Annotated in this window: 63 protein-coding genes and 8 pseudogenes (1 of these 71 cut by a window edge); 33 read left to right on the plus strand and 38 right to left on the minus strand. The window is 34.9% G+C overall.

Annotated features, from left to right (window positions below; translation table 11 throughout):
- The 8 genes from AC3OCB_RS05125 to AC3OCB_RS05160 form a co-directional block, all read left to right on the plus strand.
- The coding region (locus tag AC3OCB_RS05125) for a zinc ribbon domain-containing protein (protein ID WP_498341180.1) at positions 1–569 on the plus strand (569 nt) is incomplete at its 5' end.
- Positions 529–1086 carry a protein kinase domain-containing protein gene (locus AC3OCB_RS05130; RefSeq protein WP_498341181.1) on the plus strand — a complete coding sequence of 186 codons (558 nt, stop codon included), beginning with the start codon at positions 529–531 and terminating at the stop codon, positions 1084–1086. The genes AC3OCB_RS05125 and AC3OCB_RS05130, both read left to right, overlap by 41 nt.
- 186 nt (positions 1087–1272) lie before the next feature.
- Entirely contained in the window at positions 1273–1557 is a 285-nt protein-coding gene (locus AC3OCB_RS05135; RefSeq protein WP_498341276.1) for a recombinase family protein, read from the plus strand.
- A gap of 117 nt (positions 1558–1674) precedes the next feature.
- A complete protein-coding gene (locus AC3OCB_RS05140) occupies positions 1675–2955 on the plus strand; it encodes an IS200/IS605 family accessory protein TnpB-related protein (protein WP_498341182.1) in 1281 nt (426 codons plus the stop codon).
- Between the two features lie 172 nt (positions 2956–3127).
- Entirely contained in the window at positions 3128–3601 is a 474-nt protein-coding gene (locus AC3OCB_RS05145) for a PaREP1 family protein (RefSeq protein ID WP_498341183.1), read from the plus strand.
- Positions 3598–4260 (plus strand): DUF72 domain-containing protein, encoded by a 663-nt coding sequence (locus AC3OCB_RS05150; protein WP_498341184.1) that lies wholly within the window; start codon positions 3598–3600, stop codon positions 4258–4260. Before AC3OCB_RS05145 ends, AC3OCB_RS05150 begins: the two co-directional genes overlap by 4 nt.
- A 34-nt stretch (positions 4261–4294) precedes the next feature.
- Positions 4295–4831 (plus strand): class I SAM-dependent methyltransferase, encoded by a 537-nt coding sequence (locus AC3OCB_RS05155; RefSeq protein WP_498341185.1) that lies wholly within the window; start codon positions 4295–4297, stop codon positions 4829–4831.
- On the plus strand, positions 4824–5231 hold the full coding sequence (locus AC3OCB_RS05160; RefSeq protein ID WP_498341186.1) for an SRPBCC family protein: 408 nt from the start codon (positions 4824–4826) through the stop codon (positions 5229–5231). Before AC3OCB_RS05155 ends, AC3OCB_RS05160 begins: the two co-directional genes overlap by 8 nt.
- On the opposite strand, the gene AC3OCB_RS05165 is transcribed toward AC3OCB_RS05160, so the two are convergent.
- Positions 5220–5549 (minus strand): helix-turn-helix transcriptional regulator, encoded by a 330-nt coding sequence (locus tag AC3OCB_RS05165; RefSeq protein ID WP_498341187.1) that lies wholly within the window; start codon positions 5547–5549, stop codon positions 5220–5222. The genes AC3OCB_RS05160 and AC3OCB_RS05165 overlap by 12 nt on opposite strands.
- A gap of 178 nt (positions 5550–5727) precedes the next feature.
- Here AC3OCB_RS05165 and AC3OCB_RS05170 point away from each other — a divergent pair, with 178 nt between their 5' ends.
- On the plus strand, positions 5728–6483 hold the full coding sequence (locus AC3OCB_RS05170; RefSeq protein ID WP_498341188.1) for a DODA-type extradiol aromatic ring-opening family dioxygenase: 756 nt from the start codon (positions 5728–5730) through the stop codon (positions 6481–6483).
- Here AC3OCB_RS05170 and AC3OCB_RS05175 read toward each other — a convergent pair.
- Positions 6460–7224 carry a CBS domain-containing protein gene (locus AC3OCB_RS05175; protein ID WP_498341189.1) on the minus strand — a complete coding sequence of 255 codons (765 nt, stop codon included), beginning with the start codon at positions 7222–7224 and terminating at the stop codon, positions 6460–6462. The genes AC3OCB_RS05170 and AC3OCB_RS05175 overlap by 24 nt on opposite strands.
- 253 nt (positions 7225–7477) lie before the next feature.
- Between AC3OCB_RS05175 and AC3OCB_RS05180 the strand changes: the two genes are divergently transcribed.
- Together AC3OCB_RS05180 and AC3OCB_RS05185 are read left to right on the plus strand one after the other, a co-directional pair.
- The gene (locus AC3OCB_RS05180) at positions 7478–8254 is read left to right on the plus strand and encodes a nucleotide-binding protein (RefSeq protein WP_498341190.1); all 777 of its coding nucleotides are present in this window, start codon (positions 7478–7480) and stop codon (positions 8252–8254) included.
- A gap of 24 nt (positions 8255–8278) precedes the next feature.
- Positions 8279–8794 (plus strand): hypothetical protein, encoded by a 516-nt coding sequence (locus AC3OCB_RS05185; RefSeq protein ID WP_498341192.1) that lies wholly within the window; start codon positions 8279–8281, stop codon positions 8792–8794.
- Here the strand turns inward: AC3OCB_RS05185 and AC3OCB_RS05190 are convergent.
- Positions 8765–9097 carry a hypothetical protein gene (locus AC3OCB_RS05190; RefSeq protein WP_498341193.1) on the minus strand — a complete coding sequence of 111 codons (333 nt, stop codon included), beginning with the start codon at positions 9095–9097 and terminating at the stop codon, positions 8765–8767. The genes AC3OCB_RS05185 and AC3OCB_RS05190 overlap by 30 nt on opposite strands.
- A 91-nt stretch (positions 9098–9188) precedes the next feature.
- Between AC3OCB_RS05190 and sso10a the strand changes: the two genes are divergently transcribed.
- Positions 9189–9512 carry an Sso10a family chromatin protein gene (sso10a, locus tag AC3OCB_RS05195; protein WP_498341194.1) on the plus strand — a complete coding sequence of 108 codons (324 nt, stop codon included), beginning with the start codon at positions 9189–9191 and terminating at the stop codon, positions 9510–9512.
- On the opposite strand, the gene AC3OCB_RS05200 is transcribed toward sso10a, so the two are convergent.
- Genes AC3OCB_RS05200 through AC3OCB_RS05215 form a run of 4 tightly spaced genes read right to left on the minus strand, consistent with a single transcriptional unit; the run spans position 9502 to position 15524 of the window.
- Positions 9502–10482, minus strand: coding sequence for a DNA double-strand break repair nuclease NurA (locus AC3OCB_RS05200; RefSeq protein WP_498341195.1), 981 nt, complete (start codon positions 10480–10482; stop codon positions 9502–9504). The genes sso10a and AC3OCB_RS05200 overlap by 11 nt on opposite strands.
- Entirely contained in the window at positions 10479–11105 is a 627-nt protein-coding gene (locus tag AC3OCB_RS05205; protein ID WP_498341196.1) for a hypothetical protein, read from the minus strand. The genes AC3OCB_RS05200 and AC3OCB_RS05205 overlap by 4 nt, the downstream gene beginning before the upstream one ends.
- Entirely contained in the window at positions 11105–13987 is a 2883-nt protein-coding gene (locus tag AC3OCB_RS05210; RefSeq protein WP_498341197.1) for a coiled-coil domain-containing protein, read from the minus strand. The genes AC3OCB_RS05205 and AC3OCB_RS05210 overlap by 1 nt, the downstream gene beginning before the upstream one ends.
- A 1-nt stretch (position 13988) precedes the next feature.
- Entirely contained in the window at positions 13989–15524 is a 1536-nt protein-coding gene (locus tag AC3OCB_RS05215; RefSeq protein WP_498341277.1) for an ATP-binding protein, read from the minus strand.
- Between the two features lie 210 nt (positions 15525–15734).
- Here AC3OCB_RS05215 and AC3OCB_RS05220 point away from each other — a divergent pair, with 210 nt between their 5' ends.
- Complete coding sequence (locus AC3OCB_RS05220) at positions 15735–15962, plus strand: LSM domain-containing protein (RefSeq protein ID WP_498341278.1); 228 nt, start codon at positions 15735–15737, stop codon at positions 15960–15962.
- A 147-nt stretch (positions 15963–16109) separates the two neighbouring features.
- On the opposite strand, the pseudogene AC3OCB_RS05225 reads toward AC3OCB_RS05220, so the two are convergent.
- Positions 16110–16383, minus strand: a pseudogene (locus AC3OCB_RS05225) (winged helix-turn-helix transcriptional regulator).
- Between the two features lie 182 nt (positions 16384–16565).
- On the opposite strand from AC3OCB_RS05225, the gene AC3OCB_RS05230 reads away from it, so the two are divergent.
- From AC3OCB_RS05230 to AC3OCB_RS05240, 3 genes are read left to right on the plus strand one after another with little or no spacing between them, the layout of a single operon-like run.
- Positions 16566–16970 (plus strand): PadR family transcriptional regulator, encoded by a 405-nt coding sequence (locus AC3OCB_RS05230; protein ID WP_498341199.1) that lies wholly within the window; start codon positions 16566–16568, stop codon positions 16968–16970.
- A complete protein-coding gene (locus AC3OCB_RS05235; RefSeq protein WP_498341200.1) occupies positions 16954–17871 on the plus strand; it encodes an ABC transporter ATP-binding protein in 918 nt (305 codons plus the stop codon). Before AC3OCB_RS05230 ends, AC3OCB_RS05235 begins: the two co-directional genes overlap by 17 nt.
- Positions 17850–18665 (plus strand): ABC transporter permease, encoded by an 816-nt coding sequence (locus tag AC3OCB_RS05240; RefSeq protein WP_498341201.1) that lies wholly within the window; start codon positions 17850–17852, stop codon positions 18663–18665. The genes AC3OCB_RS05235 and AC3OCB_RS05240 overlap by 22 nt, the downstream gene beginning before the upstream one ends.
- Here AC3OCB_RS05240 and AC3OCB_RS05245 read toward each other — a convergent pair.
- Positions 18662–19066, minus strand: a complete 405-nt coding sequence (locus AC3OCB_RS05245; protein WP_498341202.1) for a hypothetical protein — start codon at positions 19064–19066, stop codon at positions 18662–18664. The genes AC3OCB_RS05240 and AC3OCB_RS05245 overlap by 4 nt on opposite strands.
- Before the next feature lie 295 nt (positions 19067–19361).
- On the opposite strand from AC3OCB_RS05245, the gene lrs14 reads away from it, so the two are divergent.
- The gene (gene lrs14, locus AC3OCB_RS05250) at positions 19362–19739 is read left to right on the plus strand and encodes an Lrs14 family HTH-type transcriptional regulator (RefSeq protein WP_498341203.1); all 378 of its coding nucleotides are present in this window, start codon (positions 19362–19364) and stop codon (positions 19737–19739) included.
- Here the strand turns inward: lrs14 and AC3OCB_RS05255 are convergent.
- The gene (locus AC3OCB_RS05255) at positions 19719–20048 is read right to left on the minus strand and encodes a hypothetical protein (protein ID WP_498341205.1); all 330 of its coding nucleotides are present in this window, start codon (positions 20046–20048) and stop codon (positions 19719–19721) included. The two genes, lrs14 and AC3OCB_RS05255, sit on opposite strands and share 21 nt — an antisense overlap.
- A gap of 123 nt (positions 20049–20171) precedes the next feature.
- Here AC3OCB_RS05255 and AC3OCB_RS05260 point away from each other — a divergent pair, with 123 nt between their 5' ends.
- The gene (locus AC3OCB_RS05260; protein WP_498341207.1) at positions 20172–21863 is read left to right on the plus strand and encodes an MFS transporter; all 1692 of its coding nucleotides are present in this window, start codon (positions 20172–20174) and stop codon (positions 21861–21863) included.
- Positions 21864–22106: 243 nt separating this feature from the next.
- Positions 22107–22331, plus strand: a complete 225-nt coding sequence (locus AC3OCB_RS05265; RefSeq protein ID WP_498341208.1) for a DUF504 domain-containing protein — start codon at positions 22107–22109, stop codon at positions 22329–22331.
- A 265-nt stretch (positions 22332–22596) separates the two neighbouring features.
- On the opposite strand, the gene AC3OCB_RS05270 is transcribed toward AC3OCB_RS05265, so the two are convergent.
- The 7 genes and pseudogenes from AC3OCB_RS05270 to AC3OCB_RS05300 all read right to left on the minus strand — a co-directional run bounded on the left by AC3OCB_RS05270 (position 22597) and on the right by AC3OCB_RS05300 (position 26909).
- Entirely contained in the window at positions 22597–23166 is a 570-nt protein-coding gene (locus tag AC3OCB_RS05270) for a hypothetical protein (protein WP_498341210.1), read from the minus strand.
- A gap of 54 nt (positions 23167–23220) precedes the next feature.
- A pseudogene (locus AC3OCB_RS05275) lies at positions 23221–24516 on the minus strand (amino acid permease); the annotation flags it as partial.
- A gap of 20 nt (positions 24517–24536) precedes the next feature.
- Positions 24537–25742: a zinc ribbon domain-containing protein gene (locus AC3OCB_RS05280; protein WP_498341279.1), complete on the minus strand. Its 1206-nt coding sequence runs from the start codon at positions 25740–25742 to the stop codon at positions 24537–24539.
- Positions 25743–25748: 6 nt separating this feature from the next.
- On the minus strand, positions 25749–25937 hold the full coding sequence (locus AC3OCB_RS05285) for a hypothetical protein (protein ID WP_498341211.1): 189 nt from the start codon (positions 25935–25937) through the stop codon (positions 25749–25751).
- A gap of 72 nt (positions 25938–26009) precedes the next feature.
- Positions 26010–26240 (minus strand): annotated as a pseudogene (locus AC3OCB_RS05290) (amino acid permease); the annotation flags it as partial.
- 61 nt (positions 26241–26301) lie between these two features.
- Positions 26302–26691 carry a PIN domain-containing protein gene (locus tag AC3OCB_RS05295; RefSeq protein ID WP_498341212.1) on the minus strand — a complete coding sequence of 130 codons (390 nt, stop codon included), beginning with the start codon at positions 26689–26691 and terminating at the stop codon, positions 26302–26304.
- A complete protein-coding gene (locus AC3OCB_RS05300; RefSeq protein WP_498341214.1) occupies positions 26688–26909 on the minus strand; it encodes an AbrB/MazE/SpoVT family DNA-binding domain-containing protein in 222 nt (73 codons plus the stop codon). Before AC3OCB_RS05300 ends, AC3OCB_RS05295 begins: the two co-directional genes overlap by 4 nt.
- Positions 26910–26996: 87 nt before the next feature.
- Between AC3OCB_RS05300 and AC3OCB_RS05305 the strand changes: the two genes are divergently transcribed.
- Positions 26997–27890, plus strand: coding sequence for a 2-hydroxyacid dehydrogenase (locus AC3OCB_RS05305; RefSeq protein ID WP_498341215.1), 894 nt, complete (start codon positions 26997–26999; stop codon positions 27888–27890).
- Between the two features lie 21 nt (positions 27891–27911).
- Entirely contained in the window at positions 27912–28268 is a 357-nt protein-coding gene (locus AC3OCB_RS05310) for a HEPN domain-containing protein (protein WP_498341216.1), read from the plus strand.
- Here AC3OCB_RS05310 and AC3OCB_RS05315 read toward each other — a convergent pair.
- Positions 28252–29640, minus strand: coding sequence for a tRNA uridine(34) 5-carboxymethylaminomethyl modification radical SAM/GNAT enzyme Elp3 (locus AC3OCB_RS05315; protein ID WP_498341280.1), 1389 nt, complete (start codon positions 29638–29640; stop codon positions 28252–28254). The two genes, AC3OCB_RS05310 and AC3OCB_RS05315, sit on opposite strands and share 17 nt — an antisense overlap.
- Before the next feature lie 134 nt (positions 29641–29774).
- Here AC3OCB_RS05315 and AC3OCB_RS05320 point away from each other — a divergent pair, with 134 nt between their 5' ends.
- Entirely contained in the window at positions 29775–31121 is a 1347-nt protein-coding gene (locus AC3OCB_RS05320) for an MFS transporter (protein WP_498341217.1), read from the plus strand.
- Here AC3OCB_RS05320 and AC3OCB_RS05325 read toward each other — a convergent pair.
- Genes AC3OCB_RS05325 through AC3OCB_RS05340 form a run of 4 tightly spaced genes read right to left on the minus strand, consistent with a single transcriptional unit; the run spans position 31081 to position 34947 of the window.
- Positions 31081–32451 carry a dihydrolipoyl dehydrogenase gene (locus tag AC3OCB_RS05325; protein WP_498341218.1) on the minus strand — a complete coding sequence of 457 codons (1371 nt, stop codon included), beginning with the start codon at positions 32449–32451 and terminating at the stop codon, positions 31081–31083. The genes AC3OCB_RS05320 and AC3OCB_RS05325 overlap by 41 nt on opposite strands.
- Before the next feature lie 34 nt (positions 32452–32485).
- Entirely contained in the window at positions 32486–34408 is a 1923-nt protein-coding gene (locus AC3OCB_RS05330) for a serine/threonine-protein kinase (protein WP_498341220.1), read from the minus strand.
- A gap of 30 nt (positions 34409–34438) precedes the next feature.
- A complete protein-coding gene (locus AC3OCB_RS05335) occupies positions 34439–34579 on the minus strand; it encodes a hypothetical protein (RefSeq protein WP_498341221.1) in 141 nt (46 codons plus the stop codon).
- Complete coding sequence (locus tag AC3OCB_RS05340; protein WP_498341223.1) at positions 34573–34947, minus strand: DUF929 family protein; 375 nt, start codon at positions 34945–34947, stop codon at positions 34573–34575. The genes AC3OCB_RS05335 and AC3OCB_RS05340 overlap by 7 nt, the downstream gene beginning before the upstream one ends.
- Positions 34948–35191: 244 nt before the next feature.
- On the opposite strand from AC3OCB_RS05340, the gene AC3OCB_RS05345 reads away from it, so the two are divergent.
- Entirely contained in the window at positions 35192–36346 is a 1155-nt protein-coding gene (locus tag AC3OCB_RS05345; protein WP_498341224.1) for an MFS transporter, read from the plus strand.
- Positions 36347–36537: 191 nt separating this feature from the next.
- On the plus strand, positions 36538–37308 hold the full coding sequence (locus tag AC3OCB_RS05350) for a sulfite exporter TauE/SafE family protein (protein WP_498341226.1): 771 nt from the start codon (positions 36538–36540) through the stop codon (positions 37306–37308).
- Between the two features lie 80 nt (positions 37309–37388).
- Here AC3OCB_RS05350 and AC3OCB_RS05355 read toward each other — a convergent pair whose 3' ends face one another.
- The gene (locus AC3OCB_RS05355) at positions 37389–38504 is read right to left on the minus strand and encodes an RsmB/NOP family class I SAM-dependent RNA methyltransferase (protein ID WP_498341228.1); all 1116 of its coding nucleotides are present in this window, start codon (positions 38502–38504) and stop codon (positions 37389–37391) included.
- Between the two features lie 63 nt (positions 38505–38567).
- Between AC3OCB_RS05355 and AC3OCB_RS05360 the strand changes: the two genes are divergently transcribed.
- Entirely contained in the window at positions 38568–38837 is a 270-nt protein-coding gene (locus AC3OCB_RS05360; RefSeq protein ID WP_498341229.1) for a hypothetical protein, read from the plus strand.
- 151 nt (positions 38838–38988) lie between these two features.
- A complete protein-coding gene (locus AC3OCB_RS05365; protein WP_498341231.1) occupies positions 38989–39552 on the plus strand; it encodes a carbonic anhydrase in 564 nt (187 codons plus the stop codon).
- On the opposite strand, the gene AC3OCB_RS05370 is transcribed toward AC3OCB_RS05365, so the two are convergent.
- The 5 genes and pseudogenes from AC3OCB_RS05370 to AC3OCB_RS05390 form a co-directional block, all read right to left on the minus strand.
- A complete protein-coding gene (locus AC3OCB_RS05370) occupies positions 39547–39846 on the minus strand; it encodes a hypothetical protein (protein ID WP_498341233.1) in 300 nt (99 codons plus the stop codon). The two genes, AC3OCB_RS05365 and AC3OCB_RS05370, sit on opposite strands and share 6 nt — an antisense overlap.
- 26 nt (positions 39847–39872) lie before the next feature.
- Complete coding sequence (locus tag AC3OCB_RS05375) at positions 39873–40715, minus strand: hypothetical protein (protein WP_498341235.1); 843 nt, start codon at positions 40713–40715, stop codon at positions 39873–39875.
- A gap of 421 nt (positions 40716–41136) precedes the next feature.
- A pseudogene (locus tag AC3OCB_RS05380) lies at positions 41137–42784 on the minus strand (cbb3-type cytochrome c oxidase subunit I).
- 99 nt (positions 42785–42883) lie between these two features.
- Positions 42884–43670 (minus strand): annotated as a pseudogene (locus AC3OCB_RS05385) (MBL fold metallo-hydrolase).
- A complete protein-coding gene (locus AC3OCB_RS05390; RefSeq protein WP_498341237.1) occupies positions 43657–44352 on the minus strand; it encodes a DUF3834 domain-containing protein in 696 nt (231 codons plus the stop codon). The pseudogene AC3OCB_RS05385 and the gene AC3OCB_RS05390 overlap by 14 nt, the downstream one beginning before the upstream one ends.
- A 28-nt stretch (positions 44353–44380) precedes the next feature.
- Between AC3OCB_RS05390 and AC3OCB_RS05395 the strand changes: the two genes are divergently transcribed.
- Genes AC3OCB_RS05395 through AC3OCB_RS05405 form a run of 3 tightly spaced genes read left to right on the plus strand, consistent with a single transcriptional unit; the run spans position 44381 to position 45990 of the window.
- Positions 44381–44764 (plus strand): thioesterase family protein, encoded by a 384-nt coding sequence (locus AC3OCB_RS05395; RefSeq protein WP_498341238.1) that lies wholly within the window; start codon positions 44381–44383, stop codon positions 44762–44764.
- Positions 44761–45348: an alpha/beta hydrolase family protein gene (locus AC3OCB_RS05400; RefSeq protein WP_498341240.1), complete on the plus strand. Its 588-nt coding sequence runs from the start codon at positions 44761–44763 to the stop codon at positions 45346–45348. Before AC3OCB_RS05395 ends, AC3OCB_RS05400 begins: the two co-directional genes overlap by 4 nt.
- 9 nt (positions 45349–45357) lie before the next feature.
- The gene (locus AC3OCB_RS05405; protein ID WP_498341241.1) at positions 45358–45990 is read left to right on the plus strand and encodes an aspartate racemase/maleate isomerase family protein; all 633 of its coding nucleotides are present in this window, start codon (positions 45358–45360) and stop codon (positions 45988–45990) included.
- Positions 45991–46176: 186 nt separating this feature from the next.
- Here AC3OCB_RS05405 and AC3OCB_RS05410 read toward each other — a convergent pair.
- A pseudogene (locus AC3OCB_RS05410) lies at positions 46177–46581 on the minus strand (hypothetical protein); the annotation flags it as partial.
- A gap of 203 nt (positions 46582–46784) precedes the next feature.
- Here AC3OCB_RS05410 and AC3OCB_RS05415 point away from each other — a divergent pair.
- Complete coding sequence (locus tag AC3OCB_RS05415) at positions 46785–47480, plus strand: glycerophosphodiester phosphodiesterase (RefSeq protein WP_498341242.1); 696 nt, start codon at positions 46785–46787, stop codon at positions 47478–47480.
- A 22-nt stretch (positions 47481–47502) separates the two neighbouring features.
- Positions 47503–48480: a metallophosphoesterase family protein gene (locus tag AC3OCB_RS05420; RefSeq protein WP_498341243.1), complete on the plus strand. Its 978-nt coding sequence runs from the start codon at positions 47503–47505 to the stop codon at positions 48478–48480.
- A gap of 57 nt (positions 48481–48537) precedes the next feature.
- On the opposite strand, the gene AC3OCB_RS05425 is transcribed toward AC3OCB_RS05420, so the two are convergent.
- From AC3OCB_RS05425 to AC3OCB_RS05455, 7 genes and pseudogenes are all read right to left on the minus strand, one after another.
- The gene (locus tag AC3OCB_RS05425; RefSeq protein ID WP_498341245.1) at positions 48538–48891 is read right to left on the minus strand and encodes a hypothetical protein; all 354 of its coding nucleotides are present in this window, start codon (positions 48889–48891) and stop codon (positions 48538–48540) included.
- A 321-nt stretch (positions 48892–49212) separates the two neighbouring features.
- Positions 49213–50240: pseudogene (locus AC3OCB_RS05430) on the minus strand (MFS transporter); the annotation flags it as partial.
- Between the two features lie 130 nt (positions 50241–50370).
- Complete coding sequence (locus tag AC3OCB_RS05435) at positions 50371–51627, minus strand: metallopeptidase TldD-related protein (RefSeq protein WP_498341246.1); 1257 nt, start codon at positions 51625–51627, stop codon at positions 50371–50373.
- Positions 51620–52999, minus strand: coding sequence for a TldD/PmbA family protein (locus AC3OCB_RS05440; RefSeq protein ID WP_498341247.1), 1380 nt, complete (start codon positions 52997–52999; stop codon positions 51620–51622). Before AC3OCB_RS05440 ends, AC3OCB_RS05435 begins: the two co-directional genes overlap by 8 nt.
- A 261-nt stretch (positions 53000–53260) precedes the next feature.
- Positions 53261–53680 (minus strand): DUF973 family protein, encoded by a 420-nt coding sequence (locus tag AC3OCB_RS05445; protein ID WP_498341248.1) that lies wholly within the window; start codon positions 53678–53680, stop codon positions 53261–53263.
- 109 nt (positions 53681–53789) lie between these two features.
- Positions 53790–54125, minus strand: a pseudogene (locus AC3OCB_RS05450) (ammonium transporter); the annotation flags it as partial.
- A gap of 43 nt (positions 54126–54168) precedes the next feature.
- Positions 54169–54312, minus strand: a complete 144-nt coding sequence (locus AC3OCB_RS05455) for a hypothetical protein (RefSeq protein WP_498341249.1) — start codon at positions 54310–54312, stop codon at positions 54169–54171.
- 50 nt (positions 54313–54362) lie between these two features.
- Between AC3OCB_RS05455 and AC3OCB_RS05460 the strand changes: the two genes are divergently transcribed.
- Both AC3OCB_RS05460 and AC3OCB_RS05465 read left to right on the plus strand, forming a co-directional pair.
- Positions 54363–55238: a hypothetical protein gene (locus tag AC3OCB_RS05460; protein WP_498341250.1), complete on the plus strand. Its 876-nt coding sequence runs from the start codon at positions 54363–54365 to the stop codon at positions 55236–55238.
- 9 nt (positions 55239–55247) lie between these two features.
- Entirely contained in the window at positions 55248–55514 is a 267-nt protein-coding gene (locus tag AC3OCB_RS05465; protein WP_498341251.1) for a transposase, read from the plus strand.
- A 90-nt stretch (positions 55515–55604) separates the two neighbouring features.
- On the opposite strand, the gene AC3OCB_RS05470 is transcribed toward AC3OCB_RS05465, so the two are convergent.
- On the minus strand, positions 55605–55850 hold the full coding sequence (locus AC3OCB_RS05470; RefSeq protein ID WP_498341252.1) for a hypothetical protein: 246 nt from the start codon (positions 55848–55850) through the stop codon (positions 55605–55607).
- 559 nt (positions 55851–56409) lie between these two features.
- Positions 56410–56686: the 3' portion of a hypothetical protein gene (locus AC3OCB_RS05475; RefSeq protein ID WP_498341253.1), read on the minus strand. The gene runs 140 nt beyond the window's last position; 277 of the gene's 417 nt are visible here — the last part of the coding sequence; its start codon lies beyond the right edge, outside the window — the gene reads right to left on this strand; the stop codon is at positions 56410–56412.

Here is a 56686-nt window from a genome sequence, read left to right on the forward strand (position 1 = left end):
CAACCCGTTTAGATGACGCTGATCACTACGTGAATGAAGCGCAAAAGCTACAAAAGAAATATCCAACAAAGTGGAGGAGTTCAAAGCACATTCTCACTAGGATTGCTCACTTCTTCAGAAGAGAGAGGAACATCCTAATGGATTTTTCTAAGAAAGTTGGTAGATGGGTCGTGGAAATAGCTATGTTGTTTAAAGCTAACGTAATAGTGCTAGAGAAATTGAACAGAATGATCTATAATGTTAACGAATTAAGGAAGAATTATAGGTTGAAGTTGTATTTGATGCAATATAGACGTATTCAAAGATGGATAGAGTGGCAAGCTAAGAAACATGGTTTGAAGGTAATTAAGGTTAACCCCGCATATTCCTCAACTTCATGTCCTAAGTGTGGAACATTAATGAAAGAGAGTGATTATAGGACTTTTCGTTGTCCTAACTGTGGATTTGAAGAAAATCGTGATTATATTGCAGTTATGAACCTTTATGGGAGGGGTCTTCTGCACCTCTCGACTGCTCACGGAGTGAAAGGTGGAAAAGACCACTCAGACCGTGAGAATCCTCGCTCTTAAGGGCGGGAGAAGTCAGTCTGATGAATGGAAAAAGACTGTACTCTTAATAGGTGTGAAAGTCTCCAAAGCACTAATGGAAATTCATAGAGCAGGTTTTGTTCATTTGGATATTAAACCATCAAATATACTTTTTTCTCATCCACTTTCTCATCCACCTGGGAAGACGGGAAAGGAAGTTTGGAACAACCTAAACTCTATCGTGAAAGTGAAAATAAGTAATTTGGGTTCGGCAAGAAAAATGGGGAAAAAAGTCTCTCACTATACACCAGAGTATTGTTCTATAGACCAAATTGAGGCAATAGTTGAAGGAAAAGGTGCTGATCCTTCTATGGACATATACTCCTTAGGAGCTACACTATATAAAATGCTCACAAGGAAAGAGTACAACCCTCCGGATGTTGTAAGAATTATGAATGAAATACATGTAATTTTAGAGCAAAAGGGCGATGCCAAAGCAATGATTGATAAGGCTGTTCCAAGTATACCACTAAACTTAAAGATTCTTATGAAGTCTTAATTCCTTAATAAAAAACTATATAAAGTCAGCGAATTAGCGGAGCTGTAAAGTGTCAGTAGAGTCAATTATCAAGCGGATTAGGGCTGAAAAGTTTAAGTGTATAACATGAATGGATACTATTATATCCCTCAGTCAGAAGTTTAGAAACCTCTCAAAGGTTTTATTCAACGGTCAAAAAAGTATAATATATGCTATGCTAGAGTAAGTGGGAATGCTCAGAAAAATGATTTAGATAGGCAAACATTGTCTTTGAAGGAGTATGTGAAAAAGGAATTTACACAAGCTATGTGGCTATTAAAGACGTTGGTAGTGGGTCGAAAGAGGATTAGAAAAGGACTAGAAACTAATAGAGTTAGCTGGGGAAAAGCAGATAGATGCTATAGTCGTTGTTACTTACAAAGAGAGATTAACGGCTTTTCATATTTAGAGGAGTTATTCAAAGCTTGTGGCGTTAGAGTCAATTTTCAATAAGGAACCAAAGGATTATATGCATGAGCCAGTTGATGCTTTAAGTGAGTAAGATTGCAACGAGTTGCTGAGAATATTTTCGGTAAAGAGAGCCTCTAATATAAAAAATCATTGAGAATGTTGAAAACACAATCAAAGACAGTCAAAAAGACTGTTGTAATAGAATGTTATACAAATAGACAAGGTTGGAAAACTCTCTATGAGATTGAATCTGCATATAGGAAAATGTTAGTGGAGATGATTGGATTTACGCTAAAAAATGATGCTACTCAGAAAACTCTTCATCGAGCATTTTACAAGCAATACCGCAAAGAGTTTCCTTGGTTAGCAACACGTGTAATAAAAGGTTCTTATAGAGACGTTCTGAAGAGAGTTAAATCATTTAAAGAGCTAAAAATGAAAGGAAAAGCAAAGACTGATAAGCCCGCAGTTAGAAGAGTGACAATTACTTTTTCTGACTCACAAGACTGGAAATTAGAAAATGGAGCAATATGGATTAAAAGTAACACAATCAAGGAGGAATGGTTGGAGTTAAAATATATAGATACTAAGCTTTTGCATAGATACTTGTACCGTCATGATGGTTGGACATTAGCTGAAGAGCTAAAGATAAAACTGGTTGATGGTAGGATTTTCTGTTACCTTACTTTCAAAAAGGAGGTGGAACTGAAAGAAAGTAAAAATGTGCTAGCAGTCGATATTAATAAAAACAACGTTACTGCTGTGCTTTTTAAAGATGGGAAAATTGCTGAAGCTTATAGGGTTGAAACTGGTTTAGGCAATCTTGTTATTTCTTACTCAGAAAGAAGAATGAGAATAACTCAAGGTAAATCAACAAAGGACAGAGAAGTCAAAAAAGCTTTGAAGAAGTTAAGAGAAAAAGAGAGAAAAGAAGACACAATCTATCAAACTGCAAGTATCCTAGAGGAAATAGCAACTAAGAGTGACGCAACGATTGTAGTCGGAGAAGTGTTTAAAGGAAAGAAGAAGATTGAAGAAAAGACACATTCTGATAAAATGAGGCATAGAATTCATCAATGGAGTGTTGTTAAATTGGTTGACGTATTAGAAAATAAACCATTATATGTAGATACAATAAATGAAGCTTATACCTCGACCACAGACCCATTTACTGGGAAAAGGTTGAAGACTTTTTCTCCCTTGATGATGCGCTATGCGTGGAGGGGGAGAAAGAGAGTGAAAGTAGTGAAGTTCAGACTGAGAATAGCCGAAAACGGACTTGATAGAGATGTCATTGGAGCAATAAACATAGGTTTAAGGTATCTAAACTCTAATGGGAGCCCCATGGCGTTGGGCTCGACAGAGCCCCATGCGGTGTGGTTGAAGCTGATGATACAACACCTAGGGCTAACCCAGACTATGGAATTAAGAAATAACTAGAAATGATATGGTCTGGGAAACGCTAAAGAAATTTATCTAAAGTATTATGAGGAACTAGTTATTCCAGATGTCGAAAAGGATATACATGATTTAATAAAAAGTATGACAAGTCCTAATGCTAGGCCAAACATAGAAGAAGTATATAATAGGTTAAAACAACTATTAAATAAATATGAAAGAAGTAATAGTCCCTGACAAACTTTATGAGTACTTGGAAAATGTTGGTGTTAAAAAGAGATTAACTCCCTCAGAACTAGTCGTGGAACTAATCTTAGGGAGCATGGATGTTAAAGACAGAATCAAGTATTTAGCTGAAATCTCTAATGAATACGTAGAGTTAGGAGAAGAGTTAAAAAAGAAAGAGGACTTAGTTGATGCTGGGGAGATGTACTGGAGAGGCTTGTCGTATCTTATGAGAGCAGTAGCCTTAAAATTAGGATTTGATATACAGAATTATCAGGATTATTTTTCACTTATAGACTATTTGGCTTTTAAATATAACGATGGGGAATTAGTAACTATGTTTACTAATTCTGAAAGACTTCACGGTGAATATCATCCAAGACCTCAAGGTGAAGATGAATTTAAGTACAGAGAAGAGCAGTTGAAAAAATTAGTAAATAAAATGAGGAGCATACTGCAATGATATATGTTGGTACATCTGGATGGATGTATGACTGGAATGAAGGTCAAAATCTAGAATGGTATGTAAACCATTCTGATTTAAATGCAGTAGAGCTTAATATGAGTTTTTATCGCTTTCCTTTTCCAAACCAAGTAAAGGGATGGAAAAAGTATGACATCGTCTGGAGTGTAAAAGTAAATAGGTATATAACCCATGTTAAAAGGTTAAAAGATGTTGAAAGTTGGGAGAAATTTCAAAAACTGATGGACGAATTAAATCCACGATTTTATCTATTTCAAATGCCTCCAACATTTAAGTTTAATGAAGAGAATGTGAAGAGAGTTAAAGAATTTGAGAAGATTGTAGGAGAAAGAATGGCGATTGAATTTAGAGATGTTGAATGGTATCAAAATTTGCCAGATTTCAAAGCAACCATCGTTTCAATAGACTCTCCAATCGGCACATACATTGTGAAAACCTCTGATGTTGTTTATTTGAGATTGCACGGAAGAGAAGAGTGGTATATGTATGAGTATAGTGAAGAAGAGTTAAAGGAGTTAGCGAAGAGAGTCGTGGAATTAAACCCTGTTGATATCTTTGTTTTCTTTAACAACGATCATTGGATGTTAGAGAACGCTAAATTGATGAAAAAGATCTTAGAGGAAATGAGAAATAATTGAAAGATATAAAAGTCCTCCTTTTATATAGTTAATTATGTTTAGACATTTACATGGACATGGAATGAATGAAGATTTCAGAAAGAATTTTGAAAACCCAGAATCTTATCTTCCTTCATTATTGGAGAAAGGTCAAACAATTGCTGAACTAGGATGCGGAAACGGTTTTTATTGTCAATATTTACAAAAATATGCAGATAAACTATATTGTGTAGACTCATTTTGTCCTGCAGTAGAGGAAGTAAAGAAGAAAGTAACTAATGCGATCTTTTTATGTGAAGATTCATCAAAGACTTCTATTCCATCCAACTCAGTAGACGTAGTACTTTTAGCGAATTCTTTTCATGACATGAAAAACAAGGAAGAAGTCGTTAAAGAAATAAAAAGGATACTAAAGAAGGGTGGCAAGGTTATAATAATTGATTGGGAAAAGAAGGACACTGGCTATGGCCCACCATTATATGTCAGAATGTCTGAAGAAGAGTACTTAAATTTCTTTAAAGACTTCAAGCTTATCAATAAGTTTAAACCCACGAGTTACCATTATGGTTTAGTGTTGATAAAGAATGATTGACTTTACTATATGTAAAAATATTTCAGATAGAGAGAAGGTTTGGGAGATAGTAAGAAACCCCTATGATATACCAAATTATTGGAAGGGGACTAGGGAGCTAAATATAAAAGAAATTCAGAAAGGCGTCTATGAAGGAGATATAAGATTTGCATTTCCGTCGAGTGGAAAAGTTAGAATAGTCATAGATGATAATAATAAGAAAGTTATGATCAATTACCTCTCTGGGCCAGTTAAAGGATACCATGAAATAATTGTTGAAACAGATAAAATTTGCTCAAAATGGAACGTTCAACTCTCTTTGTTTCTGAGGCCTTTCGAGAAGAGAACAGAGGAACATTTTAAATCTGGTACTGTGAACGCTCTTGATAGAATAGTATCTAGAACCAAGTTATCCGCTTGAATTCAGTTTCTTGTCCATATCATCAACTATTTTATTAATTACGGGTGATAAGCTTCTTAATATTTCTACATGTTTAATCAAAAAGATAAAACCTTTCTCATTTAATTTATAGATCTTCTTACTGTTTTTGTCTTCGCATTTCTCTATTATACCATATCTCTCCATTCTTCTCAATGTACCATAAATTAAACTCCTCGGTACAGGTTTTTGGAATAATTTCTCTATGTCATCCTTAATCTCTCCGCCATGAGCACGCATACCTCTTTGATAAATAACATAAGAGATAAAGATCGGCATCAACCCCCTTAATACGATCATCTTTTCTCCCTTCATCACAGTAAAGATTAATTGGAACAATTTATTTTATTGGTCTATCTTTTCTAATCTTTCATGAATTAGAATACACTGTTTTTAATTACTAGGATTGTACTTATATTTTTAGTTTACTTGAAGAAAGCTACTTTATTAAATATGAGAAAAGGGGAAAATTAAATCAATGAAAGGAGTATTTGTATCACATGGTTCACCAATGATATTGATAGAAAAAGATCCTTGGAAGGATTTGTTGAAGGAGTGGAGTAAAAAGTTAGGAAGATACGACACAGTTATTGTTATTAGTCCTCATTTCTTCAGTTGGTCCAGCACTTTTCTAGTAGAAACACAACCTACCTTAGATTGTATACAAGATTATTACGGATTTCCAGATGAATTATACAAATTCTGTTACTCAGCGGAAAATAACGTTGAACTAGCAAAGAAAATAGTTGAAGAAGGTAAAAAAGCGGGACTACCTATAAAAGAGGACAATAAGTGGGGATTGGATCATGGTGCATGGATTCCTTTAATGTATATGTACCCAGAGGGAGTTAAAGCTGTAACAGTATCCATTACTGACTTACCAGCAAAAACACATTATCAATTGGGAGAGGTAATAAATAAGGTAGTTGGTGGAGAAAACGTCTTAGTAATGGGAACGGGTTCTCCAACGCACAGACTTGAGTTAATGTATCTAAACACAAAACCAAAACAAACTAAGTTTGATGAGGTCTTAATTGAGAAACTAAAAGAAAATGACTTTGAGTCTATTTTCTCTTTGGAAGGCACAAAAGAATGGAATGTTGCATCACCAGAAGGTATGTTAAGACCCTTACACGTTGTTTTAGGGGCTGTAAAACCAAAAAAGGCTCAAATAATAGGTTATGAGGTTCCTTATGGAGGAGTTAGTATGTTAGCTGTTGAGTTCTACAGTTAGTAATGAGTACATCAAATCTCTTTCAGTTACTATTCCTACAAGTTTGTTATTTTCAACAACTGGCAGTGTACCAATTCTTTTGTCTCTCATGAGTTTAGCTGCATCAACAATACTTGTATATCTGCTAATAGTCCATGGATTCTGTGTGCCAGCTTCTAAAACATTGCCAATCTTCTTGTTCTTATCAAGATATTTGACTATATCTGCAGCGGTAATTATGCCAATCATCTTATACTCGTTTACTATAGGTAAACGTCTTATGTTTTTTAGGTTCATAATTTTAGCTGCGTTTAGTATTGTTGAATTTTGAGGTATTGTTTCAACATTGGTGTTCATAATTGAGTCAACTATACCAGAAAATTGAAGATTAGCAATAATTTTTATCACTTCTCTTTCTGTGAAAATACCTCTGATAACATTTCCTTCTAAGACTGGGACTCCTCCGATGTTATTATTAATTAAAATTCTTATAGCTTCCATTATGGTAGTATTAGGAGATATTACAACCAAGTCTTCTGACATCAAATCTTTAGCTCTGAGGTTAAACATATCAAGTCCGTATTCAGAAAAAGCGGCAATTATGCTCCTTGTGGTTATCATACTTATTGGTTTTTCTCCTTCTAAGACTAAGATTCTTCCATTACTACTTCTTGCTAACACGTTAAGTATTTCATTCATAGACGAGTTAACATCTACAGTTACAACTACTGTATCCATATATTCAGAAACTTTGGTATCCATATGTATAATATTGCTTATATAAAGAAAAGCTTTTGGGTCTTTATATCGTGATAATAACTTAATTTCAATGTTTTAAAATCGATCACATAATTATAACTATAAGCTTTAGCATTGTAGGGCAATGAAAAATAGGTTTTAAGACGTTACGGTATATCTGTTCATGAAGCTAACTATGTTGATCTTTATTGCTGTTACTCGTTAGAAGATTTTGGAAAAAATCTTATATCCACGTTTATGAAAAAAAGTATCTATAATGAGAATAACATTTCACGGATACAAGGGGGGAGTAGGTAAATCAACTATTTCCTTGATGCTAGCAAAGGCATTGGCAGAAGAAGGTAAAAGAGTTCTCTTTGTAGATAGAGACATAATGAGCTATGTATCTCAGCTAGCCAGTATTAATGACGATGGTTTATTAGTTCAAATCGGTTTAGGAAAAAGTCCAGAGAACTTTTACAAAACTATCGACTTAGGAAAAGGTCAACTTAAAATTGTAAAGATGTTCTCGTTGGGGATCGACTATTACAAGATCATGCACCATTTTAATAAAGTAAATGATTTTATTGATTTTTATACAAAATTTCTTAGGGAAGAAAAGTTCGACTATGTGATAGTAGACAATCCAGTATTTTTAAGCTGGGAGTTTCACCCTATACGTTACGAAGCAGAGGCATACAAAAAGGTATTTCCTAACGATAAGTCTGCAGTTATTTTAGTTACGGATCCTTTACCGTACTCGATTGAGGATTCAATAATTTACCTAAGAAGGATAGCTAGTGAAGCTCCTATTGATTGGAGCCCATTAGCTGGGATTATCAATATGGCGGTCGAAGAAAAGGAGCACTACTTAGAAGATATGAAGAAGTTGATGAACTTTGCCGGTTTTCCCATAGGAGTCATAGTTAAGTTCTATGACAACATTTTCCAATTCTACGGAAAAATAGAAGACTTGGAAGTAGTACCCGAAATAAAGCAATTAGCCAATAAGATACTAAGGAATGAGATGAAAAAGGAAGAGATAATACTTTAAAGTCTCTGCTTCTAAGATTTCGTTATGGATTGTGAAAAAGAAGTATTAGAAATCCTTGATATACTTTTTAACAGTGGCTTAATTCGTGGCAGAAAGGTTTTTGAGGACGATATATTTCACCTTATAACACATAGTAAAAACTGCAATGAAAAAGAACTACTTGATCTTACTAAAAGGTATCTACAAGTTCTAGGTATCAGCGTTATTAAAGGGAACTATTACAAGGAGAGACCGATTAAATTCTTTGACGACGGTAGTTATGTAGTTGAAGCAGTTTATGGTGTAGAATATGATTTAATGAGCAACGATAGTCTAATAGGGAGAATGATATTCTACGAGAATAGGGTAATTTTAGATTTTGGGAAAGGGGAAAAAGAGTATAAGTTAAACAAGAGTTTTGCAATAAGGACTCTAAGAGATTATCTGAATAAATATTCTGACATTAATGATTTCATTTCAAATTATGTGAAGTTCCTAGAAGATAATAATGATGATAAAGTTCTACAATGGTTAAAGAATTTCTTGTCTACTAAATCTTAGATATATTTGCTCAAATAAATTAATTATCCTCTCAATAAATTTATCGTCTAATTTAATTTCCTTTATAATAGGCAATTTCATTATTACTTTATTCTTATAAAATATAACATATCCAGAAAAACCGTCAACTTTGTTATCAGATACTCTGAAAAGCCAAACCTTAAATCTATATATCTTTCTTATTTCATCTTCTGCCAGCTTTACAATGTAGAAGTCATTCACAACACTGTTATTATCTGAAAAATACTCTTCTAGTAATAACTCCACAAATTTGTTATCTATTCTTCTTAAGTCATAAATCATGTTAATAATAAGATTTTTAAGAAACATACAGTTTACTGTAAGTATTTTTTGCACATAAAATTTTAATACTATATGCGTTAGTAATCACATAATGAGCAAAAGAGTAAAGAGGACTTCTCTTGAAGTCCTCTATTCTATACTGAGTGCTTGTAATGAGAACTCTTCTAAAACTAGAGTTATGTACTCTGCTGGCATAAATCTAATTGAACTAGCAAAATACCTTGAAACATTGGAAAAGGAGGTCTACATAAAAAGCACTCAGAATGGTAGAAGTACAGTATACTCACTCACTGATAAAGGAAAGGATGCTATGTTAAGATTGGAAAAGTATGTTAAAGCCTTGAAGGAATATGAAGAAGCTAGAAGAAACGTTTTAGATCTTGTGGATCTATTAAAAAACAAAACTAAAACTTAGATAAATAAGACTGTAAATCCGTCCCTCTTACAATCTGGAAAAGCGAGACATAACTCTTAGCTTCTTCTTCCTTAAACTTAGCAAGGCTATCAGCAATTTTATTTAAAATAGTAACTTCTTTTTCTCCTTCAATCCCCCAGCTTTTCACGTATTCAATCCCCTCTTGTGTTATTACATCAATTCTAACTACTGGAGAAATTGCGCTTAGTTGAAAGTAAGCGGAATACATTGATGTATCGAATTTTCTGTATGCTTTTTCTAAGCTATTGAGATCAGAGAGTGACTCTCCTTCCTTGAATATCTTATTCCAATCAATCCATCCTAGGAAGACGCTTTCCTTGTTTTTTACATTTTTCCTTAACTCTGTCATAAGCATGGTAACTAGATAGCTTTCACGCACATTTGTAAGTTCATATCCTTGATTGAATAAATATTTAATTAGTATTCTATGGCTAAATCTTTTAACAATCCCAATAGGTTTTTTTCTTTTAACGATTGAACTCCTTACTATGAAATATTCATCAAGAGTTTCATCATAAACTGGTGGGTCAATAAGTGGTCCGTCAATAAAAACTATGTCGGAATTAGCATTATTAAGGAGAGATGTCTCAAGGGATAACATTAAACTGATAGAGTTCTTTTTTACTTCATCCTCACCATAATAATCACTAATAATTTTGAAATCTCTTATCACCGTTGGAGGAATTTTTTTAACTTCTCCATACTTACCAGTTACATTCACAGCTTTAGCCATAATCAGATATGAGTCCCCTAAATCAAACTCATACTTTCCTCCGTCTATCGCACAAGCGGTATGCTCAGTTACTGATCCATTTACAGTTTCAAACGAAATGTCTAACCTCTTACTTCTTATATCATCTGCTATAAGCATTATGTCTGCTCTAAGCTTGTTAGCCTTTTCCTTCTCTTCTAACGCAATTTCCTTTATCTTTTCTATTATATCACTCATTTTGATAACCTTATTGAGACTATAATACCCTTATCGATAAGGAACTTTATTAGCTCTACAACTTCAGAGTAGTTGTCCTTGTTTACTTCAATTTCGTTTGAATAAATTAGCTGTATTAGCAAGTCTAACTTGTCTCCTACCTTAACTTTTAAATTCTCATAAAGTCCCTTAAGCTGTTCTTCTCCTTTTTTAATCTCTCCTTCTAAATCTTCTGCATGGCCATTGAGTAAATATATATCTATGTTTTCTCCCAATACGTTCTTAAATATTTTCTTGTAAAGCATTAGCCTCTTGTTCAGTTCCTCAATCTTCTTCCTTTCTTCTTCTAGTTTTTTCCTTCTCTCTTCCTCTTTTCTGTTATAGCAATCTACAGTCTTTGTATAGAGCACACTTACTAATTTGGATAGAGTAGACGGGTCAGATGCTGATAAAATATCATCTCTTATTTCCTTAATTTCTTCATCACATAATATCATTTTTAGCTTAATTTCTTTGAGTTTTTCTATCGATTCTCTCATTGCTGAAAGTTGGTTTAGGACATCTCTAAGTTCTTTCTCTATTTTTTCCTTATTGATTTCTTTTCTTTTCTCTGCTACTAAGTTAACTAATTCATTAAGCATCATTATTTACCACCAGCTTCTCTTTTTACTTCTTGTATTAATTTCTGTAACTCCTTCCTTTTCTCCTCTAATTGAGAATACATTTTACTTATCTCAGGGTAAACCTTCTCTATCTCTTTAAGTTCAGCCTCTAACTTCGCTATACTATGGTTAATGCCTGTTAAAGGCAATAGGGGCGAGAACGTGTCCTTAAGCTTTTCGGTAAGAGGCAAAGATGCTCCATCCATTATTATTTTTACTGTTTCCCAAAGGATTAGATCTAGATTGCTGGAATCATTCCCACTAATTTTCTTTATGCTTTCTATAAAATTCATCAAGTTCTCTGAATCTTCTTCCTCTACTTCTTTGAGGAATTTTTCCTTTATTTCTTCAACTATTTGCTGTAGTTTTGTCAATACTTTTTCTTCCTCTACTTCTTTGACATTCACTAGTTCCTTAGCTTTATTTATTATCTCAACTTTTTTACCAATCTCAGTCTTTATCTTAGCAATATTTTCTTCTGCGATTGATAGTTCTTGGAGAAATCTTGATAGTTGTTTATCTAATAAAAATATAACAAAAGATAGTCTAACATAGTTTCTTTCATCGCTTCTTTCAGCTAAATTAATATATTCTCTGATTGTATTTACCATATCCGTTATTCTCCTTATACCGGCAGCTCTTCTTTTAGCAGTTATAAAGTATTCATTCTTCATATTAATCTTGTTTAGTCGATCTTTTATCTCCTTAAGTGAAATTAGATCTTTTGCATTAACATAACTACCTATTTCTCCAGTTGCTATAGTAGAATAAACCATAAACTCCAGGCTAGCGTTTTTCTTTACACCAAAGGTCTTTTGCACTATATTCAGTAAATCACTTTTTTCTTCGTTTCTGATGTATTTAACTATTTCATTCTCTAACTTGTCTTTCAGTTGTTGTCTTAGAAATCCTATCATAACTTTTGTGAACTCCTTGACTTTTTCTCCAGCTAGGTTAGAGAAATCGATGACTTCTCCATTTACATTTATGATTTCGTTTTCTGCGAAGTATTGAACAACGTCCTCTAAGAACGTTTCAGCAGTCTCTATGTCCTCTAGGTGAAACTGTTTAGATCCGAAAATCCTAAATCTCTCGTTCACTATGCTGTTAACTTTTGTGAATACTTCTGAAGCTTTTGCAGGATAAATTTCTGGGGCAAAAGCTATCCAGTTGAAAGATTGTATAGGTCTCCTATTGCCTTTTGCAATTGGCAGATTTGGTAATGAGAGCTCATCTTCTATAGAGTCTAGGAATCCTCTAACTGAAGAAACGACATCTGCAAGTTTGATATTGATTAACTCTTTTCTAAGTCTAACTCCTTTTTGATAGAGTTCATAAAAGTTAATGTAAAGCATCTGTCTTTTCTTTACGGTATTAAGAGGCAAGTGTAAGACTTTAACAGAAAGGGATTGATAATAGTGATCCCTAGAGGAATCGTCAGATAATATTATTATTCCATGTATTATATAATCTTCCGGTAATTTGCCTGGATTTTTAGTTATAATCATATGATATTTAGGTAAAATGAGAAGTGTTGTTAGTCCATCTATTTTCTTCTCTTCAAATTCTAATTCCAAACCATATTTTAAGAAGGAGATAAACGCTTCTACTTCTTTTTCATCGTTGATCAGCGCCTCATTAACAAACCTTATCGCTTTCTCTTTAAGTTCTCTACTCTCAAACTCTACTATTGAACCCCCAACGTTGGTGTTTACAAGAGTTTCAAAGATGTTCCATGTCAAAGCATAAGCTTTTCTCTTACTCCTTATTTTCAGTCTTTCAACAACCTCGTTTATATTTCCCTTATTCACGTTTTCATAGATCACTTTATCAATATCCTTTGAAAGAAATACGTAAAGATCTTGATCCAAGTTATCTTTTTCATTAAGGTAAACTAACAAAAAGTCTTCTAATGCATCTAAGTCTTTAGCGACCTCAGCCCATGAGTAATAATCAACAAGAAAACCCTCAACGACGTGGTCCTTTAGTTTCTCTATAGGTTTCTCTACAAATATTCTACTTAACAATTCTTTATGGAACTCCTTTATTTCATTCTTATCTAGTTCCCTTTCGAATTTTAATACTTCGTTCACTCTTATAGTCTCTCCTTCATCATTAAGGTTTTGATTATCTATTAAGAGCTTAAATATTGCATCTATTGGCTCTTTGCTTTCTAGGCTTTTACATAATATGTCATTAAAGAACCTTGCGAGCTTCCTTCTCTCTTGTCCAATAGTCCAGTAAGGCAGATCTAAATATTCAAGGATTTTCTTATCTTTTTGGTGGTTAAAGTCTAACAGACAGTCGATAACAGCTAGGAACTCCAGTTTGTTCGGAGGCATTAAGAACACTTTCTTAACTCTTTGTACAATTGCCTCATATGTTTCTGGGAATAAATCCTTGAGCATTTCACCGAATATCTTTGAATATGCACTGGGCGTCATTGACAAGTAGATTATTTTATTTCCTTTGGAATTCGCAAGATCCTTTATCTTAATCCAAAAGTCCTTAACCTTGTCTCTGAACTGGGATAAAAGTTCTATGCTAGTTTCCACTTCATCTATTAATACTACGTTTCCCTCCAAAGGAAGATCAGTTTTTAGCATATCAACGAAGTCTAATTTAGTGACTTGCGTAACTTCTTCTAATACACTTAGCAACGTAGTTTTACCTTGTCCCCAATCAGCAACTAGTGCTATTATCTCTGGTGACTCTCTAACACTTTTTACTCTTTCTATTTCTTCTCCGATTTGTTTGAAGAACTTAATTTTATTTACAACTTCAGTCTTGGACATTACACATTCATATAGTTTATAAATGCTTTCTGCTGAGGCTGAAGTTTCACTAAGTCTAAAATCACACATCTCAGCTCACCAGAATGTTTTCTATATCTGTTACATAACCAGCATAAGATCCGATCCTATCATCCCATGGAATTTTAACTAATGCAGGAGACTTTAACCCAGACATTAGTCCAGATACAATTACATAACCTGTTTCTAGTGTAGGCAAACTTTTTGCTAAATGCTCCGGTAGACCCCCAGTTGCTGACATGACATACCTAACGTCTTCATGATAAATTCTGTGGAAGAAGAAAGTGTTAAGCATTGACAACACGTATTTATCTATAAAAGCAGGTCTTTGAGAGACTAAGAAGAGTGAAACGCCAAATTTTCTTCCTTGTGTTGCTAAAGTGACTAGAACATCTTTAGTTATTCTAGCATTAACTGGATAGTCGTTCGATGGTATGTAGTTTTGCGCTTCTTCAATTACAACTCCAATTAATTTTTGTTTCCCAGAATATTTTGCATTAGTTAAATACTTTAAAACAAGACGAGAAACGTAACTTACAATAAGTTGTTTTGTCGGTATATCTACTCCCGGTGAACCATCTGCAGAAAAATCAATTATAGATAATCCCTTAGTGTTCCAAAGAATATCTAGTGTTTGATCATTAAATGTTGATGATGAAGATACAAAGGAGTAGTTTTTAATTTTGTTATAGAACACTTCAAGTGAACTGTTTACTGCTCTTACAGTGCTAGGACTAAAACCAGAAGTTTTTAAGTTGTCTAACTCTATTTTTAAACTTTCAATACCTTCTCTCGTGCTCAAAAGCCAATTATATTCTGAAGGGTCATGTTGTGAAAGGACTTGCTCTAACAAGTTAGACTGAAGCGAGTTTGGAGCTATATCTCCGTACTTTAAGGAAATTATGAAATCTGCTAAGTCTTTGGGTGTAAACAACGAAAGATCAATAGATAGCCTAATCTCTGCGTCACTAAGTGGATCTCTTATAACGTATTTTTTAATCCAACCCCTGCCTTTATTTACTAAGTCAATGTTAAAAGAAGTGAAATCTGCATAGTCTCCATTAGCGTCAAATATTATTAATGGAATCCCGGTTGTTTTGTCTCCAATATTTATATCTGAAAGGAGGGTTATCATATATCTCATATCATAACTTTTTCCGCTACCTGTTTCCCCGAAAACTCCAACATGCATTGTCATTGAATTAAGGTCTAATAACAAAGGAATTTTTGACCCTGCTAGCTTACCGTATTTTATGTATCCTTGTAGAGATTGAAGTTGATAAAACTCTAGTAAATCCCTATCATCTTTTATCTCTGGCAAAAATTTAACTATTGAACCAGGCTTAGGCAACGATGAATGATTGTATTTTTTTACAATTGACATTTCTGCTTTTATTACTGTATTCATGTGAAGTAATTCAACGTTTATGCTATCATTAAGCAACGTTCTGCTAAAAGGAGCTTTTTCATCAAAGAACTCATTTATATATGAATATTCGTCCAGTCTAGCTACAGTTTTCTTCTCACCATCTTGTATAAGGAATAATTGGCCATTTGTGATTTCTACGTCAGATCGAAGCAAAGCCATAATCCCGCTATTTTCTCCTCTTTGTAGCACAATTCCTACATTTTCCACAGTTATCCATTGCAGTTTAACTATAAGTTGGCTTTTATCTTTCTATTGGTATTTCCATCCTTCTTAGCTTAATGGGTATTATGGCTCTATTGAGAGACGAGTGTATGTATCCTATCGTTAAATATTTATACTGATATGAGTATCTCTCTATTGGGTGTTATCTTGGCTGAATCAGCACACAAAGTTTTAGCTGAAGCTTTGGGCTCAACAGTAATGGTAAAACTAAAAGGAGAAAAGATAGTAAGAGGGACTTTAAAGAGCTATGATATGCACATGAACTTAGTATTGGAGAATTCTGAAGAAGTAATGAGCGATGGAAGTACAAGGAAAGTAGGAACTATAATAATAAGAGGAGACAACGTGATATTAGTTTCTCCTATGAGCTCCTAACTTTCAATTCAGACCATCATTCAAGTTTTCCCTTGTTTATACAGAACGAATGGAGCTGGTTCATGGTATATGGCATATAAATAGCTTGAATGTTTATCACTTAATATATGATTATTAGAGTTGTTTTTAATAAAATAAGATTTCTTCTTATTTGTAAGGAGCTTGATTGTTTGAAAATAATTTTTTCCCTTTATTCTTTATTAAGCAAATGCTTGTTTCCCCTTTTTCCATCTCTTGAAATAGCGGTTTTAACTCTTTTCCTCTTTCTGTCAGCTCATATCTTACTCTAAATGGTCTATCGCTATACGAGTCTTCTTATTATTCCAGCTTCTTCTAAATCTTTTAAGGCACTGGATAAAGTTTTAGAACTTAACTTCGTAGCCCTCTGCAATTCATTAAAACCTTTACTTTCATCAAACAAGTACCTTAAAACAAGAAGCTTAGCCTCACTTCCAATAACCTTAATTGTCTCGACAATGGGACATACTCCGTTATTCTCTGTTCCATAAGAGAAATATCCTTCTAACTCTAATATACTTTATCTTCGCTTTGCTTAGAAATTTAGGGATAATTTTTTTAGCTTGGTATCGCAAATGATATCTTATGTTGCATCACCATCATAGAAGGAGAGGTCTTGGATATCTTATACTTACTATATTGGTGTCAAAGGGCCCCATGACTGGGGCAGATATAATGCGGGAAATTGAGAAAGTTACACAAGGGTTTTGGAAGCCTTCACCTGGTGCAATATATCCCGCATTGGACAAACTTGAAGCTGAAGGCTATGTAAAAGTTGCTAAGGTTGAGGGATCAAAAAACTATTATGAAATCACTGAAAAAGGAAAGCAACTTATAAGTCCAGAACATCAATATGAGGTAATAATTGATGAAACAGACTCTAATATACGCTATCTAATAGAAAATAAGAGTTCTCTTTCCCCTCAACAAATTGAGAAAGTGAAAGAAATTCTGAAAAGGGGACTTGAAGAATTTGATAAAAGTAGCTGACGTATCTAAAACTTTTAAAACGGGTGGGAAAGAGGTAAAAGCGTTAAACAATGTTTCTTTCGAACTTGAAAAAGGAAAGATAGGAGCTCTAGTTGGTCATAATGGAGCGGGAAAGACGACCTTAATAAAAATTCTCTCTACCTTGATAATCCCAGACAATGGAGACGCTTATATTAATGGTTATAGTGTTACTAAACAAGAGAAAGAAGTAAGGAGAAATATTGGTACGATGATGGTTAGTGAAAGAGCTTTCTATTATAGGCTTTCTGGTTTTGATAATCTAGTCTTTTTTGGAATAATTCAAGGGTTGTCAGTTGGTGAAGCTAAAAGGGTTGCAAACGAAGTCCTAGAGCTAGTGGGTCTTTCTGAATGGAAAGATGTCCAATACATGAAATATAGTACGGGGATGCAAAGGAAATTAGCTTTAGCTAGAGCTTTGATTTTAGACCCTCCAGTCATCTTACTTGATGAACCTACGTTAGGTATGGATGTAGTAAGCTCAAGGGATTTTAGGAGTCTAATTAAAGTAATTAGCAAGGAAAAAACAATTCTGCTTACCTCTCATAATATGAAGGAAGTAGAAGATCTAGCGGATAAAATTATTGTTTTAAAAAGAGGTAATTTAATAGCTGAGGGAAGTAAAGAAGATATTCTAGCTAAACTAGGTAAAGTTAAGCTAGTTTCTGTAAGAGATGTTCCTAGAGGATTTGATAAATATGTCGTAGGTTATGATAATGGGACTTTCTTTCTTAGAGTTCCTGAGAGTGAGAGCATTTCTGGAAACGTAATCAAGGAGGAGTCTCCTACGCTCGAAGATGTTTTCGTATATTTGATAGGCGAAGAAATAGACTCTACAAGGAATAAATCTAGGAGAGGGGGTTGGAAAAGACGGGAGGAGTAATAGACAAGCTTTACGCATATATCTATTTGCGTGGATTTAAGATATGGAGTAGCTATAAAACACAGATGGTATTAAACGTGTTATCGTGGGTTTTACCAGTATTTACTTATTATTTTGTTGGTATTTCTTTAGGGGGAAATTTAGTAGAAAAGATTGGAGTACCAGATTATACTGCATTCGTAGTTATAGGCTTAGCTTTTCAAGGGTATGTGTCTTCTATTATAACTACTATAAGTCAAAGGTTAAGGAACGAACAAGTATATGGCACAATAGAGTATTATGTTCTTTCATCGGGTGGAGTAGTTTCTTTTCTATTTTATTCAGTACTTTGGGGATTTGTAATAAACACTATCAGTGCTGGAGTAACTCTGTCAATTGGGCTTATCCTAAAAGTGCATTACGACGTGAACTTGTTAGCTACGTTTATAATTATCTTTCTGTTATTACTTTCTACAATAGGATTTTCTATGATATCAGCTGGCTTTACTATGATGGTAAAGCAAGGTAATCCAATTGCATTCTTCTTTTCTACTTTTACTACATTGATGTCTGGTACAGTGTTTCCAGTTACAATTTTACCTACTGCATTAAAGGACGTTAGTTTAGCAATTCCTTTAACATGGGCTTTAAATGGACTAAGGCTTTCTATGCTTTCTGGAGAAGGAGTAATACAATTAGCAAACATAATAGGTGTTCTAATACTTTTCAACGTGATATTATTGCCTTTAGGAATAGGATTTTACTCTTATTCTTTCAAAAGAGCTAGAAAAAAAGGTACATTAAGCGAGTATTAAGCTGATACTTTAGATGAATTTACAATTTCATCTAATTTTTTCATTAGGTTTGACTCAATATGTTCTGTCCATAACATTTCAGGTACGTCAACTGCTAGGAACAACCCTGAGATTAAGATTGCTTCAATTGCTGTAACTGTGATATTCTGTAGCCATTTTCCCACACCCACAGTTACCTTTAACCCGTTCGGAAGTTGCTCAAAAGTGAATGTTAATGCTCTATCTGCTGCAAAGATATCCCTTAGTATTCCTCCTTTCTGTGCTTGCAATATAGCTTTGTTTCCTTCTACTTTTTGCTGTACTTTCCATCCATCGCTACTTAAATATTGTGCAAAGTTCTGAATAACTTGGTTTAGATCTTGTACTGGGGGATATGTTTTTTCTTTTTTAAATAGACCCATACGATGTATTGTATTTAATAGTATAAAAAATCTTTCCAGATAGTTTGGAATATAATACGATCCACTCTTATAGAAACAAAACGATATATTATTGTAAATATTTGTATTGATATATGTGCATATTATATGCTATTTGACTACAACGCATTTATATTGTTGGAATTCAACATCATTATTATAAAAATACGTTATAATAAGGGAAATTAAACTCTGTTTACATTTGTCCATATTTATATATTTTTGAATATATGGGGTTTTTTAGTTACTTTATTGTAATATGTTAAGTGAGGAAAAAATGGCAGACAAACTAATATTTCCCGATGGCAGAGAAGTGGACGTAGAAAGAATGTTTTCATTCCTATATAATCTAGGAGAAAGCGAAATACAAGTACTAGAAGTTTTAATGGCTACTAACGGAAAGTTAACTAGTGAAGAGATAGCAAACAGATTAAAAGTTTCAAAGGCATCTGTTAATAAGGCTATAAACAGCCTAATAAGCAAGGGATTAGTAGAGAAAGAAAAAGTAATTGTTAATGAGAAGAAGAAAGGAAGACCAACGTTTGCTTATTATGTAAGAAGTGACTATATAAATAAGAAAATAAGCGAAGACGCATTTAATGTAGTCTTTAATGTGAAAGAAACACTTAAGAAACTACTTTCTGAAAGGGCATAAGCTCCAGTAAGTGACGCAGTTTTTAGCTTGAGATAAAGTCAACACTCTATTTATTGATTTACAATATGCTATATATCCTTGATTTACCCTTTTTATATCAAAGTATTGGCAATCAGATTTTATCGGTTCACTGAGCAAGTTTACTCTTGAGAAGAAATTAATCTTTATTTCGTTCTTTAACTCTTGACCAACATAATATCTACAAGATTTAAAATTGTCATAGCACCTGCTTCTAGCTGTCACACTATCATCTGGAGTAGGGAGTAACGGTGATGTACAATAACCATTCTTGTAGTATGGACAAACCACTTGTAACTATTCTATTATATCCTAAAAAATTATAATTAAACTCATGTTCAACCAGATCCATAATTATAATTTAAACCTTTATAATCAAAAGATTTAAAGGTTAACTTTTCACCACTTAATATTATGGCTCAATATAAGTGGATCGCATTATCTAATACAAGTCTTGGAGTCTTTATGGGTTTCATGAACGCTAATATAGTTTTGATCTCGCTTCCAGCAATATTTAGGGGGATTAACGTAAATCCTTTTACGTCTTTTCAGTACCTCTTATGGATCTTATTTGGATACAGTATAGTTTCGGCTGTCTTGGTAATTAATGTAGGAAGACTTTCAGATATCTTTGGAAGAGTTAGGATGTATAATCTAGGTTTTGCAATATTTACAATAGGTTCGATTCTTTTGTATATAACACCCGGTACAGGGAACATAGCCGCTCTTCAGCTAATAATTTATAGGATTATCCAAGGAATTGGAGGAGCTTTTTTAATGGCAAATAGTGCTGCAGTGTTAGCAGAAGCTTTTCCACCAAATCAAAGAGGGTTCGCTCTTGGATTAAACGGTGTAATAGGAATTTTTGGAGGAGTTTTTGGGATAATTCTTGGTGGCATATTAGCGAGTATTTATTGGCGTGACGTTTTTCTTGTTAGTGTTCCACTAGGCATAATAGGCACAATATGGTCTTACAAATCGCTTAAGCAGTTAACTCCTCCTAACAGAAACCAAAAAATAGATATTGCAGGCAATATACTTTACGCAATATCCCTAATTCTTATTCTGATAGGAATAACTTACGGTATTCTTCCTTATGGATCTGCAGCAACAGGATGGGGCAATCCTTACGTCATTGCAAGTATAACTTCTGGTTTAGTACTATTTGGAATCTTCTTATTCGTGGAATCAAAAGTAAAAGACCCAATGTTCCGTCTAGACCTATTTAAAGTTAGGGCATTTACTATGGCATCTCTATCAGTATTCTTTGCTCAGATTGCCTTTGGCGGTCTACAGTTAATGCTTGTACTTTGGCTTCAAGCTATCTGGCTTCCCATCCACGGAATACCTTATTCAGAAGCACCATTCTGGGCTGGAATATATCTACTTCCATTATTAGCAGGTTTTGGAATTATAGGTTCTATAGCAGGTAGGTTATCAGATAAATATGGCGCTAGAACCCTTGCAACTTTGGGTTTAGTGATTCTTGGAGCTGGATTTATAGCATTAACAATGTTGCCTTATAATTTCAATTATTTAGTTTTTGCTACTATAATATTCATAATGGGTATTGGTAACGGTCTCTTTGTGTCACCAAACATGGCAGCCCTAATTAATGCAGCCCCTCCTCAACATAGGGGTTCAGCCTCTGGTATAAGAGCCATGTTAACTAATACTGGCGGAACATTAAGTATAGGTTTAGCGTTTACCATAGTTATTGATGTTTTGTATCTTAACTTACCTAGTACACTATCGTCAGCACTAAATGTAGTTGGTGCTCCTCAACTGATTCCATTTATGACTAAAATTCCGCCGACGGCAGCATTATTTTCAGCGTTCTTAGGCTATAATCCAGTTTCTACTATCCTTTCACAGTTACCTCAAAATGTAGTTAGTTCAATACCAGCTTCTACAATTCAGACAATGACTGGCAAGTTCTGGTTCCCTTCAGTTATAGCCCCAGCATTTATGGATTCCTTAAGGATTGCCTTCTACTTTTCAGCAACTTTAGTGTTTGTAGCTGCGGTTATTTCAGCTCTAAGAGGGAAAACTGTAATATATGAAAGGGATATGATAAATGCACTCCAAGAAGAGAAAAAGACGTAAATATTTTTTATTGTTTTATAAATCTTGCATCTATCGTAATTTTTAAGAAAAGTTCTTCCTTGTTAAGAAGATGCTAAAGAACAACTTTATGCTAATGAAAAGTGTTATAAAGTATTAGACGAAAATTAGTGAGCGTAGAATTCAAGTTTTATACTCAATAAGAGTTTTCCCTCAAACCGGAAACCTTTCATTTCGTGTAGAAGTAAATTAAAAATCCGAAGTCCTAAAAATAGTTGTGATTTGATGAGAATAAAGGATGCTATCAATAGAGTCTTATATAGCGATAAGAAGAAAGAGGATGTATTTTTAGTAATAAGGGACAGAGTTAAAGGAGTAGCTGAAATCCCTTTTTCACAAATAGAGAGAGTAGATAACTACTACATTTATCTGATAGACGGCGAGACAGTAATTCCTATTCATAGGGTTATTGAGATAAGAGAAAAAGGGAAAACTTTGTGGAGGAGATAGTTTATAAAGTTAACTTTGCGTTGGTAATTCTCGTATTTTTCGCAATCCGTTAAACATTATGTAAAGTTAGGGACCAAGAAATATCTAAAATTATAAAATGTTTTCAATATATTGTCGCAATGGTTGACAACTTTTTATGTATTACCAATAAAATGTTAATATATAATAAGTTCTATATATAAAGTTGATGGATAAGTTCCAAAAAATCATAAAAGTTAAAGCAAAAGAAGATAATGATAAATCTGGTGAGGTGGGGAGGGATGTACTAAGTAACTGCTAACTGCTTAAGAAATACATCAACGTTTTCTCCTAGAGATGTAAAGTCTCCTATCTTTTCTATCATTTCTCCGTTTCTTATTTTCATTCTTACGAATTTGTTTTCTGAAGATAACCAAAGAAGTAACGTTGAATTGATACTTTTTGTAATTGCTAAGTTGATTATATCAGTTATTTCCTCTCTCTTTACCTTTAAACTCATTATAGGTTTTGATGTGAGCATTTTCTCGGTCTCAAGCAATACTAGGTCTTCAACAAATTTCTTTTCATTAAAGTTTCTTAGAAGTTTATTATCACCACTAACAGTGATAGTAACTCCATCTTTTCTGGTTAGGATGCTAAATCTTAGCGTAAGAGACTCTACCTTTAATAATCTCTTTCTTGTAAAACTGTATTCGACATCTTGTAAATTGACTTTTTTTGAGAAAAAGAATTGTTTTCCATCTATTTCAGCCTCAACTTCATTTACTACGTGTATTTTAAAATTCTCCAAAACTTTTGGGTTTGAAAGATAGCTTAATGCTGTTAATTTATTGACTGTGAGTGTGACGCTTATCATTGGTACTATTCTTAATCCAGTATTACTTTTTAAATTGTCACACTAATAAAGAGACTATTCAGGCGGAATTTCTTTATACACTAATGAGATGTCTATCCCTTCTTTCTTTCTAAAATACTTCGCTAAAGCATAAGTTATGACTCCTAAGCCCACAAGAGAGAATATGTAAGCAGTTGCAATTATATTTAACCCAGAAGTCCCTATTACGCTAAACGGGTAGTTATTGCTCGGTATTAATATTTCAACTTCAGTAGCGAGCATTAGAGCTGAAGAGAGTAAACTGACAGCAAGAATCTTTTTGTCTTTATCTTGGAGGCCAACTTTTACACCGGCTAAAGAGACAAGGAAGAGATAGGCAACAGCTAGAGGAGTATAAGAGTATAGTGCTGATGCACCGGAAATGGAGATAAGCGGGATTGTCAAAAATATCAAAGTTGTAATTAAGTCTAAGACGTGTGCATAGACTGGTGAACCCTGCTTATTTAATTTAGCAAATATTGAGGGGAAGAGTCTGTCAAAAGAGAAAGCAAAAACATACCTTGCAAAAACTACAACGCCAAATGCCATTACAAAATAATTCCATGCAATTAATCCAATACCTAAAATCCACTGCAGGACCGGATTAGACAAGTAAATTGCGACGCTCCAAAAGTTATAGGTATAAGAAGGATAATATGCTAAGTTAAATGCGGGTCCAGCAGCTAAATCCATTATAAGGAATGGAAAAGTTATCATAGCGAAAGTCATTATACTTCCTAAGATTAAGTTTAATTTTAAAGATCCTTCTTTTGCTTCTGAAGCTACTGCAGGTCCTGCGTAAAGCCAAATATAAGCGTAAGACATGAAGAAAGGTATCATGTAGAGGGTCGAGCCAAGACTGAATTTAAATGGTGTAACATTGCCAGTGATATTGAAGTCAGTTAGGAACGGTTGGATTTTTTGATGGAAATTTGGGATGTTTATGGCAACTATTATCATAGCCAAGATAAGTGTTGCTGAGGATAGAATTCCTAATGCAGTTGTTAACTTGAAACCCCATTTTGGCCTGAAAATATTTATCAAGATAATGATAACAAAGGAAATTGCCGCTAAAACGTAAAATAATAGCTCTTGGGACATTGTCAAGGTACCGTAAGGGTTAACAAATACATTATTTGCTAGATAAACTAGAGACGAAATGTGATTTAATGTACCTATCTCTAGGAAAACAAGGTTTATAGCTGCAACCGAGAAAAACGCTGACAATGCAAAGTAAGGTGGCATGTTGAATGCAAAAGCTACCCCCATAATTGATCCTAAAGCTCCATTTAGCTTCCTAGATATCCATATATAGTCTCCACCCGTCCTAGGGGTTCAGCTTACATAGGCATTCATAGGCCTATGTAAGCCTTGGGGTTCATTAGGCTCAGCCACCTTCTTGAGTTCATCGGTGGCATATCATCGCCCTTACCCCCTTTCGTGAAAACCCCTCCCAAAGCCCTCATCTGTGTCTTCCACCGAGGGATCATCTTCTTTATCACCGCACGGAAGAAGGTGCTCGGGCTCTGGGGAAAGCCACACATTTTGAGGTAAATATTTATAGCCCCGCAGAGCTGTCTGTCTAATTCCAACCCACACTTCACGCATTTAACCACCTGCCCCTCTTGGAGCTTTATCATCTTTCCTCCGCATCTGGGACAGGTTGAAGAAGTGTTCCTAGGATCGACCAGCTTTATCTCGGTTTTGTACGACATATAGCTAACTATCTGCTTCCAGTTCTGTTTAGCAGTATCTCTGTTGTGTTCCCGTGAATCATTAAACATCCCCTCTTTGTTTAAGTCCTCAAAGCCGTGAATTGCATTTGGGAACAACCTAGTCAGTATTGTAGTGAGTTTATGCACAAAATCCTTAGCTCTATTTCTCTCCCTCTCACCGTGCTCTGTTACTTTCTCCTTTACTGAGGACTTTTTGTTAGTTATGCTTTGAGCTCTCTTTCTCTTTATTTCGTGAACTCTGTGGATGTGGTACAACCCGCTCAGGTCAATTTTTATCCAACCGTATTTCGGTGAAAAGCCATCTAGGCTGAACAAGTTTGAGTCCCAACCAATATATTCAGCGTGATTTTTCTCCTCTTTTGGTTTTCTGAAAGTAATTACCAAGTCGCTCCTTGTCAGTATCAGCTCACCTAGATCCAGCCCTTTAACCCTGTTCTTAAGCCATGCTTTTGTTAAGTCAAACTCTAAGTACAGCTTCCTAGGGACTATCGTAACTCTAATTTTTCCATTCTTGTAGTTGTACAGAGTCTCCTTGACTCTAGCAAACAGCTTCTTGACCGTAGGTTTTGCTCTCTTCCTCTCCCCCTTAATGTGGTTTTTCCTCCAAGACTTCAAAATAGAATAAGCTACTTTTATTGCAGAATCAACGTAGTGGGAAGCATAAGACCAGCCCTTTAACAGCTCGTCCCTAAGCTTTTTCTTGAACTCCCTAGTCTTTGGAAGCAGTGGGATAAGTCGTTTAATTTGATAACATCTCTTTTTCCTCTTCCTTCCGCTTTCAATCTCATAACATTTCTCCTCCCACTTATCAATCCACGTGATATTATCTCAGATTATATCTATTGCTTTCTGTAGTAGGGAGCGGTAGCTGAACAGAAAACCATCAACATTGTAATTATGTTTGACCTTATAGCTAACAATCTTGTAGGAGTCTTTTTGTATCTTCAACACCTCCTTATCCGATTTCTGCAAAGTGCTCACATAGACGTCGAGTATATCTTTGCTGTATATTTCCATTCAATACAGTTTTTTTCTCATCTTCGCCTATCAAATCATATTATCACCTATTAAATATTTAATTGTTTCGGAAGGCATTTTCAGTAGAAGATAGGTATAAGTAAACACAAGGGGAAGGGAAATTAGGAATGTAATAAGAGAAGATAACCATAACAAAGACCCTGGTGTAGAATAAGGAGAGATCCCTTCAAATACAGCTAACCCAGCGCCCATGTTAGCTACATTCAGCATCACCAAATCCTTCAGAGTTGCGTTTTTGATAAGCCCAGAGCTTTCTCTCAAGAAAACTTTTCTTTGAGACATTAATTTAAAGTCCACTACAAAGTTAATAAACCGAACTCATGTTCGATTATCAAAAATCTGATTAAGGTATTGTTTTAATACCTTTCTTTTCAGCGATTTTTCTTAATTTATTATCAAAAGTAGCTAATTCTCCTCCTATTTTTAAGGTCAAAGAAAGTATAATAAAATCGTTCAAATTCTTTAACGAGTACGACATTTCATTGAGTAAGTTAACGGCATTTGCTATCGTTTCTATGTCCTCTGGTATTATTGTGAAATTCTTCAGTTCTTCTATCTTAGTCTTTATAAAACTTAAGTCAGGGTATTTTTCTGTTAATACTTTTATATATTCATAAACTACTATCTGAGGAATTATTATATCTCCTCTTTCTATTATCTTCATACTTTGACTAAAGAATTCATTATCTTCGAATGTTGCATAAACCAAGACGTTAGTATCGACCACAATCATTCAAACGCCCTGTTTGCTATTTCTTCTATTTCCTCCACACTTATTTTTTCACCAAGTTTAGCTGTAGTCCATTTCTTTTTTATTGGTTTTATAATCACTTTGTCTCCCTCAATGATAAACTCAACATATTCTCCTTCTTTTATGTTTAGCATTTCTCTTATTTCATAGGGAATAGTGATTTGATAATTCCTTGTCACTTTAGAAACATATTTGCTCATAGTAGTTACTTGAAAATAGTAATATATAAGGATAGCTAGTAACAACACGAGAGAAAGAATAAAACTTATTGAGAGAAAATACTTAGTATGATTATTTCTACAGTTAAATTGCCTGAAGAATGCAAAAGATTAATTCCAGTAAAAGATGATAACTTGTCTGACCAAGATATCGAGAACGCTGAAATTTTGATGTTATGGCCATCACAAGCAAGAGAGTTATTACCAAAGGCAAAAAAAGCAAAAATCATTCAGACTTTTTCAGCTGGTGTCGATGATTTCCCTTTTGAGCTATTAAGGAAAGACCAAGAACTTTACTCAAATGCAGGAGCATATTCTACTTCAGTTGCTGAACATGCATTCGGTTTAATTTTGGCATTAGCTAAAGGTGTTGGGCTTAAGAAAAAGGTCGAGACATATCTTTTGAATAATTCAATTCTTATGGTTTTAGGTGCTGGAGGAATAGGTTCAGAAGTTGCAAAAATAGGTAAGCTTGGTTTCAATATGTATGTTATAGGTGTTTCAAGGTCATTTAAGAGCAATCACTTCGATGAAAAATACTCGTTAAAAGACCTTCCAAACGTAATTGGAAAGGCTGATGTGGTAGTTGTTACCCTTCCTTTAAATAAGGAAACAAGGGGAATATTAAATTACTCCGTTCTTTCCAAAGTGAAGGAAAGAAGTATAATAGTCAATGTAGGGAGGGCTGAGACTATTGTTGAAGAGGATGTGTACAAGTTGTTGAAAGAAAAACCCGGTGTTAGATTTGGGACTGATGTTTTCTGGAGGGTTAATGGGAAAGAGAATTTTTCAACGAGTAAACTCTGGGAGTTGGAGAATTTTACTGGGACTCCTCATATTGCAGGAGCTTCTTCTAGTTCAAATACGCTTAAAAATGCACTACTTCAAGCGTGTAAAAATGTTTATAAAATAATTTCTGAAGGAAATGGTGATAATAAAGTTAGGATTGAAGATTATATATAAGAGCTTATTAAACTAGTAACTATGGAGGATCATAAAGGGCAGATAATTGAATTTTTGAAATCTTCTAAACTTAATTTTGAAAATGGCTTCTATGATATTTCAGCGTTTTTAGCTGAAGAGGCACTTCATCTATACCTAGTTACTTCTTCCCTCAAATACAACGTTGTAGTCCCTTGGTACCTAGACTTCGATGCTCTATTAAGGATTCTTGAAAAGCATGAGCCTAGATTTAAGGAGATAAGAAAGGAAAGGGTAATGATAAAATTCTTTGATCAAATTAGAATCGAATTTAGGTATTCCGTCCCTATGAAAATTGACAAAGAAACGGCTGAAAAAGTCATAAGTTTCGTGGAGTCATTAATCAATTTAGATCTTTAGCCATATAAGGACCTAGTTTGTAATACCCTTTCTTTCTATAATATTCTCTTGCACCTATACCAGATAGAACAAGAACTCTCTTGGCATCAAACTCCTCAGCAGATATCCTTTCTGCCTCAGCCAATAATTTCCCTCCAAAGCCCTTATGTTGGAATGAGAAATCATCTAAGATATGTACTGGAACTTCTGGTCCATAGACGTGTAATTCTCTGACAATCGTAGTTTTTGAGCTAATTTCTTCTCTATGTGCTTTTTCAGATGGGTACCTGAGCCTTAAGTACCCAATTAAGATCCCATCATCATCTTCAAAGGATAGAAGCACTTCAGTCCCTCCGCTTGCCTCATATTCATACTTTCTTAGTCTCGGTTCTTTTGGTAAAATTCCATCGTGTAACCATCTTATTCCAACTTCTCTATACCTAATTTCATTATTCTTTATCCCTTTCTCTTTAACTCTTTTTTCTACAAGTTCCCTTAAATTCCCCTTCTTATTCCCATCCAAGATTATGTTAGCAGGTATGTCTCTTTGAATTCTCATGACTCTTACCCAAGGTGGAATAAATCTATACATTTCAGAAATTAATTCTACAAGCGTTTCTGTGTCGTATGGCTTGTATAACCCTCTTTTCCATAACTCAGCTAATGGTGCTGTTTCAACGACTAGTGTAGGATAAATTTTAAGCATATCTGGCATAAAATCCGGGTCTGTAACCATTATTTTAAAGGCTTCCAAGTCTTTGTCTGGGTCTGAACTGGGCAAACCCAACATAACATGATAAACTATCTTGAACCCAGAATCTTTCAGTATCCTTGTTGATTCTATAGAGTCTTTTACAGTGTGCCCTCTATTTGTCTTTTGTAAAATATCATCGTAGACAGTCTGTACCCCTAACTCAACCTTAGTTACCCCCAGCCTCAACATTTGATTAGCATGCCACTCTTTCCCCCAGTCAGGTTTAGTTTCCACAGTCATTCCCACGCATCTTATATTTGCAGTTTCATTCCTCAACTGAGCATCTTCAAGATAAACAAAATTTGGTTTTTCTGGTGAAGGATATCTGTTCATTCCTTCCAAGGCTTGTGTGACAAACCATTCTTGGTAATCTAACGGAGTAGAAAGAAAAGTCCCTCCCATGATTATTAGCTCAACTTTACTTGGTATATGACCATTTGCTTCATATTGCTTTAACCTTGACTGGACTTGGTAAAAAGAATGGTAATTGTTTTCTATTGCTCTCATCAAAGTCGGTTCCTTACCATAGTAACTTTGTGGGGTTCCATATTCCACTCCTCCCGGGCAAAATATACACTTACCATGGGGGCATTTATGAGGATGAGTCATTATAGAGACAATTGTAACTCCAGATAGCATTCGCACTGGTTTTCTAATTAGCACATGAGTACTTTATCAAATGAGGTAATAAGCTTGTTTTTACTGAATTTTTATCTTCGAGTTTTTACTAAATGTAGATATGTTTTTATACACGAGTGTTTACTTATTGAAATATGAGACTCACTTGGAGGTCAGTTTTGGTCTCTGGTATGGGAGTATTCACAGATGGTTATAATCTTTACTCTCTGTCCCTAGTAATTTACACAATAGCAAACTTCATCTCATTGAATAAAGTTACGGAAGGGGTTCTTGTAGCTGGTTCTTATTTCGGTGCAGCAATTTCCGCTATAATATTCGGTGCAATCTCAGATTTCAAGGGAAGAAAGAAGATGTATGGTATAGACGTTACTCTCATGACTATCGGTGCTATAGCCCAAGCACTATCACAGAACTATGCGGAGTTATTTCTATCCCGTTTAATTTTAGGAATGGGTATTGGGGCAGATTATGTTCTTTCACCAATCATTGTAGCAGAAAATGTCGAAGCTAAAAATAGAGGGAAAATGATGGTTATTACTTTTGCTGTACTATGGGGATTAGGAGCGGTTTTTGCAGCTTTTGTTGATCAGATAGCTTCGATGTTTTTGCCTGCAAGCTTGGCATGGAGAGTGGCTTTAGGAGTAGGTGCGATACCAGCGTTTTCTGTTATTCTTGCAAGAAGGAAATTGACTGAAACTTTAATGTTCTTAAGCAAAGTTAAACCATTAGATGAAGAAATTAACAAATTAAAAACTGATTTCGGCGTCTTTCTGGGAGTTAATTTAGATAGAGAGAAGTTTATTAACAGGTTAAAAGCCTCTTTGCCATTTATAATAGTTGCGTCAGTCCTATGGTTGCTTTATGATATTTATTCATCCACTTTTGCCATTTACGGACCAATAACTATTGCTTATAATCTAGGTTTAACACCAATAACGTTTACTTATGTTGCTCAATTCCTTGCTGGGATCCCAGGGCAACTGGTCTGCATTTATCTTATCGACAGAATAGGAAGGAAAAAGCTAATTACCGTCGGTTATGCCGGTGTAGCTTTATGGCTGATAATGTACTCACTCCTTCTTATCGACCCCTACTTATTTGGATTTAAGCCAATGCCTACATTGGTCGGTGAAGCTGCAGTTCTGGGCTTTTCGTTTTACATGCTAAACTATTTCTTCTCTGCAATGGGTCCAGCGTCTATTATAGGTTCAGCGATGATAACCCCAGAATTAGTTTACACAAAAGTCAGGGGGACGGGGCAAGCAATTACTGTTGCAATTGATAGATTAGCTTCAGCGACTGTGATTTCAGCGTTCCCATCACTTGTGAGTATAATAGGTCTAGGGGGGATGGTAGGAATTTATGCAGGGATTGCTTTAGCCTCTAGCTTAATAACGCTATTCTTTGTACCAGAAACAAAAGAAAAAGAGTTGGATTCTATTACAAGACCTTCCTCGCAGCATATTCCACAATCTCATTAGTGGCAGGGTGTTGATCAGCAAAACTTGCTAATTGCCTAGCTGTCAAGCCATGTGCTACTGCTTGTCCAACTTCATTTATTAAATACTGGGAGTGTACTCCAACCATCCATGCACCAATTAATCTCAAGCTACCTCTTTCAAAGATAAGTTTTAGTACTCCTTCTCTTTCGTCATATATTTGCGACATAACTTCATCTTCCATGTTGTAAGTAGCCTCTATTGTTTCAATCCCCATTTTTCTTGCTTGACTAGGCATTATTCCAACATATGAGGCAGAAGGAACTGAGTAAATTGTTGCTGGGATACTTTTTATGTCAACGTAATCTATAGGAACTCCGTTGCTCATTATATTATAAGCTGCAGCAATGCTCATCCTTACTGCGGCGTGAAAGTAAGGAGCTTTTCCATTAACATCACCTGTTGCAAATATATTTGGTAGGTTAGTCCTCATTGCCTCATCTACAACAATATGCTTAGACTTGTCTAATGCAATTCCTATATTTTCAATACCTTCTGGTAAAACTGGCTTTCTTCCAGTAGCTAGAAGAACAAGATTTGTGGTTATACTTTTCTTAGACCCGTCTTTATCAGAGTAAATTACTTGGTACTCATCTTCTTTTATTTTTTTAACTTCTAAAACCGGTGAGTTGTATCTTATATCTAGATTTAGAATAGGCAAAAGTGTATTGGCTATCTCATCGTCAATTCCTCTTAATGCTTTATCTCCTCTAACTAGTAAATGAGTCTTTACCCCTAGTATTCCAAAGATTGATGCTACTTCAATAGCTATATATCCACCTCCAATTATCACCATATCTTGAGGGAGTTTTCTCAAAGGAGTTTTGTAAGAAAACAGATCGTCACTAGTTATACAATGTTCGCTACCCGGGAAATTGGGCTTAAATGGTTCACTCCCCGAAGCGACTATCATGTACTTAGTTTCAGCCTCAATCTCTTTTCCTTCTTCAGTCTTTACTGTGACATGAGTCAAGTCTTTGATTTTTACAACGCCTTTATAAAATGTAACTGTGTTATATTCAGCTAATTCTCTTTTATGTTGCTTAAATCTTGTCTCTTGTACAAAGTCTTTATGGTTTTGTATTGTTTCAAAGTCTATTGGTATTTCATGCTTTATCATCCTTTTTGCTCTCCATACTGTTTCAGAAATCTCCCTAACTGTTTTTGACGGCACACAGCCACTGTAAAGACAATTTCCTCCTAATTCTCCTTTAGGATCTGCCATTAACACGGTATAGCTAGATTTTGCTAATCTGAATGCCCCAGGATAACCTCCTCCACCGGCACCTATAACAACTACATCGAACTTCATACCATATCTATAGTACTTTCCATTTTATTTTTTCCTAATTTAGACCTTTAACTATTTCTTCCGCTGTAGGTCTATATTCTGGGTTTACATTTAGACTTCTAAGAATTACATTTGCTAAATCTTGTGGCGTGTTTTGAGGTAATGAAGGTTTCCAGCTTGAGAGGACTTGCTTCGCTTGCTGTACGTTTTTTAAAGCTTCACCAATGTTACCAGAAAGATAACTGTCTATTGCTCTATTCAAGATGTCGGAAATGGGGTTATCTTTCTTCAAAATCAACAAAGTGTAGGCTGTCATTCCTAACGCAAATATATCCATCTTTGGATTTGCCCCTTTTCCTAAAATGATGGCCTCAATTTGTTCTGGTGGACAATAACCCGGTGTTGCTTGGCTTATTTTTTCACCAATCCTTACAGCTGAACCAAGATCGCCTAATTTTACGCTACCTATTATATTTCTGTAAACTTCCTCTGGGTTTTTGCCCAGCTCTCTAGAAAAGAATATGTTCTCTGGCTTTACATCTAAGTGTACAAAGCCATTTGAGTGAAGGAAAGCTAATGCTCCTGCTACTTCTTTTACTATTTCTTTAACTATTAATGGCCAATAAGTAGAGTAAGCTATTTGACTTTCTGCCAAATTCAAGGAAGTCCTTCCACTCATATATTCCATGATTATTGCAGGTGGGTAGTTGTAATACACTTCAGCGTTTCCTTTAAGGATCGACCTCAAGTTATTTGAATCTATAAATATCCCGTATATTCTAACAAACTTAGGATTTTTAGAAAGGTTCTTTAACGTTTCAGATTCCTTAAATATTGAGTCAAAATTTGATGCCATTGACACAGTAACGTTAGAAGATGGTGATATAGAGAAAACTTTTATCGCATATAATGACCCATCCTTCTCAGCTTTCAAAACATATCCATTTCCTCCAGTCCCTATAACTGACAATACCTTGTAACCATACATTTCTTTCCCAACCCATATATTAGGATCCCATTTGTCTAGAGGAGGAAGGATTGGTTTAGTGTTTTGCTGTATTGTTGGCTGGACGTAACTTGTGTACTCTATAACGACCCTATCTCCTCTCTTTATAATTCCGTTATCTACCGCAGGTTTAAAGGTAACATTTCCAATAGTTATTTCCTTTGCACTCCATAAAGCCTCCTTACTGTTAAATAATGGTACGGTAATTATGGATGAAGTTGAAGCAGAGTACTCCATATTATTTACTATAACTGACCACTGAATATTTGATGGCAAGCCCTTTGATTGAAAATAGGCAAAGCAGTGAGGAAATTTATCTACCGGCGGAAGTGTGTTTGCCTTATTGAATTTCACGATCCCTTTTCTTCCTTCTTTAACTGTAATAGTAGTGGTATCTGGTATGAAATAATATCCAGAAATAAACTGAGGGCAAAAAGTGATTTCAACTCTTTTACATCTAATAGAGTTTCTGTTCTCTGCTTTAAAAACTCCGTTTATTTCTGCATACCATATAGCATTTTTTGGTAAACCTTCTATTTTCGCTATAGCAGGATATCCTTTCCCAGTTGCTGCGCGTAAATTAGCAAAGCCTAGTGCAGAAAAAAGAGAAAGAAATATAACAAATGTGTTAATGAATGGGATCCCCGAAATAACATGAAATATAACTAATAACACTAGGATTATTAGCTCCCAAATCCATGGAATGGCAATTGCAACTACGCCTAAACCTAACGCTATAAAAAACTGTAACGGAAATGATGATGTAGATAAGAAAGGTAGGGCTAACGTGATAAACGAAAGAACAACAGAAATAGGAGTGAAGTAACGAGTAAATGAGCTAATATAGGAAGAGGCAAGTGAAGCTATGATGAAGTAAATTGGGATTGAATACAACTTGTCTAAGTCAAGGGAATAGGATAAAACTACACCTAGTGTTGCAATTATGGATGATACAAGTAAATGCCTATTCATGGGTAGTGATTTGAACATTTTTATATAAGTTTAATCGCTTGATTCATTAACAATCTGTTGAAGTTCTTCATACCCTTGTTGAATAAAAGAAAGCTGTGAATAGTGAGTTAACAAATATGAGGAGTTATAAGAGTTCACTTCTGCAGGGTCTATTATATGACCAATTAACATGTATGTCCCTTTTTTCCGCTAACAATTATTAATGTGGGTATATGTGGCGGGTTTCCAAGATATGCTGCTGGCTGGAAGAAGCTTCCAGAAGCCCACTTTTGAGTTACATAAGTCTTCACAATGTCATAGTATTGAGGTAGTTCTTGTTTTATCAATGATAACCCATAACTAACATAATTACTGATGATCGTCCCATTTGCAGTAGCGTTCAAATACCTGTTATAAAGATAAAGGAATTTAAAGTGAACAGTAGAATTTGGAACAAAAGAAGTGAATATAACCCCGGGTGTATTAGGATAAACGTCATTTGGGTCTGAATAGGTCATGTTATATGTAAGTTTACCGTAATGAGAAAGGAAATCTAACAAAACCCAACTATCTGTAGCACCGTAAGGACAACCATACTAGCTTACTAGAACAATACATGTATATGAGGATCCTTAATTACTAACCTTAAAAAACATGTTTAGCGGAACTTCAAATGGTTGCAATATGTAGGGAGAGACTAGAAGTATTACAAAGACTGCAACGGCAACTCCTATTATCAAGTTTTTACTTTCACAATTTGTTTTTGAGGTTAAAAATTAAAATTTCTTTTCTTGTACTGAAGTAATGAAGCAAATTTTTGCTATTGCAATTATAATTTTTACAATAACTTTTGCAATTAGAGCTTCAAATAGTATGTTAGCTACTACGGTACCTCTAGTTACAAAGTATATCTTTCATTTTTCTCCTTTTCTTGTTGGTTTTGTTTCATCCACTTTATCTATCTTTTCATTTGTATCAAGTATGTTAATAAACTCTAGGTTTTCTGCAAAGAAAAGAGAAAAAGTGTTAAAAGTCTCTTCCGTCATCTATGCTTTAGTCTTTCCTCTATTCTATTTCGTAAACCCTATTTTAGTCTGGTTATTTACATCAGTGGCTGGATTTTCTATGGGACTTATTTTTCCTAATATAATAAACTATGCGGGTTCTATAGATGATCAAAAGAGTAGGGAAAGAATGATATCTTTGTATACAACATCTTTAAGTCTCTCTCTCATTGTGAGTCCTTTGCTTGAGTCTTTTATACTTTCAAATTTCTCTCTCATAACTGCTTTCCTCTTCTTTTCCATTTTTAGTTTCTTAGTCCCAATCACCTCTTTCATGATGGAGTTTAAGGATGAAGGTAAAAGGATTTCGAGTGGTAAAGAAGTGTTAAAGTCACCTCCGTTTTTAGCATCAATATTTAACAATTTAATTTACGATATACCTTTCGGGATGATAGTGACCTTTGGAGGTATCTACGCAATAAGTCTTTTTCACGCCTCTTATTCTCTAGCAGTTATGATCTTCACTTTTTATTACCTCACTTCATTTATAAGCAGAGGACTTTTCACGTTAAAGACTCCAAGAAGTATAATTACAATTATTTATACTAATGCTTTAATTACGGTTATAGGGTTACTTCTCGTTTCCCTATCACCTTCACTTTTAATTTACGTTATTTCTCTTATCCTCCTTGGAATACCTCATGGCTTAACCTATCCTTCTTCCCTCATCCTTCTTTCTAGGAGTTTTAAAGACGTAGAAAGTAGAAACATTGCTAATAGTTATTTTTCTGGGATACTCAGTGGGTTGAGTGGTTTTATTCCTTTAATCATGGGATATTCTGTTGAAGAGATAGGATTAAGATACTCCTTTATCTTATTGTCAGTTGTAAGTCTAGTTCTCTTCGTCCTCTTCTTGGTTGAGAGTAAAAAAGTTAAAGGACAGATTTATCTTTAATTAACTGAAACACAACTATTATCATGTGATACTACACATACACTCTCTCATTTATTAAAGCCAAAAATTCTTTCAGAGAAAATTGAGTATTTAATCTAAGCTAGTAAGTAAATCTTTTGTTGTTTATTTTAAAAACTATAACATATTTTAATAGGGAAAACTCTTTTAACTCAACTCTATCCCTTCATATTATGATTCCAATCTACATACTTGTACTAATAGGAATTGCAGTAGGTGCGCTTACTGGGATTACTGGATCAAGCGGAGTTCTAATTGTTGTTCCAGCTCTTTCTTATCTAGGTTTATCCTACTATGATGCTGTTGGTTCGAGTCTTCTTGTAGACGTAATTACTACAATTTCAGTAATTTTCGTTTACTTTAGGAATGGAAATGTTGACTACAAAATTTCCTTGCTTCTGGGTTTAGGTGCAATAGTAGGAGCTCAAATAGGGTCTAAAATAGCTCTAGCAACTCCAGAGAGAGCGCTAGAGGGAGCTTTTACAATATTTACTGCTTACATGGCTTACATCTCTTTTAAAAGATCTAGGAATCCACAACTTAATATAAAAAATCTAAAGTTAGGGAAAGCTTCTTACATCGTAGCAATAATCTTTAGCATGATCATAGGAGTAGTTACTGGAACTTTAGGAGCTAGCGGGGGTATAATGTTCATTGCAGTTATGATGTTGCTTTTCTCAATAGATATTAAGAGAATGATAGGAACTGCAACATTGGCAATGCTATTATCTGCAACTAGTGGTACTACGGCATATATTATGGCAGGGAGAACTGACATCTTTTCTTCAGTTGTTATAGGCTTTATAGCTTTAATATCGGGTTATTATTTCGCTAAAATAGCTAATAAAATGGCTTCAAAATATATCTACATGTTCTTAGGAAGCGTATTTGTTATAACTTCAATAAGTGAACTATTAAAGGTCATTCCGGTTTACTCAATTTGACTTATTTTTATCTTAATGGATCAAAGTATATTCTATGTAATTATCGTTACATTTCCCATTAATATTAACTTCAATATTTTTTATGTTAGAATGTTCTTGTTAGGAGTTTTACTAGAAAAGTCCAACTTAGCTATAAAGAATCCTTCAGTTCCATGAATATGAGGGTAGAATCTTAGAATCCTTAGCCAAACTTTACTCCTAAAATATCCATAGTGGGTTGGATCATTATTGTTGATTTTAACTAGAAAGCCAGCGTATTTTTCAACAACTTTTTCCCCTTCTTCTGGGAATAAAGAACAAGTAGAGTAAACAACTGGTTTTCCAAGTTTTGATGCTTCTTTCAAAATCTCTTTCTGTAACCTAGATAGTCTTATAACATCACTCTTACTTAAGCGTAAAAATACGCTCGGATCAGCGTTTAAAGTACCACTATTGCTACATGGGGCGTCTATTAGTACTTTATCAACCTCTTTTATAGGTATTTTTTCACCGTCAGCCAAAACCAACTCAACATTTCTAACTCCTAGTTTTTCCATTAACTCTTTTTGAACCCTTATCCTTTTTTCAGAAACATCTAGTGCAATTACATAGGCTTTGTTTTCTGTCAGTTGCTGAATCAAAGAAGTTTTCATACCCGGAGCACTACCTATTTCAAGGATCTTTTCTCCAGGTTTTGGGTCTAATACTTCAACAACTTTTACGCTTGCCTTATCTTGAACTACTATTTTACCAGATTGGAACTCCTTTGTTCTTGATATTCTATAGGGGGCTTTTACGACTTTATAAAGATAATCGTATTCATCCTTTTCTATTTCAAATCCTTTTTCTCTTAGGGAGCCAATTACGCTGGAGATGTCTGTTTTTAAAGTGTTTATCCTTATCCACATGTCTTTTTTATAGAGTAAAGATAGGTCATTTAATCTCAGATATGAAAGCCTTTCCTTAACCCATTGGGGAAGGTCTACTTTACTTCCATTAAATGAGTGAAGCACAACTTCTTCTATTCCTTTATCGTGGTATAACTCATAATTATAATAAAAATGTTGAAGTACACGAATAAATTGATGATAAAGCTCTTCCCTAGATCCATTAATTTTTAATTTTTTATATGCTAAATCAAAAGCTTTTTCTGGTTGAATTTTCTCTCTCATAATAAGCTTTACTGCAGTGACGTAAAGGTCTATTCTCTTGTCCACGAACTCTAAGATAGATACATTATATAAAAGTTTAAATAAAATTAAGTATTAAGTAGTATAGATATGAAAAGGTCTATAGACGATTACATTGATCCCGCAATGATAGAACTAATGAAGAGGATTGGTTGTAATGAATGTCATTTATTCAACCTTAAGATTATAAAAGATTTCTCTAAATTTATAGATTTTATATTTGATAAAAAAGAAGTTGTTACTCTTATTTTACCTTCTTTTCTTTCTGAAAAGGAAAAATTAACAAATATCGCAAAAGATATTGGAAGACGTAAGCAAGTAGCGGTTCACGTATTTTTTCTCAGACGCCCTTTCTGCTGACACTTTTGCTATTTGTCATAAAAAAGGTTAAACTCTCTCAAAATCATATAAACCATTATCATTATTGTCAAAACACATTTAACACATTTACTAAAGTATTTTGAATATATATAAAAATAAGAATATATAAAGCAGTTTAATTTTTAGTATTATGGTAAAAGTTTTAATTTCATGTATGGACTACAGACTAACAGAAGAGATCCAAAAAGAAGCAGATTCAAACACGTTAATATTTAGAAATGCAGGTGCAAACGTGAAAGAATTTATTGAAAGGTTAAGGGAGATCAAGCCAGACGAGATAATCTATTTACCTCACACTGACTGTGCAGCAATGAAATTAGTTTTCAATGTTACAAAAAAAGGAGATAAAGTTAGTAAAGAGGTTGAGGAAAAGCTAGTTTCCCAATTTAGAGACAAAAAGTTTGATAGCTTAGAAGAACTAGAAAGGCTTAATGCTTTACTGAATGAAGAGATACTTAAACAAATAACAGCAAATGTAAAAACAAGGTTAATTGACGTAAATCAGCTAAAGTGGCCTAATAGAATAACTAAAGTTTATTTCTATCAGCCAAATCAGAGAGCCAAGGAAATTGGTGCTTACATACTTCAATCTACGTCAATAGAAGATGTACATGCTGATATTATTATAGCTACACAGAACTTAGGTTTTAAAGAAGTTTATGACTGTTCTACTGGCGAGTGCAAAGCTCTATGAAAGAAGTTTAATAATCTCATCAATTATTTTTTGTACTTCTTCTTCACTCAAGTTCTTTCCTTCAATTTTCCCATCCTTTACATAAGTAACAGAAGATACACCTTTGGAATTTACTACAAGACTTATGTTAATCTCCGGGGAAGAAATGTAAACTTCTTCCAGCTCGTTATTGTCATCTCTCGTATATCTCTGTATGATATAAAAGTTTTTTGTTCTACCACGAAGCTCATGTTTTTCTTCTTCTGGTGCTTCAATAAGTCCTCTTATTTTCTCGTGGATAACTTTTACGTCCATACTAGGTTATCATTATCTCAAGCGTATTAATAGTTTTTGATGACATTTTGTAACTGTTTTCTCAAGTTAGAAACAAATTCTTTCAACTCATCATAGTTTTTAGCAGGTATTTCAGCCTCTTCGTTTTCACTTTTTATGATAATTTTGCTATCTTGTTTTACTCCTTCCACTATCCCAGGCAAAGTACCTTTGTCTCCTGCTTTTCCATATAGATTAATTAAAGCTTCTAGTAAATTCACCGTTTCTTCAACTAGTTCAACTGGCTTCATATTTATATATTTATATAGTGTTGGGAAGCTAATCCTTGCCTTATATATTTGCTTTCCCTCATATGCTAGGATTATCACTCCACCATCTTGAACTACATCAAGAATAACTTTAATTCCATTTAACTCTTCAACTCTAGGTAATTTATTACCAAAACTGGATAGAGTAAACTTGTAAGCTTCTTCCTCTAACTTCAACGGAACTTCCTTCAAGATTTTTTTAACTTTATTCAAAGGCATATCGTATTGTAGAGAAAGCCTTGTAATATCTACTGGTAATGGTTTTATTTCTGATAATCTGTTAAATAACGCATTGATATCGTTTATTATAATTCCCCATGCTTTTATTTTGACTTTCCCATTACTTGCCTCAACCACGGAACCATAATTGACTTCTTTTGGTCGTTCATAAAACAAGGATTTTATTATGTCATTTGCTTCTTGTGCATTTGCAGGTATTTTGTCAATGTTTCCTTCAAATTCTACTTTAAGTCCTTGTAGATCCATTTTCCCCCTTACTTTATTTCCTTCAAATATTGCATAATAGTTCCCAGCAAAGATTACCGCTTTGTTTTCATGCTTTACAAAGTATATATCAGTCATATGTAATTATATGTAATATTACTTAAAAAGCATGTCTCAGAAAAAATAACGTCATCACTTTTCAGTTCCGCGGCACATCAGCATTGAAAAAGAAATTGTAACTTTAGTTTAAATATTTTCTTTCAAGGGAGAAATTGGTTTTTTAGAACTTAGAGAAACTATTTGCGACTGGACGCCTTCCCCTAAAGGGCTAGTGGGGTCAAATTATATTTTCATGGTAAATATAACATTTCACATTTTTATAAGTACTTTTAGAAAGGAAGTGTAGTTACACGTTTAATTAATTATGAAGAAAGTCATTTCGTAAAAAGTAAAATCGTAAAAATATAATAATAGAAAATAATGATAGGCTATCTATTATAGATATAGAATGAAAAGAGCAGGATAAAAAGATGTATTAACTTAAAGTTAGTGCTTCAGATTACGAAGCTTTATGAGATGAAGTATTTGGCTCTTTTGTTTTATCTTGCATTGAATGATGGAAGAGAGTTTTAACTTTTGATGTGAAGGTCGATAAACTCGGGAAGGAAGCAGTAGATTCAGCCATCACAATGCTAATAGCTTGATCTAGAGATGAAGCAACAACATTCTTTCCTTTCACTAGTGTTAAAACTACATTAAATAGCCATACTATTGTTGCTAAGTCAGCAATAACTGCACCAACAGTTGCGACAACTTCGCCTGATATGAATGTTATGGTTAATGGATAGATTTCCTCTTTCCTTATTAAACCTGTAAGCCCTACTTCATCAAAACCTAGAACGACCATAGACGCCCCTATTAGATAACCCCAAAAATGTATCCACATCATCTTTGTTGAATACCATGATTTTCCAGTCATCATTGGTAGCATTAGGTAAAGAGTGGCAAAACCTGCTGGTACTATAGAAAGTAATATAAAAGCGTGGAAATGACCAACGACCCACATTGTTTCGTGAATCACTGCATCAAAACTAATCGTGGCATTTGCTATTCCCGTAACTCCAGCAAATATTGATCCTGCAAAAGAGAGGACTGTGAAAGCTGTCAGAATGTTCCATGACACATTCGCACCCTTTGCAGTAGCCCACAAGTTCATGAAAGTCATAAAAGACGGTAAAACTACGCCATAAGTCAGCAGTTCAGTTACGAGTTTTATAGCTACTGGCAAATCAACCATGTATAAGTGGTGTATAGGTACGTTGTTTGAGAAAAGCAAGTAGAGCAGTGCAGCAACTCTTCCCATTTTATCACTGTATAGTGGTTTATTAGCTAGGGTTGGTATTAACAAATACATTGCACCAACTGCTGGAATCCATGACATATAAACTACAGCATGCCATAAAATACCAAATGCTATTTGATTTGCTATTGCGTTAAGCCCCGTAATTCCATAGAAAGCTAAAATATCCCATACATTAGCGACTGTTTCGCCAGAATAACCTATAGCATAAAGTAAAACATCCATTAGCACGAACACAAGAAAAATTGGCAATTTTTCTTTGATAGTCTTTGAAGCTAAATAATAATGATATATCAACCAAGTTGTTTGCAAATATGTTGCAATATCTATTAGCATCCATCCGAAATACCATAATGGGGATACAACGTAAAGTGATTGACCGGGTAGTCCTAATGGGACAAGGTAGTACCAACCAGTTGCAGCGAAATAGTTATCAAATCCTTGCTGTGATGTAATAATTATCGGTCCTTCAATCAACATAAATGAAATGTTTAACAGTATAAACGCTAAATTGTAAATCCATTTAGCTCTGGGCTGTAAGTTTAGTAGTCTAAATGTGAAGTAATGTAAATATTGCGAATTCAAGTTGCTGAGCAAAACCAAATAAGTCTCTCATTCCGTGCAGTGTTATTGATGCATAGAATTCTTGTGGTGTAAAAGGTAAAGTCATCGACAGTCCCCAGGTGGCCTCTTGTATTCTCACCATCAGTGCATCTATTACTCCTAGTATTCCCCAGATCAAGCTCATTACGATCATTGCCATTGTTATTTTCGTTATCCAATCTTTGTCTAGCTGGAATATTGAAACCACTAAGTTTACGAGAGGTTTAATTGGTGAAGACTTCATATAAACAAGGTTAAATTAGTTATTAATAACTTTGAATTATGAAGATTTTGATGAAATTTTGCATTTAATGAGTATTAGAAATTTATGAAATTTATGAAACTATAAAGAAAACTTTATTCCTTGCTCAGTGACTCTGACGTTTTTTGCTACTCCAAATAAAATGGACTTTACGGTGACAGAATTTAGAAGAATATTTGCAACGTCTTTATTACCAGATAATCTGTAAGTTATCTCTTCCACTGTTAACTCATTCCCCGTTATCATTTCCTTAATTTTCTGAACTAGTCTTTCATCAAAAGAGATGTTGAAATCTAATAGCTCCTCTATCTTTTTCTTATTAGTATATACTGGTCCGTGTGAGATAACTACGTAATCAACACTCTTTACTAATTCCTTTAACTGATAAAGAGAATCCAAAGCGCTCCAAAAGTCTGTGTAAAACGGTAAGCCAAAGTTTTCCAGTACTTTTTGCCCAAAGAACGCGTCTCCTGCATAAAGCACGTTTTCAACAATGTACACAGTATGTCCAGGTGTGTGGCCAGGTAACTTTACCTTTTGTATTTCTGAGTCTTGAAATTCTTCTTTCAAATCCTCTTTTATATAATCGAAAGTGAAGTAGGGGTTATCTTTTGAACTACAACCATATATCATAGCTCTTCTTCCCATCAACGTTAAGCTCCAATAGTCCTCTTTAGGAAGGTATTTAATTTTAGCGTTTTTTAGTAAACCTGCAATATGATCGCTATGACCATGTGTTGCTAATTGGACTTCAGCGTTTATTTCTAAGTTTGAGTTTTTACCCCCCCAAGTCTATGACTACTCTATTGTCATAAACAAGTGTGTTAGGGCTACCTTGTATAACTTCAACATTTTTAGTTAACTTCAAGCTCTTTCACCTCTGGTTTAACTAAACTGTACAAAACCAAACTCTTTAACAACTCACTTCTTTTTGTTGTAAGCTGGTGATCATAAATATTTATTATCTTTCTCATAACGTCAAGGGGATAGTACTTGCTTGCTGAAGATATGATAGCAGAGGCTTCTTCTTGTCTTTCTTTCATTAATTTGATCCCTTCTTCATAAGCTTTAATTACTGGAGCAGGGTCAACTCTTGAGTAAATCCCACACTGAGGTGCAAGATAGTTCATTTTCTTCATCTCATCTTCGAAAATCTCTCCTATCTCTACTTCTATTCCAACTAAAGCGAGTTTCCCCTCCTCTTTCGCTTTTCTTACTGCTTCATCTGGAGTTGTGTTTATTACATCTTTCTTGTTAGTAAGCTTAGCGTAAACTCTAGCGTTTACATCCGCTAATGTACCCTCCCTAATAGTGTATATGACGGAAGAATTCTTATTTCCTATAAGCGAATACATCCTTACATACACTCCTGCAACTAGTCTATACCCTTCCATTCTATTTTTAGCTATATTTGGGATTGAATCTAATATAACATCCCCTACCTCCTTTTCCTCACAACTGTTCTTAAGCTCAAAGTCTACTTTGCTTAACACTTTTGCAACTAGTAACGGAAAGGACACTGGTCCTGCGAAAGGCGCTGTCACAAGCATAATATAAAAATGGCAGACTGTAAATTAAATGATGATGAAAATAGGGGAATCATTGGAAAAGTCCTTCTTAGTTAAGCCGGAACACTCTGCATCATCTGTATCAAGTGGAGCAGTATACGTTTTATCAACACCAATCATGATAGCTTTTATGGAAGACGTATCCTTCACTTTGGCTCAAAGGTACTTGGAAACTGGAAAAACAACTGTAGGGTTTCACGTTGATGTAAAGCACTTAGCTCCAGCACCAATAGGAAAAGAAGTAAAAGTTAAGTCGACACTTGTAGAGGTAAACGGAAATAGGTTAAAGTTCAAAGTTGAAGCTTATTACAAGGAGAAGAAGATTGGTGAAGGAATACACGAAAGAGTAATTGTAGATGAGAAAGAATTTATGAGAAGGGTGGAAGAGCTATGAAAAGCCTTGTCATCCACGGTAAAGGTTCTTCACCAGACAAAGTTGAATGGTTAGCCAAACCTTTGAGGAAGTATGGAGAGGTAATAGTACCAGAATTTGAAATTGAAGTAAAAGAAGGTGTTGAAAAAGCCTTGACTTACGATTTTGATTGCATTGCTGGTCATTCGAGAGGAGGTACTATAGCACTAATAGTGGGAGCTTTAAGGGGAACATGTGTTATTGCTGTATCAGCTCCATCAGATAGGAAAAAGCAAAGAGAGTATCTATCAACTTTCCCACCAGGGACTGTGCAGAATAAAATTTACAGAGACATCTCATCTTTGCCAGAATATGAGTTTGAATATGCTCCACTAAAGTACGCTAATAAGTTAAATAACGTTTTGCTTATTCACGGTGAAGAAGACGAGATTGTATTAAAGGAGCATTCGATAGTGATGTGCGAAGAGATAAGAAAATATGGAGGCAAATGTGAACTTCACATAGTTCCTAAAATGAAGCACACTCCTTTAGGTCAACAGTATCCTATTATCTGGGATATTGTTGACAAATGGATTAAGGAAAATATATTAAGCGCTCTAAAGTGATGTGTTTTTATGATTTCATTAATAATCTCTGAAGAAAATCCAACTTTACCTAGAGATGTTGAAGCACTTTACCATGGAAAATTTAAGATTTTCACAATGAAGTTCTATCCCGGTCATGGAATAAGAAGAGATGAGCAAGAAAGGATGTATAAAGAACTTGAGAAAATGAAAAGACAAATAGAGCAAAACGAAGCTATCTTTTACGCAAGATCATATGGTGTATTTTATAGACAAGGAATGGAAAGGCTAAAGAAGTTCTTTTCTAAACCAACGTTAATAGCTACAGAAACAATAATAACCAGACTGAAAGAGCTGAACGCAAAGAAACTCTATGTTATAACACCTTATAATCAAAGGAGACACGATTACGAGATAAAATGGTTAAAAGACTGGGGATTTGAAGTGGCTGGTTCAATATCTCTTGGAAGAACTGGGGGTGAAGCTATCGCATCAACACCTCATGAACTAGTAATTGAAGCTACTAGAATTGCACATCAGTCTTCAGCTGACGCTGTCTATATTGCTTGTACTATTCTTTCTACTCTTCCAATCCTTAAGGAATTGGAGGGCAGATTGCCTGTTGTTACTGCTTCCGGTTCCCTTTTTGAAGTCGCAAGGGAAAAGAAGCTCATTGATTTCTGAAAGTATCATCAATAAGTCTCTTGCCCAAACAGTAAATACAACATCTTTATCAATATTCGTAAACCCGTAAGGATGAAGGATCCTAGATAAGTTCGCATAAATCTTTAACATCCTATTAGATTTTTTATTTACTGTCTCACAAGCTAACGCTATCAAAGCACTTGCTTTTGGCATGGCCAAAGTGAAATACTTAGCTTCCTTTCCACAATACTTACACTTTACCTCCTTCTTTTCTTTTTTCATTCCTAGTTCCTTGAATAACTCATGAACTGAAATTGAGTAATCCTCCCATTTCAGATGTTTCTCGCAGACTGGTCTACCTGCTAGGTAAATTGTAATAGAGTTAACTTCTCTAGTCCCTGCATATTTCCTAATCTTAGTTAACGCTTCTCCACCAGAACGTATAATGAAACCTTCATCAACTAGTTTGTGCCATTCCAGTTCTTTTAAAGCCTTTAAGTAGGCTTCTGTTGTATGAGTGATAAAAACGGAAAGAGAAGCTCTCTCCATAAGGAATCTGTTATTTTCTTCTGCTGAATGAAGAAAACCGGCAACTGAGTTTTTATATCCTACTTTCATTGCAGTTATCATGTCTTCTCCCAAAAGTACTTTCTGCAAAAGTTTGGATTCGTCAACAATTACCCTTTTTATTAATTTCTTAAATTTTTCATCTGACGGAGGGGCTTTTCTTATCACGCTCAGCGTTCCTTCACTGCTGGATAAGAACTTTAAGAGTTTTTTATCCACAATGATTAGAGAGAAGAGATTAAATTTTAACTTTTGGTATTTAATTTATGATATGCATTGGACATAGAGGAGCATCAGCTTATGAACCAGAAAACACTATAAGGGCTTTCAAGAGAGCAATCGAAAAGGGATGTGAAGGAGTAGAGATGGATTTAAGAAGAACTAAAGACGGAAAAATAGTAGTAATCCATGATGAAACTGTCGATAGGACAACTAACGGTAAAGGAAAAGTAAGTGAAATGACATTAGAGGAAATAAAGAAATTAGACTCTCACGGTGAAAAAATCCCTCTTCTTTCTGAAGTTTTGAGTGAAGTTAAGGCAAATATATTCCTTCTAGAAATAAAAGAAGGCGGATATGAGGAAAGTATAGTAAAAGAAGTTAAGGACGCTAAGTTGTTGGATAAGGTTATATTCATTTCCTTCCTATATGATTCTCTCAAAAAAGTAAAAGAGGTTGGAGGAGAGAAAATAGGTTTAATTTATGATACTCAACAATATCCTATTCAAATAGCTAAAAGCCTTAAAGCTTACGCAATGCTTCCAAGTTATAATCTGCTTAACAGATTTCACGCTAATGATCTTAAGAAAAACAAGTTCTTTGTAATACCTTGGGTTGTAAACGACGTAAGTATATTAGAAAAGATGATGTATTTCAAGGTTGACGCGATAGCTACTGACAAACCCGACATAATGAAGCAAATTAAATATTTAAGAAAGAGTAATGAGGGATTAACTATTTAAGCGTTGAAAAGAAGTTTTAGCTGTGGGGCTATTTAAAAGAAAATCAGAACCACAAACTGATAAAAAACAGCAGATAAAGATACTTTACACCAGCGACATACATGGTTCTGACATAGTTTTTAAGAAATTCCTTAACGCAGGCTTACAATTTAAGGTAGATACTTTTATTATTGGCGGTGATTTAGCAGGTAAAGCACTTTATGGGATAGTTGATTTAGGCAATGGCAGATATAAACTGGAAGGTCAAGAGTTTGGAAGAGATGGTTTGCAAAAAGTTATCGAAGAGATAAGGAACGCTGGAAATTATTACGTTATAGTTGATCAAAAGGAATTTGAAGAGATGCAGAACAATAAGGACTTTGTAAATGAAAAGTTTAAGGAAGCTATGAGTGAGGTAGTTAGGGGATGGATAAGAATTGCTGAAGAAAAACTCAAAGGAACAAATATTCCTATTTACGTAAATTTAGGTAATGATGACCCCGAATATCTTTTTGACGTTATTGAAGAGAGCGATATTATGCACAAAGCAGAAGGGGAAATAATAAGGATAGGTGACCATGAGATGATATCTTATGGTTATGTTAATCCAACACCTTGGCACACACCAAGAGAACAAGATGAGGAAACGCTTTATAAGAACTTGAAGGAAATAGCAAGCAAAGTAGAAGACCAATCAAAAGCTATTTATAATCTTCACGCACCACCTTTCAATACCCATCTTGATAATGCTCCTTTACTCGATGAGAACTTAAAACCTGTTGTTAAAGGAGGGGAAATAGTCTTTACTCATGTAGGATCTACCAGCGTGAGGAAGATAATTGAAGAATTTCAACCATTAGTTGGTCTTCATGGGCATATACATGAATCAAGAGGTTTTGATAAAATAGGCAGGACAATGGTCTTTAACCCGGGAAGCGAATATAGCGAAGGAATTTTACATTCCCTTTATCTAGTTCTTGAAGGAGATAAAGTAAAGACATACATGTTTAGAAACGGATGAACAGTCTCCATCTTAAAGGTTTTAATTGTAGTCTCTGTTAACAATAAAAATCTCTTTTCAGCTTACTTCACTTCTAACTTCTTTTCCTCTCAATGCTGATAAAACAAGACCCACAGCAAGAATTCCAGCACCCAGAAGTAGGGCTGAGTGAATACCCGTAATAAACTGGGATGGCAAAGACCCGTTATAAGTCCCTAAAAACACTTCAAAAGCAACATATCTAGGTACTGTGAGAGAGGCAACTGTTATTGCTACGACATAACTCAGCAGAAGTCCCAAATTTGCTAATGTTCTTTGTAATCCAGAAACTCCACCGTAAATTCCTTTCCTTGCATTAGCCATTATTGCACTGTTATTGGCTGGATAGAAAAATGAAGATCCAATACCTCCAATAACGCTACCTATGATCACATTAGTTAATGGAGTATTTACCGTTTGTCTCTAGAGGGTGATTCTAAATACCTTAGGATGTTTTAAGATATTCATTAGTCTCACTATCGTCGCTTCCTCTAGGGACTTCCACCTCGCATGTGGACCATCCGCGGTCACCACATGGTCATGGGCGGCTTTCATCCCCAACGGCATGGGGGATACATCCACGACTGAAGAGTCATTGCCCATGTAGCTTAGAGCAGTGCTCACATCGCTACACAAGCTCGTCTTATTCATACTTTTCCCAATACAATTCTATATAATTCATCCTTAAAAAGGTTTCTGTTTCTGTACCCCAGTCGCCATTGTAACATAAACAAATATTGCTAGAATCATCATAGCCATACCTATCGTTGCAGGTATTCTGGCACCAATTTTATCTGAAAGCCTACCCGTAAAAGGAGCAATTACACTAGCTAAAACGTAACCAGGGACTAGAAGAAGTGATGCTTGAAAGGGTGTTAAGCCTTAACTCCTTGTAAGTACATGATGATAATAAATGCTACAGCAAGATATCCTAAGCTTTGGAAGAAAGAAGCAAAAAGAGAATACGTAAGAACTCTGTTTTTAAATATCGTAAAGTCAATGATAGGGCTCTCAACCCTCCTCTCGTTATATAAAAACAATCCAAACACTAGTAAGCCTAGAATAATCATTACCTCATTTCTTAAAACTAGACCTTCTCCAGCTACATCAGCTGCGCCGTAACTTATTAGTGAGAGTGAAATTGCCATCAGAACTGTGCCTAGAATGTCAAATTGTTCTCCTTTAGCCTGTGTTGATTTTATGTACTTGAAACTAAGGATAGAAGCAATTACACCAATAGGAACATTTATATAAAATATGTATCTCCAACCTATGAAAGTTGTAATTATCCCTCCAAGGACAATTCCTAAAATTGCACCTACATTCCAACCAATTGATGTATACCCATAAGCTTTTCCTCTTTGGTTAGGTGGGAAGTAGTCAGCTATTATAGCTCCTCCAGTTGATTGCATCATAGCCCCTCCGAGAGACTGAACACCTCTAAAAGCTATTAAAGAGCCAATACCGAGCGAGGCTCCACATAACGCAGAGCCAATTGTGAAGACTACAAATCCCCAATTATACACTTTGTTCCTACCCACTCTATCACCAAGTCTACCTAGCTGAGTTGTTAGGACCAGAACTACGAAAATATAAAGGATAATAATCCACATTGCAGTGAAGAAGTCCGTGTGGAGATCTTGTACAATGACAGGCAAAGCAAGGATGACTATTGTACTATCAATAGCAGCCATCATAGTGCCAAGAAGGACGATAGATAAAATAAGATTCCTATTGTCCATAAAATACTTTCTCCTTGACGTCTAATAAGTATTTCGGAGGTGAATTATTAAAAAATTAAAGTAAAAGAGCTATCGAGGTCTTAAGGAAAGCTATATTTAATGACTTGATGTTAGCTATAAAATGGAAAAATTAAGCTCTCGTTACGTTAACTCCCTTCACTAGAATATAGGGCGCAATAGTAGGTAATGGAGCATCCCACCATTTTATTGAATATCTTTCTTTTGAGACTTCCTCAACGTTCTTTAATAATCTAGGTAAATAATCTGATATCCTTATTCTCCCTGCATTTCCTATTGGCTTTCCGTCCTTGTACACTATTACAGCGTCTCTACAAACAGTTGAGAAAGCCCCCTCCAGGTAGTTTTGATATCTGGTGTACCAGTTGTTGTTAATGAAAATTACATTGCCAGAAAGAACGGAATCAAAACCTATATCTCCCGGGTTAACTTCAATACCAAACGATACTGGTGAGATCACACCTGCGTTGCCAGTAGTTTTTGTATTCATCATTTTTGCTAATTCATTGTTGTAAAGCAAGGTCTTAAACACTCCGTTTTCTATGATACTCTTATCATAAGTGAAAGTTCCTTCATCATCAAAATCTCTAGTGCCTAATTTTTTAGGAACATCTGAAATAGTAATCTTTTCGCTAACAATTTTGTCTCCGGGCTTAGCGTTGTAAAGAAAAGATGAAGCAGTGATTACATTAAAGGCTGATGAAAAATAGGAGAAGTCAGTCATTAGATTTCCTACAACTAATGGAGATAAAACGACATCGTACTTACCATCATCAATCTTTACCTTACCGTCAATAGATGCTAATACATTAGCTTGTTTTACAGTATCTTTTAAAGGTGATAAGTCGTGAGAGTAGAATGCCCATTGACCAGACTGCTCATCATTAAATGCCCTTACATAGCCGTCTGTGGAGTAGTTTATAAAATATCCATTAAAGCCTTTTGAAGTAACTAGAGCTTGAGTATTCTCCATCACGTTTATTATACCAGAAGCTGGATAATCCGAGGAATATATCTCTTTTGAGATTGTATCAACATCGCCTTTCTCGATTGTGTCTTTTAGGGGACTTTCAACGACCCTTTTGTATTCCTTGTCATTATCACTTAAGGAAGGGACTATGGACGATTCTGCTACAACATCAAAAAGTTTCTTCACCCTTTCAACATCTACATCTCCAGAGGTCTCTAACGCAAGGTACTTGTTCCCTTTTCTAACTACAATTCCTACATTGTCGTTAAATAAACGCTGTACTTCAACAATCTCGCTATTGACGAATTTGATTAACAGTCTTCTTACCTTGTTCCTTCCTACTGCTACCTCATCGTAGCCTCTGAGATTTTCCATTATTTTCAAAAGGTCTTCATTCATTTCCTCTCACCTTTACTGAAACATTCCTTAATCTCATGTTGGGCCCACCCATCCAAACAGGGATTCCTTGATCTGGGTCACCTTTTCCACAAGTTCCGTAATAGAACTTTAATGTGTTGTCTACTGCGTCTATTGATGAAAGAAACTCAAAAGTAGTCCCTTCAATTACAGGGAATAGAAGAGGGTCACCAATTTCTCCGTTTTTGATTTCAAAAGCTTCTAACCCTACATAACGCTGACCTATCCTTAAATCGTCTATGTTCCACTCCATATAAGACTTTAGATAAATCCCGTCTTTAACGTCTTCTACTAGTTCATCAAAGTTGTAGTTCCCGGGCATAAAGAATGTATTTGACATTCTAACTAGAGGTTCCCTATCAAAACGAGAAGCTCTAGCCGAACCGTTACTATTTACACCGAATTTATAGGCAGAAAATCCATCTTGCAGAAGCTCTTCTATCTTCCCTTCTTTAATTAGATACTTTGTCCTAGCCTTAATCCCCTCGTCGTCTATTAAGTAAAACCCAGAACTGTTAGGTAGAGTAGGGTCATCAGCTACGTTAACTACTTCAGATCCAATTTTTTCTCCAAAGTTTTTGCCAACTAAATAGCTTAACCCGGCTTGTGCAGATTCTCTACCTAGAACTCTATCAGCCTCAAATGGATGTCCGACAGACTCATGAGCCATAATACCAGAAAGCATGTTGCTAAGTATGACATCTTTTTTACTTGGGGTAACACTTTTTCCCTTGTTTAGCACTGTATCGACGCTCTTTATCTTTTCTTCCAGCGTTCTTTCTATATCCCACAGTTTAACTAGTTCGAAACCTCCACTACCTCCAAACTCCTCGTAAAAAGTTGCACTAGCTTTATCACTTGTCATAGTAACGCTAACTGAAACGTTAATCCTAGGTACTTTTCCATAAACTTTAGTACCGTCTTCAAACACAATCTCCTTTTCCTCTCTTGATTCAGAATAAAACATAATGAGAGAGGAGATCTTAGAATTAACTTTCAATTGAAGCAAATTTTTCGATATGTCTATAAGAAGTTTCTGCTTTTCCTCTAAAGGGACGTTTGCCTCTTTTTCCTCTACGGCGTAACTACCGCTACTCCTTTGGTCTGTAGAGTAACCCTTTTCCCATTCTTTTAAGGTTAGGGAAATAGGTGTTAAATCTTCCAACTTGGGTGAGGAGGCAAAATACATCCCAGAATCTTTGAATGCTCTAACGCTATACCCGTTGTACGTAGAATCTGCTAAACCTGCAGGGGAACCATTTATAATAAAGAGGTGCGTCGAAGCAGTGTTGTGTTTCCTTGCCTCGACGTACTTATAGTCCGAAAATCTCTTTATAACTTCTTCAAGCTCCATGGTTATACATACTTTTTGAAATAAATAAACTCTCCTACAATACTGACTTTCCCCGCTCTTAAGAGCGAGAGCCCTCACGGTCTGAGTGTTTTTTACACTCTTGCATTAGGTTTAACTTAAGTCTAGGGTCTTTCCTTATATAATCAACATGGTTGGTTGTCTTTTTTAGCTTTTCTAAAACAATAACTTTAGCTTTCAGCAATCAAGCTATTCCAGCTATTATTTTCAAAAAGACCTTACTAACTTGCGGTAGCTAATGATTTATTGTGCTATTACTGCAGCTTGTACCGTTTGACCATCACTTAATGTTATTAAAATTGTATATGTTGACCCTTTTTGAATTCCACTTACACCATTAAAGGTTATTGTTACTGCGTTAGCTCCAGAAGTCATTAATTGAGTATGTGTAGCACTATATGGTGTATCAGCTATTTGTGCCCCTAGTATCTCTACGTTACCAGTGCTATATAACGTTACACTAACAACAGCAGTACCAGTACTAGGATTATATGATAACACTCCAGATGCTACTTGTGTTACTTTTGGGGTTCCACCAATAGCCCCTGATAAACTGAACGTGTAATTAACTATGACTAACGTGATTATAACTGCTGCAATAAGTATGATGAGTGCAGTTAAGGGGCCACTAAGACCTCTCCTAATTTTCCTTGTTTTATACATGAGTTAGATTGCAAATGAAGTCTATTTAAGCTTAACTGTCACAGTTTAGCAAAATGGTTTCATTTTAGTTGAAAAGATATAGAAACAAAAAGGAAGAAGGGAAAAACATTTACTCTTTTTCCTTTTTACTTGATTTCTCCTCGTTTACTTCTTCGCTTACTTCCTCTTTTGCTGATTCTGGAAGTGTTGCTAACAACTCGGAATATGCAACTTCACCATGCATAGCGTAATCACCAATAGCTAATTCTTGTGGTGGTGCTTGTAATGGTATGAATAGTCCAATTAATTTAAGCAAGCCAAATGTTATTGCAAAGTCGTATACAAAGACTATTAGCGCAGCAAATGCTTTTATTCCTAATTGATACCAGTCACCATATAATGCACCTCTTAAACCTGGATAAATATACTGCGTTACTGCAGGATCAGCAAAAACACCAGTTAACAGCCTTTTTCGGTTTTTAATTACTTCTCCTTATTTTTACTTATTTCTAATCACTCTCCTCAATGACTATGACTTTAACTTTCTTCCCGTGAAGCTTCTTTAACTTCTCTTGATACTCTTTTGGCGGATATACAATGTATCTGTTCATTGTCTTAATCACTGTTGCATCAAAAACATATATTGATACCATGATATAATTGTAGTGCAAAAGTTTATAAATTTGTACTATAATAAAAGCTTGTGGAAATCACACAATCGATGAACCCGTTTATCCCCTCAGAGGAGGGGATGGGTGAGAAGTATAGGTTAGCGTTAAGAGCTGAGGTAGAGACGAAAGAAAGAGAGGAACTGCTATGGGAATTAGTGGAGTACCGTTATAATATGCAGAAACTTGTGGACGAGCTGTGGGACTTGAAAGATGTGCCAGGCAAGAGTCAATTACACGCAATGTTCTACGACAGATTGACAGAAGAGAAAGGTTATAGAGCTCATGTAGCAAGGAATATGTACATCAAGGCAGGGAAAATTGTGAAGGAGGCAATAAAGAATGGAGCTTCACATGTGCCAATACTGAAAAGATTAACTGCTGAATTTGACAATCAAGACGCCAGAGTCGATCTGAAAAGAGGAGAAGTCAGAGTAATTTTTAAGAGCAAAGGTAAATGGTTCTTACTGAAACTAAAGCACAGAAAGGAGTACATAAAGAAATTTCAGAAATACAAATGGAAAGAAGTTTTTGTGTCATACCGCAACGGAAAGTTCTATGTTAGCATAGTTTTCGAAGTTGAGTATAAACCGTATTTTCCGCTAGGTGTCATAGGACTTGATGTTAACCTAGTAAAGTTGGTTTATTACGACGGTAAAAAAGTAAGGAGAGAAGATACTCCATTCGTTAAAGCTTTATCATTAAGGGCTAAAGCTGAAGAGATTCAGAAAAAATATCCAAAGAGGTGGAGGTACAACAAAAGAATATTAAACAGAGTGAGAGAACTTCACAGAAGAGCTAAAAATATTGTCATAGACGGATCTAGGAAGTTTGCCAAAGGGCTTGTTTTGTTTGCGTTGAAAAAGAAAAATGCTATCACGTTAGAAGAACTAACTGGTTTAATAGAGTAGTTGAGGAGCATGAGCAAGCAGAATAGATGGAAGACGTTATACTTAGATTACCGCACACTTCAGAATGCTATAATAACTAAGGCAATAGAATATAACGTTCCCGTCGTCTTTATAGACCCTAGAGGTACATCCAAGTTGTGTTATAGATGTGGAACTGAGTTGGTGTTCTACGGCAGACTAGGTGTTTGCCCAAAATGCGGATTCATCGTGGATAGGGACAAGAACGCATCCTTGAACATCTACAAGAGAATGTGGGGAGCCTTGGGTCTCTCCTGAAAGCCCCTGCAGTGAAGGATGAAACCCGACGGAGCAGGGAAAGAAAAATGAGGGGATGAGGGGAGCTGTGCTGAAGATGCTATCTCGTATTTAGAAGTAACGAGAAATATGCGGAAGTAAGCTCTTGACCCGATCCCAACTGGGTACTGCAGCAGACGGATAGTCAGCAGTGTGATTTTCTAACGCTAAGATACTTTGATTTAAACTTTGTATTGCTGCAGAAGTGTTTGTTGATGTTTGAGCAAATGAATGAGTTGCTAAAACGATAATGAAAAATGTAAATAATATTATGCTTAACTTAAAGATTCCTTTGTAGGAGGGAATTTGATTTTTCATCTTAAGCCATTTATCTCTAAATAGTTTATAAGCATTTTTGATATTTGCACTAAAACTTTTTAGTTTTTCAACGTGGTAAAATGAAACAGTCTAGGTATTAGTAATTACAATTTACGTCCTACTATTTGTCTTTTTTTATTACAATTGTTTTAACTAAAAATATTCTGATAGGAATGTATAAATAAACAAGTAGATGTTTAGGTACACTTCGACATCCTCCCGTTCTCGATGCTTTCAGTTGTAAATTAAAAAAGTCTATCGTTTTTACTTGAATTAAATAGTTACTCACAGCTTTTCTATTTTATCTCTTACTATTCTTGTACCTTTGTGGTAATTATTGGAAAAGTTAAAAAAAGATATATATTTATATATTGTATTAGGAAAATAGTTATAGTGATTAAGTAAACTAGAGTTAAGGGAGATGAAATCACTTCGATTTTAAATTACAAATCTTTCTTATAGACCTCAAGAACTAAACGTTGGTTATCTAGCTGACTAAGAAGATAAAACAATATTAAAGCTGTATTTATTCAACTGTCAGTTAAAAAATTTCATCTAGTTAAATATAAATACTTAGAAAACCTCCAACTACTCCGTTTAACACATTATATGCAATGACCAGACCTACATAAGTCTGTGGATATGGGACGATAAAAGCATATGGTAGTAGAGAAAATATCAAATATCCAATTCCAGTATAGATTGCAATTTTTCTTACCCTTATCAGTGAAAATCTTTCTAGGGTTGTCCTAGCTGGAAGTGTAAATGCAATAAAAAGTGCTAAGATTAGAAATTGAATTATTCCTTCCGCGGGAGAAACGAATAATGCTTCTATT

The sequence above is a fragment of the Sulfurisphaera sp. genome (assembly GCF_059755235.1).

Coding starts and splice junctions, on each gene's coding strand:
- AC3OCB_RS05190 (WP_498341193.1), bottom strand. CDS start 9,097: ATGATTTATGACTTAAGAAGAATAGATAACAAATTTGTGGAGTTATTA.
- AC3OCB_RS05295 (WP_498341212.1), bottom strand. CDS start 26,691: ATGATTGTGGTCGATACTAACGTCTTGGTTTATGCAACATTCGAAGAT.
- AC3OCB_RS05470 (WP_498341252.1), bottom strand. CDS start 55,850: ATGAAAAATCAAATTCCCTCCTACAAAGGAATCTTTAAGTTAAGCATA.
- AC3OCB_RS05145 (WP_498341183.1), top strand. CDS start 3,128: ATGAAAGAAGTAATAGTCCCTGACAAACTTTATGAGTACTTGGAAAAT.
- AC3OCB_RS05415 (WP_498341242.1), top strand. CDS start 46,785: ATGATATGCATTGGACATAGAGGAGCATCAGCTTATGAACCAGAAAAC.
- AC3OCB_RS05175 (WP_498341189.1), bottom strand. CDS start 7,224: ATGGATACCAAAGTTTCTGAATATATGGATACAGTAGTTGTAACTGTA.
- AC3OCB_RS05320 (WP_498341217.1), top strand. CDS start 29,775: ATGAGACTCACTTGGAGGTCAGTTTTGGTCTCTGGTATGGGAGTATTC.
- AC3OCB_RS05360 (WP_498341229.1), top strand. CDS start 38,568: ATGAAAAGGTCTATAGACGATTACATTGATCCCGCAATGATAGAACTA.
- AC3OCB_RS05335 (WP_498341221.1), bottom strand. CDS start 34,579: ATGTTAATTGGTCATATAATAGACCCTGCAGAAGTGAACTCTTATAAC.
- AC3OCB_RS05200 (WP_498341195.1), bottom strand. CDS start 10,482: ATGAGTGATATAATAGAAAAGATAAAGGAAATTGCGTTAGAAGAGAAG.
- AC3OCB_RS05370 (WP_498341233.1), bottom strand. CDS start 39,846: ATGGACGTAAAAGTTATCCACGAGAAAATAAGAGGACTTATTGAAGCA.
- AC3OCB_RS05310 (WP_498341216.1), top strand. CDS start 27,912: ATGGAGGATCATAAAGGGCAGATAATTGAATTTTTGAAATCTTCTAAA.
- AC3OCB_RS05445 (WP_498341248.1), bottom strand. CDS start 53,680: ATGTATAAAACAAGGAAAATTAGGAGAGGTCTTAGTGGCCCCTTAACT.
- AC3OCB_RS05165 (WP_498341187.1), bottom strand. CDS start 5,549: ATGATCGTATTAAGGGGGTTGATGCCGATCTTTATCTCTTATGTTATT.
- AC3OCB_RS05270 (WP_498341210.1), bottom strand. CDS start 23,166: ATGATAAGCGTCACACTCACAGTCAATAAATTAACAGCATTAAGCTAT.
- AC3OCB_RS05325 (WP_498341218.1), bottom strand. CDS start 32,451: ATGAAGTTCGATGTAGTTGTTATAGGTGCCGGTGGAGGAGGTTATCCT.
- lrs14 (WP_498341203.1), top strand. CDS start 19,362: ATGGCAGACAAACTAATATTTCCCGATGGCAGAGAAGTGGACGTAGAA.
- AC3OCB_RS05300 (WP_498341214.1), bottom strand. CDS start 26,909: ATGAGCAAATATGTTTCTAAAGTGACAAGGAATTATCAAATCACTATT.
- AC3OCB_RS05400 (WP_498341240.1), top strand. CDS start 44,761: ATGAAAAGCCTTGTCATCCACGGTAAAGGTTCTTCACCAGACAAAGTT.
- AC3OCB_RS05350 (WP_498341226.1), top strand. CDS start 36,538: ATGATTCCAATCTACATACTTGTACTAATAGGAATTGCAGTAGGTGCG.
- AC3OCB_RS05155 (WP_498341185.1), top strand. CDS start 4,295: ATGTTTAGACATTTACATGGACATGGAATGAATGAAGATTTCAGAAAG.
- AC3OCB_RS05395 (WP_498341238.1), top strand. CDS start 44,381: ATGATGATGAAAATAGGGGAATCATTGGAAAAGTCCTTCTTAGTTAAG.
- AC3OCB_RS05455 (WP_498341249.1), bottom strand. CDS start 54,312: ATGGTATCAATATATGTTTTTGATGCAACAGTGATTAAGACAATGAAC.
- AC3OCB_RS05150 (WP_498341184.1), top strand. CDS start 3,598: ATGATATATGTTGGTACATCTGGATGGATGTATGACTGGAATGAAGGT.
- AC3OCB_RS05345 (WP_498341224.1), top strand. CDS start 35,192: ATGAAGCAAATTTTTGCTATTGCAATTATAATTTTTACAATAACTTTT.
- AC3OCB_RS05315 (WP_498341280.1), bottom strand. CDS start 29,640: ATGCTATCTGGAGTTACAATTGTCTCTATAATGACTCATCCTCATAAA.
- AC3OCB_RS05210 (WP_498341197.1), bottom strand. CDS start 13,987: ATGTGTGATTTTAGACTTAGTGAAACTTCAGCCTCAGCAGAAAGCATT.
- AC3OCB_RS05365 (WP_498341231.1), top strand. CDS start 38,989: ATGGTAAAAGTTTTAATTTCATGTATGGACTACAGACTAACAGAAGAG.
- AC3OCB_RS05160 (WP_498341186.1), top strand. CDS start 4,824: ATGATTGACTTTACTATATGTAAAAATATTTCAGATAGAGAGAAGGTT.
- AC3OCB_RS05230 (WP_498341199.1), top strand. CDS start 16,566: ATGTTGCATCACCATCATAGAAGGAGAGGTCTTGGATATCTTATACTT.
- AC3OCB_RS05185 (WP_498341192.1), top strand. CDS start 8,279: ATGGATTGTGAAAAAGAAGTATTAGAAATCCTTGATATACTTTTTAAC.
- AC3OCB_RS05390 (WP_498341237.1), bottom strand. CDS start 44,352: ATGCTTGTGACAGCGCCTTTCGCAGGACCAGTGTCCTTTCCGTTACTA.
- AC3OCB_RS05465 (WP_498341251.1), top strand. CDS start 55,248: ATGAGCAAGCAGAATAGATGGAAGACGTTATACTTAGATTACCGCACA.
- AC3OCB_RS05170 (WP_498341188.1), top strand. CDS start 5,728: ATGAAAGGAGTATTTGTATCACATGGTTCACCAATGATATTGATAGAA.
- AC3OCB_RS05405 (WP_498341241.1), top strand. CDS start 45,358: ATGATTTCATTAATAATCTCTGAAGAAAATCCAACTTTACCTAGAGAT.
- AC3OCB_RS05435 (WP_498341246.1), bottom strand. CDS start 51,627: ATGAATGAAGACCTTTTGAAAATAATGGAAAATCTCAGAGGCTACGAT.
- AC3OCB_RS05260 (WP_498341207.1), top strand. CDS start 20,172: ATGGCTCAATATAAGTGGATCGCATTATCTAATACAAGTCTTGGAGTC.
- AC3OCB_RS05180 (WP_498341190.1), top strand. CDS start 7,478: ATGAGAATAACATTTCACGGATACAAGGGGGGAGTAGGTAAATCAACT.
- AC3OCB_RS05285 (WP_498341211.1), bottom strand. CDS start 25,937: ATGGAAATATACAGCAAAGATATACTCGACGTCTATGTGAGCACTTTG.
- AC3OCB_RS05245 (WP_498341202.1), bottom strand. CDS start 19,066: ATGGGTCTATTTAAAAAAGAAAAAACATATCCCCCAGTACAAGATCTA.
- AC3OCB_RS05440 (WP_498341247.1), bottom strand. CDS start 52,999: ATGGAGCTTGAAGAAGTTATAAAGAGATTTTCGGACTATAAGTACGTC.
- sso10a (WP_498341194.1), top strand. CDS start 9,189: ATGAGCAAAAGAGTAAAGAGGACTTCTCTTGAAGTCCTCTATTCTATA.
- AC3OCB_RS05305 (WP_498341215.1), top strand. CDS start 26,997: ATGATTATTTCTACAGTTAAATTGCCTGAAGAATGCAAAAGATTAATT.
- AC3OCB_RS05215 (WP_498341277.1), bottom strand. CDS start 15,524: ATGGCTTTGCTTCGATCTGACGTAGAAATCACAAATGGCCAATTATTC.
- AC3OCB_RS05205 (WP_498341196.1), bottom strand. CDS start 11,105: ATGATGCTTAATGAATTAGTTAACTTAGTAGCAGAGAAAAGAAAAGAA.
- AC3OCB_RS05265 (WP_498341208.1), top strand. CDS start 22,107: ATGAGAATAAAGGATGCTATCAATAGAGTCTTATATAGCGATAAGAAG.
- AC3OCB_RS05330 (WP_498341220.1), bottom strand. CDS start 34,408: ATGAATAGGCATTTACTTGTATCATCCATAATTGCAACACTAGGTGTA.
- AC3OCB_RS05375 (WP_498341235.1), bottom strand. CDS start 40,715: ATGACTGATATATACTTTGTAAAGCATGAAAACAAAGCGGTAATCTTT.